This window comes from Kitasatospora sp. NPDC001540 (genome assembly GCF_042894345.1).
Lineage (GTDB): Bacteria > Actinomycetota > Actinomycetes > Streptomycetales > Streptomycetaceae > Kitasatospora > Kitasatospora phosalacinea_C.
On sequence record NZ_JBIAVO010000006.1, the window covers coordinates 223260 to 280691 of the forward strand.

The window sequence follows — 57432 nt, forward strand, 5'->3', positions numbered from 1 at the left end:
CGGGCCAGCGCCCGCGCGCTGACCCGCGAGGTCGCCCTCGGCGAAACCGTCCTCCCGGCCGGCAGCGTCGCCATGCTGCTGTACGCCGCCGCCAACCGGGACCCGCGCCGCTTCGCCGACCCCGACCGCTTCGACCCCGACCGCCCCGAGCGCCAGCACCTCGCCTTCGGCCACGGACCGCACCACTGCCTGGGCGCCCCGCTCTCCCTGATCGCGGGCGCCGCCGTCCTACGCGGCCTCGCCGAGGCCGACGCCGCACGGGAGTTGAGCACCACCCTGACCGACGCCACCGCCCGCCCGAACGAGCAGTTCGCCTTCGGCGGGATCCGCGAACTGCCGGTGGCCTGCCCGCTGCGCACCGCGCCGCAGCCCGCGCCGATGGAGGTGGCGGCATGAGCACCGTGACCGAACCCGAGGAGCGGGAACGGGAGCGTCCGCAGACCGCGGCCGTCGCCGCCGCCCGGGCCGCCGCCGTGCTGGAACCCGGGCTCGACCAGCCCGTCCGGCTGATCGCCCCCCGGCTGTGGCTGGCCGGCGCCGCCCTGGTGCTGGCCGTCGGCGCGGGCGCGGGCTGGGCGGTGTGGGGCAGGCTCCCGCACACCATGACCGTGCCCGCGGTCGCCGCCCACGGGGACGCCCCCGTCCGGGTCGCCGCCGAACGCGCGGGCAGCCTGGTCGAGTTCGAGGTCCGCCCCGGTGACCGGGTGACGGCCGGGCAGGTGCTGGCGCTGGTCGGCGACGGCACCGCGCGCACCGAGCTGACCGCCCCCGCCACCGGCACCGTCAGCGCCCTGCTGGCCGCCCCCGGCGCTCAACTCGCCCCCGGCACCCCCGTGCTGGCACTGGACCGGGCCGACGCCCCGGCCACCGTCCGGCTGCTGGTGGACGACCCGGCGCAGGCCGCGAAGCTCGCCCCCGGCCTGCCCGTCCTGGTGCCGGTGCCCGGCGGCGGCGCGATCCGCGCCCTCGTCGACCGGGTCGAGGCGCTGCCCGTCCGCGCCGACACCCTCGACGGCACCCTCCCGGTCGCCGTCCCCGGCCTGCCCACCGGCGGCGCACCCGTCTGGGTCGCCTACGCCCGGCTCCCGCAGGGCGTCGCGCTGGAGGGCCCGCTGGCCCTGGACGTCCGGGTCGACCTCGGCAGCCGTCACCCGTACCAGGCGGTGCTGGGCCAGGAGGCGAAGCGATGAAGCCCGTCCGGACCGCGGCCGTCGAACCGCCCGCCACCGAACCGCGCACCGCCAACAGCGGCGCCCCGAAGGCCGCGCCCCCGCCGCGGCCCGCGCCCGGCCGCAAGCGCACCTACCTGCGCACGCCCGTCGTGCCGCAGATGGAGGAACAGGACTGCGGGGCGGCCTGCCTCGCCGTGGTGCTCGGCGCGTTCGGGCGGCGGGTCACCCTGAACGAGGCCTCCCGGGCCTGCGGGGTCAGCCGGGACGGGGTCAGCGCCGCCGCCGTCGCCCGCGCCGCCGGGCGGTACGGGCTGCAGGCCCGCGGCCGCCGGGTGGTGCGCCGCGAGGACGAGAGGCTGCAGGGCCTCGACGCGGTGCCGGTGCCGTCCGTGGTGCTGGTCACCGGCCCGCACTTCGCCGTCTTCGAAGGCGTCAAGCGCGGCCGGATCCACGTCAACGACCCCGCGCTGGGCTCCTACTCCACCACCCCCGCCGAGTTCTGGGACTCCTTCGCGGGCATCGCCGTCGGCTTCGAGCCCGGCCCCGACTTCGAACCCGGCGGCCGCCGCTTCCCGCTGCTGCGCGCCCTCGGCACCCGGATGCGGCCGTACGCCTGGCCGATGCTGGCCGCCGTCCTGGTCGGCATGCTGATGACGGTGCCCGGCGTGGCCTCCGCGTTCCTGCTGCGCACCTACCTGGCCACCGTCGTCAACGGGGGCGCCACCGACTGGGCCCTGCCGCTGACCCTGGCCGGGGCCGCCGTCACCGCACTCGTCCTGGCCGGGAACTGGCTGCGCTCCGCGACGGTCAACCGGGTGCTGGAGGCGATGGCCGCCCGCTCCTCGGCCGCCTTCCTGTGGAAGATGCTGCGGCTGCCCGGCGCGTTCTTCCACCGCCGCCAGCTCGGCGGCCTGGTCACCCGCGTCCAGCTCAACGACGGCCTCGCCAACCTGCTCTCCTACCGGGTCGCGGGCGCGGCCTCCTCGCTCGCCGCCGCCGCCGTGCACCTCGCCGCGCTGCTCTGGCTGGCCCCGGAGCTCGCCGCGATCCCGCTCGCCGTCGCCGCGCTCGACGTGCTCGCGCTGCGCTCCGCCGACCGGCGGCGCGGCGGCACCGTCCACCGGCTGCACGCCGAGGGCCACAAGCGCGACGGCGTCGCGTTCGCCGGGGTGTCCGCGATCGAGACGGTCAAGGCCGAGGGCGCCGAGGACGCGCTGTTCCGCTCCTGGGCCGGCTGGCAGGCCCGCGCCGCCCACACCGGGCAGCAGGTCGCCCGCAGCGTCCTGGTGCCGCTCTCGCTGCCCGGCGCGCTCAACTCCGCCGCCGCGGCCGCCGCGGTGATCGCCGGAACCGCCCTGCTGCTCTCCGGATCGCTCTCCTTCGGCACCCTGCTGGCCTTCCTGCTGCTGCTCAACGGCTTCCTCCTGCCGGTCTCCCAACTGGTCGGCACCGGCTCCGAGTTCACCGTCGCCCGGGCCCAGAACGCCCTGCTGGAGGACATCGAGACCAGCGAGGTCGACCCGTACCTCACGCCCGTCCTCGACGCCCCCGCCGAACCCGTCCGGCTGCGCGGCGAACTGGAGCTGCGCGACCTGGAGTTCGGCTACGACCCGAACCGTCCGCCCGCCCTGAGCGGCATCTCGCTGCGGATCGCCCCCGGCGAATGGGTCGCCGTGGTCGGCGGCAGCGGCAGCGGCAAGTCCACCCTGGCCCGGCTCGCGGCCGGCGTGCTGCGCCCCTGGAAGGGCGAGGTGCTGCTCGACGGCCGCCCCCGGGACGACTGGCACCGCGCCGTCGTCACCAGCCAGGTCGCGTACGTCGAACAGCAGTTGCGGCTCTTCGAGGGCACCGTCCGGGAGAACCTCACCCTCTGGGACGCCTCCGCCGACGAGGACGCCCTGCACCGCGCCCTCGCCGACGCCGAAGCCGCCGAACTCGTCCACCGCCGCGGCGGACTGGACGCCCGGATCGACGAGGACGCCCGCAACTGGTCCGGCGGCGAACGCCAACGCCTGGAGATCGCCCGGGCGTTGGCCCTGGACCCGGTGCTCGTGGTGCTCGACGAGGCGACCAGCGCCCTGGACGCCCACACCGAGGCCGTCGTCAACGCCCACCTGCGCCGCCGCGGCGTCAGCTGCCTCGTCCTGGCCCACCGCCTCAGCACCATCCAGGCCGCCGACCGGGTCGTGGTGATCCGGGACGGCCGGATCGTCCAGCAGGGCCCGCCCGCCGAACTCGCCGAGCAGGACGGCCCCTACCGCGACCTGCTGCGCGAGGCCGAGCACGCCGGGACCACCCGCACCACCCCCACCACCCAGCCCGCCCGGACGGAGGAGCAGGCATGACCGTCACCACCGCCGCCCCCGCGGGCGGCCCGCAGACCACCGCGGCGGACCCCGAGCGCGGCCCGGCGACCCGGGCCGACGCCACCGCGGCCGCCAACCGGACCGCGCTCGCGGACGCGTTGGCGCAGTTCGGCACCACCACCCGTCCGCACACCTCCCCGCGCCGCGGCGGAGCCGCGCCGACAGCGCCGCGCCACCGCGCGGACCAGGCGCGGGAGGTGCTGCGGGCCCTGGGGGTGCCGGTGCCCGAGCAGCTCCCCGCCGCGGTGCGGGACGCCGCCGACCCGGTGACGGCGCTGCTGCGCCGGGCCGGCGTGCGCTGGCGCCCCGTGACGCTGGACGGCGGGGACGAGCGCGGGACGGCCGGGCCGATGGTGGCGTTCGCCGCCGAGGACGGCCGGCCGATCGCCCTGATCCCCCGGGCGGGGCGGCACCGCCGCCACGACCCGGGCTCCGAACGGGCTGCCACCCGTACGGAGTTGAGCCGCCAGGCGCTGCTGCTGCACCCGCCGCTGCCGCCGGGGTGCCCGACCCCGGCCGACCTGCTGCGCTTCGCCCTCGCCGTGCCCGGTGCCCGCCGGGACCTGGCGGTGCTGAGCGTGGCGGGTCTGGTGTCGGCGCTGCTCGGCCTGCTCGTCCCGCTGTCCACCGGAGTGCTGCTGCCCGGCCTGCTGCTGGCCGAACGGCACCCGGTGCGCTGGCTGGCCGTGCTGCTGGGCTCCGCGGTGGTGGCGTCCTGGCTGCTCACGCTGGTCCGCAACACCGCGGCCGTCCGGCTCACCGGCCGGGTGCAGCACGCGCTCGAACCCGCCGTCTGGGACCGGCTGCTGGCCCAGGACGCGCGGTTCTTCCGCGACTACACCACGGGTGACCTGGTGCACCGGGCGAACGCGGTGGCGCAGGCCCGCCAGGCCCTCTCGGAGGTGCTGGTGGGTGCCGTGCTGGGCGCGGTGTTCGCCGTCACCGGGCTGACGGTCCTGCTGCTGGTGGACTGGCGGCTCGGCGGGCTGCTGCTGCTCGCCGTGCTGGCGGTGACGGCCGGGCTGCTGCTGCTCGGCCGTCGCCGTCAGGAGCACGAGTCGCAGGTGTACGAGGCGCACGGGCAACTGCAGGGCGTGCTGTACGGGCTGCTGCTGGGCATCGACAAGATCCAGACCGCGGGCCGGGAGATCCAGGCGTTCGCCCGCTGGGCCGTCCCGTTCGCCGGGCAGAAGCGCGCGGACGCCGCCGCGATGCGCAGCGAGGCGCTGTCCGGCGCCCTCACCGCCGCGCTCCAACCCCTGCTGCTGGCCGTGCTGCTGGCGGGGGCGACGTTCGGCTCGGCGGCCGAGGCCGGGCACCTGGTCGCGGCGGGCGTGGCGGCCGGCCAGGTCGCCTTGGCGCTGGGCCAGGTCACCCACGCCGCGGCGGGCGCGTACGGGGTCGCCCCGGTGCTGGAGCGGCTGCGGCCGATCCTCGTCGAACCGGCCGTGAACGCCGCCGAGCGGGCCGGCCGACTCGCCGACCCGGGCCGCCTGAAAGGTCGACTGGCCCTGGAGAACGTGGTGTTCCGCTACCCGGGCAGTGCGCTGCCGACCCTGGACGGGGTGTCGCTGCGGGCCGAGCCCGGCGAGTTCGTCGCGGTGGTCGGCCCGTCCGGCGCCGGGAAGTCCACCCTGGTCCGGCTGCTGCTCGGCTTCGAGCGGCCCGAGTCCGGTGCGGTCCGCTACGACGGTCTCGAACTCGCGTCGCTGGACGCCAGGTTGGTGCGCCGCCAGCTCGGCTCGGTGCTCCAGCACGGCCGGATGCTGCGCGGCTCGCTGCTGGAGAACCTGGCCGGGGCCGACCCCGACGTCACCGAGGACCGGATCTGGCGCGCCGCCGAACTCGCCGGCATCGCCGACGAGTTGCGGGCCCTGCCGATGGGCCTCGGCACCCGGGTCGGCGAGGATGCCCAGGGCTTCTCCGGCGGCCAGGTGCAGCGCCTGCTGCTGGCCCGCGCCCTGGTCCGCGACCCGGCCGTGCTGCTGCTGGACGAGGCCACCTCCGCGCTCGACAACGCCACCCAGCAGCGGGTCGCCGAGGCCGTCGCCGGACTCGACCGCACCCGCCTGGTGATCGCCCACCGACTGAGCACCGTCCGCACCGCCGACCGGATCTACGTGCTGGACGGGGGACGGGTGTCCGCCGAGGGCACCTACCGCGAACTTCTCGGCACCGACCCGCTGTTCACCCGCCTCGCCCGCCTCCAGGAGATGTGAGATGTCGCTCGACGTTCAGACCTGGCTCCGCACCGCCGGAACCCCGGGCCAGCAGGCCCCGACGACCGCCCTGCTGCCCGGCCTGCCCGGCGCCGACGAGCGGCTGCACGCCGTGATCGCCGCCGCGGCGAGCTTCGAGGAACGCGCCGCGGCCCGCGACGACGGGCAGGCCCTGTTCGCCCCCGACCCGGCCGAGGACCGGCGCAGCCGCGCCGCCGCCGTGGAGACCTGGCTGCGCCGCGCCGCGGGCGACCAGCGTTCCGCCGGGGTGCTGCTGGACCACCTCGCCGGGACCGGCCGCCCGCTCGGCGACGGCCTGCGCCGCGTCCGCCTCACCGACCCGGCGAAGCTGCCGGGTTGGGCGTACCCGCTGGCGGTGTTCCTGCGCGCCCAGAGCGCGGCGCCCGCGACCGGGCCGGGCGCGGTCGCGGCGGGCTTCCGGGCCGCCGCCGACGCCCTGCTGCCCGCGGGGGAGGGCTCGGTACTGGGCGTTCCGGTCACCGCGAAGGGCCGCGCCGACGTGGTCGCCACCCTGGCCGGGCGGCTGGTGGAGGTCGCCAACCTCACCCTGTGCCAGGAGTTCCAGCTCGCCACCGGCCGCCCCCGCGCGACGAGTTGGGACGCCGAGGGCGGGCCGGACGCCTCCACCGCGGGCTGGCTGGCCCGGCTGGAGCGGCTGCCCGCACTGGCCTACCTGATCGGCACGGTCTGCCGCCAGTGGCAGGAGATGTACACCGAGATGTTCGCCCGCCTCGCCGCCGACCGGGCCGGCCTGGTCGAGCAGATGTGGGGCGGCACCGACCCGGGCGCGCTGGACGCGGTGCACGGCGACGCGGGCGACCGGCACGCCCAGGGCCGCTCGGTGGCGCTGCTGCGCTTCGAGAACGGCGCGGGCGTGGTCTACAAGCCCAAGGACATGCGGCACGCCGCCGCCTTCCTCGGTCTGGTCGAGCGCCTCAACCGGGAGCTGAGCCTCGACCTGCCGCTGCGCACCGTGCTGATCCGCTCCGACCGCGGCGACGACGGCCACGGTGCCTCGCTCAGCACCGACTGCTCCGGCGACTACGGCTGGGAGGAGCTCGTCCCGTCCCGCCCCTGCGCCGACCGGGCCGGCTTCGCCCGGTTCTACCGCCGCCTGGGCATGACGATCCGGCTGGTGCAGCTGCTGGAGGGCCGCGACCTGTGGGCCGACAACCTGCTGGCCGACGGCGAGCACCCCGTCCTGATCGACCTGGAGTGCCTGCTCTACCCGCGCGTCCAGGCCCCGCCCGTCCTGACCGAGGGCCAGCGCGGCCTGCTGGACGAGCTGGAGACCACCGTGGTGCGCACCGCGATGGCCTTCCAGGCGTGGACCCCGACCGGACGCACCGACGCCCTCGACATCGGCTGCCTGTCCCGGGTCGGCAGCCTGGAGACCTCCCCCGGCGTGCCCGCCCTGCCGCTGCCCGCCTACCGCCCGGTGCACGACGGGCAGCCGGCCGACCCGTGGCAGTACACCGAGGAGGTGGCCGACGGCTACCGCGAGATGCACGCGGCCCTGCACCGGCTGCGCGGCGAACTCGCCGACCCCGAAGGCCCGCTGAGCGGGTTCCGGGGCATCTGGGTGCGCTACATCTGGCGCCACACCTGGGACGGCTACAAGATCCTGCGAGCCTCCACCAGCCCGCTCGCCCTGGACGACGGGGCGACCCGGGAGACCGTCATCGCCGGTGCGCTGCGCGGCGCCGTCACCGCCCGCGCGGGCGACGCCGCCCGCGGCGACCTGTTGGAGGTGGTGCTCGCCGAGCTCGACTCGTTCCGCTCCTTCGACATCCCGTTCTTCCGCTCGCTGACCACCTCCTCCTCGGTGTTCACCGCCGACGGCCGGGAGATCCCCGGGCACTTCCGGTCCACCGGCTGGGAGCGCCTGCAACAGCGGGTCGCCGAACTCGACGGCTTCGACCTGGAGGGGCACGTCGCGGTGCTGTCCGGCTGCACGGACGCCGCCCGGGCCGGCACCGAGCAGCCCCCGGCGAAGCCGCTCCGACCGCTGCGCGCGGCCGAACCGCCCACCTCCGGCGAGCTGCTCTCCGCCGCCACGGCGCTCGGCGACCGCATCCTCGCCGACCGGCGCCCCACGGGCTGGCTCGGCCAGAGCTGGTACCCGGGCACCGGCCTGCGGCAGGTCGAGGCGCTCGGCCCCGACCTGACCTCCGGCACCCTCGGCATCGCCCTGCTGTTCGCCGAACTCTGGTCCGCCACCGGCGAACCCCGCTTCCACCGGGCCGCGCACGGTCTGCTCGCCGAGGCCGCCGCACTGATCGACCCGGAGGAGCCGATGGCCTTCGCCTTCGCCGGGGACTCCCGGCTGGCCTCCGGCGCGCCCGTCCCCGGCGGCTTCTTCGGCCCCGGCGCGATCATCCACGGCCTGGCCCGCGGCGGCCTGCTGCTGGGCGAGAGCGACTTCCTCACCGCCGCCCGGGCCCTCGTCCCCGGCGCGCTGACGGTCGCCGAGTCCGCCTCCAACCGGCCCGGCCGCCCGGTGCGGGTCCCGCACGCCGACGTCCCGCTCGGCACCGCGGGCCTGCTGCTGAACCTGCTGCGGCTGCGCCGCGCCGCGGGCGGCAGCCACGACGACACCGACCGGGCGATCCGCACCCTCGCGGCCACCGCCCTCGACCGACTCGCCGACGAGCACACCCCGTTCGACTTCCTGGAACTCGTCCCCGGCGGCGCCGACTCGATCGCCGCCGCGCTCGCCCGCACCCTCGCCGAGGCCCCCGCCCTGCTTGCCGACCCCGCGGACGTCCGGGCCCGGCTGCGCGCCCACCGCTTCGCCACCGGCACCCGCTCCGGCCGCCTCGCCTGCCTCGACACCGCCGTCTCGCTCGGCGCCGACGCCGTCGACCGGGCCGACCTCGGCGCCCTCGCCCCGCCCGTCACCGGCCCCGAACTGGCCGCCCTCACCGGCCGCGCCCTGCTCTCCGCCGCCACCGAGGCGCTCACCGCCGCCGAGGCCGGACTCGTCCACACCCTGCCGGAAGGCACCGAGGCCCTGCTGGACGGCCCGTTCTACGACGGCCGCGAGGCCGCCGCCCTGATGGTCCGCGAACTGCTCACCCGCCACCGCCTGCACGGCACCTGGTTCCCGGACCGGGCCGCGCACGACGCCGTCAACCTCGGCGCGCTGGACGGCACCGTCGCCGTCGGCCTGCTGCTGCTGCGCCTGCACGACGCCTCCGCCGCCCCGCTCGCCACCCTGCGCTGACCGCGCGCCGCTTCGAGGAGTACCCGCCATGTCCGAACTCATCGGCTTCAAACGCCACTTCACCCCGTACGTGGTCGACGGCGAGGCCGTCTACCTGGTCTCCGAGCGCGGCGTCTCGGTGGTCGACGGCAAACTCGCCCAGGCCCTCGCCCCGCTGCTGGACGGCACCCGCACCGCCGAGCAGATCGGCGCCGCCCTGGACGGCGTCGTCCCCGCCGACAAGCTCCGCGCGGGCGTCGACAAGCTCCGCGCGGGCGGCTGGGTCACCGCCGCCGACCCGGCCACCGACCGCCCCGGCGCCGCCTTCTTCGAGATGGCCGGGCAGGACGGCGACACCGCGATGACCGCGCTGCGCGGCGCCACCGTCCGGGTCGAGGTGTACGGGGAGCTCGACCCCGCCCCGTTCCTGGCCGCGCTGGCCGCCGCGGGCGTCACCGTCGACCAGGACGCCGCCTTCACCGTCGCCCTCACCGAGGACTACCTCCACCCCGGCCTGGCCGAGCGCAACCGGCAGGCCCTCGCCGACGGCCGCCCCTGGCTGCTGGCCCGCCCGGTCGGCTCGATCGTCTGGGTCGGCCCGGTGTTCAGCCCCGACGCCCCGGGCGCCGAGAACACCGACGGTTCAGGCTGCTGGGAGTGCCTGGCGCACCGGCTGTCCGCCAACCGGCAGTCGCTCAGCTACCTGCAGCACCGCCTCGGCCAGGACGAGCCGATCTCCACCGCCGGGGCCCACCTGCCCGCCACCCTGGCGCTCGGCACCCAGCTCGCCGCCCTGGAGACCGCCAAGTGGCTGGCCGGGGTCCGCCCGCCGCAGCCCGCCGTCACCACCCTGGACACCGTGCTGCTGGAGAGCGAGAAGCACGTCCTGGTGCGCCGCCCGCAGTGCCCGTCCTGCGGCGACGACGCGATGGTCTCCCGGCGCCAACTGGCGCCCGTCGCCTTCGAGTCCCGCCCCAAGGCGTTCACCGCCGACGGTGGCCACCGCTCCGCCTCGCCCGAGGACATGCTGGAGAAGTACCGCCCCCAGCTCAGCCCGATCACCGGTGTGGTCACCACCCTCGTCCCCGCCGCCCGCACCCCCACCGGCCTGCGGGTCTACGTCTCCGGGCAGAACCTCTCCCGGCAGAGCGGCGACCTGAGGCAGCTGCGCACCGGCCTGCGCTCGGTCTCCTGCGGCAAGGGCCGCACCGACGTGCAGGCCCGGGCCTCCGCGCTCGGCGAGGCCATGGAGCGCTTCTCCGGCGTCTTCCAGGGCGACGAGGCCCGCCGCACCGCGACCTTCGCCGAACTCGGCGACGCCGCGATCCACCCCTCCCGCACCCTGCTCTACTCCGCCAGGCAGTACGCCGAGCGCGACCGCTGGAACGTCAAGCAGTCGATGTTCAACGTCGTCCCGGTGCCGTTCCGCGAGGACGACCCGATCGAGTGGTCCCCGGCCTGGTCGCTGACCGAGCGGCGCCACCGCTGGCTGCCCACCCAGGCGATGTACTACGGCTACCGGCACGGCGGCCGGTTCTACGCCGCGGGCGACTCCAACGGCTGCGCGGCCGGCACCTCCTTCGAGGACGCGGTGCTCCAGGGCTTCCTGGAACTCGTCGAACGGGACGCCGTCGCGCTGTGGTGGTACAACCGCGTCCAGCGCCCCGCCGTCGACCTGGACGCCTTCGGCGACCCGTACGTCGACCAGCTCCGCGAGGTCTACCGCGGCCTGCGCCGGGAGATCTGGGCACTCGACCTGACCGCCGACTTCGGCATCCCCGTGGTCGGCGCGTTCTCCCGGCGGCTCGACGCCGGGAGCGACGGCGCCAACGAGGACGTGCTGATCGCCTTCGGCGCCCACCTCGACCCGCACATCGCGCTCACCCGCGCCCTGACCGAGATGAACCAGTTCCTCGGCCCCGTCGCCGGGGACGAGCACGGCCGGGTCACCTACGCGGGCGCCGACCCCGAGCAGAAGGCCTGGTGGACCACCGCCACCGTCGCCAACCAGCCCTACCTGCTGCCCGACCCGAACGCCCCGCGCTCCACCCCCGCCAGCTGGCTCCCGCTCGCGGGCGCCGACCTCGCCGACGACCTGGCGCTCGTCCAGAAGATCGTCGAGGACCACGGCATGGAGTTCCTGGTCGCCGACCAGACCCGCCCCGACGTCGGCCTGCCCGTCGCCCGGGTGATCGTCCCCGGCATGCGGCACTTCTGGGCCAGGTTCGCGCCCGGCCGGCTCTACGACGTCCCGGTCCGGCTCGGCTGGCTGGACACCCCGACCCCGGAGAGCGAGCTCAACCCGATCCCCGTCTTCATCTGACCGTCCGCGGGGCAGCCGGGCCCGGCTGCCCCGCCCCTCCGGGGAGGTACCCGTGACCGTCATCGAAACCCTGCCGCCCGCCCCCGCCACCGGGGGCCACCACCCGCTGCGCCGCCTGCTGCGGCTGCGACCCGAGGTCGAGGTCACCGCCCAGGGCGCCGACGTCGAACTCGCCCACCCGTGGGGCCGCCAGCGCGTCCACGCCCTCGGCGAGCGGACCGTCGCCGCGCTGCTCGACCTCACCCGCGCCGACGCCGACCTCGACCTGCTGGCGCTCGACCACGTCCGGCTGCTGAAGCTGCTCGAACGCTTCCCGTACCTGGTGACCACCACCGTCGCCGACCCGTTCGGCACCCCGCTGGCCACCGCCGTGCCGATCGCCCGCTCCGCCGCCCTGCCCGGATTCGCCCGCCCCACCGGCGAGTTGGTGCTCTCCCGGTTCGCCTACCTGCGCCGCCTGCCGGACGGCCAGGGGCAGGACGGCGAGAGCTGCGTCCTCGAATCGCCGATGGCGCCGTTCCGCCTCACCCTGCACCGGGCCGCCGCCGGGGCCTTCGTCGCCGCGCTCAGCACCTCCCGCACCGCCGAGGCCGCCGCCCTGCTCGCCGGGATGAGCCCCGCCGAGGGCGAGGCGCTGGCCGGACTGCTCGCGGGCGGCGGCTTCCTGGACACGGGCAAGGGCGCCGAGGCCCCGCTCTGGGACTTCCACGACCTGCTGTTCCACGCCCGCAGCCGCCCCGGCCGCCACGACTACCCCACCGGCGGCGTCTTCGCCCACCAGGACGTCCCGCAGCTGCCCGCGGTCTCCGCCCCCGGCGCCCGCGAGGAGGGCGAGGGCATCGACCTGCCCGTCCCCGACTGGGAGACCGTGGTCGCCCGCGACCCCGCGCTCAGCGAGGTCCTGGAGGGCCGCCGCTCGGTGCGCACCTACGCCGACGCCCCGGTCAGCCTCGACCAACTCGCCGAACTGCTCTACCGGGTGGCCCGGGTCCGCCGCGTCATCCCCGGCGACCCCGCCGACCCGCACGGCTACGACGGCGTCGAACGCCCCTACCCGGCCGGCGGCGCCACCGGCGAACTGGAGGTCTACCTCTCGGTGGTCAAGTGCACCGGCCTGGAGCCCGGCGTCTACCGCTACGACGCCGCCGCCCACCGGCTGCGCCCCCGCCCGTTCCAGCACCCCGGCGAGGAGGCCGCGTTCAGCGAACTCGTCACCGCCGCCTGGCGCGCCACCGCCTGCACCGTCGACCCGCAGGTGCTGCTCACCGTCACCAGCCGCTTCGGCCGGCTCTCCTGGAAGTACAGCCAGATCGCGTACGCGCTGACCCTCAAGCACGTCGGCGTGCTCTACCAGACGCTCTACCTGGTGGCCACCGCGATGGGCCTGGCCCCGTGCGGCCTCGGCTCCGGCGACACCGACGCCGCCGCCCGGGCGCTCGGCCTGGACTGGACGGCGGAGTCCTCGGTCGGCGAGTTCCTGATCGGCAGCCGCCCGGCCGGGGTGCCGCGCACCGCGCACGGCTTCGCGGACGTGGTGGCCGCCGCCCGCGCCGGGGAGGGCTTCGGCGAGAACTTCTGACGCCCCTCCCGGACGCACGCCGACGACCCGTCAGCGGGAACCTGACGGGTCGTCGGCGAGCCGTTCCTCCTCCGACCGCCCTACAGCCAGCCGCACTCGCGGGCGATCCGGATCGCGTCGCAGCGGTTGCGGGCCCTGGTCTTGGCGATCGCCGCCGAGACGTAGTTGCGCACCGTGCCCGGCGAGAGCGACAGCGCCGCCGCCGCCTCCCGCACCGTGCTGCCCTCGGCGATCTCGCCCAGCACCGCCAGCTCCCGGCGGCTCAGCGGCCCGGCCTGGCCGGCGCGCACCACGTCCAGCACCAGCCGCGGGTCGTACACCCGGCCGCCGCGGGCCAGTTCGCGCACCGCCGCGATCAGCGCCGCCGCCTGCACGTCCTTCAGCAGGACCCCGGCCGCGCCCTCCACCAGCGCCCGCCGCAGCTCCGCCGTCCGCGGCAGCGCCGGGACCAGCAGCAGCACCGCCGTGCCGGGCGCCGCCTGCTGCACCTGCCGGGCCAGCGCCGGGCCGTCCGGCTGCTCCGGCTCCAGGCCCAGTACCGCCACCGCGGGCCGCACCCGGGCGGCCGCCGCCGCGGCCTCCTCGCCCCCGGCCGCCTCGGCGACCACGGCGAGGTCCTCCTCCCGGTCCAGCAGGGCCCCCAGGCCCGAGCGGAACAGGTGGTGGCCGTCGGCCAGCAGGAGCGTGGCCTGCTCCGCCGCCACCGCCCCGCCGGGCGGGAACCGGCCGGTCGTGACCCGCTGCTCCAGCGGGCGTTCCAGTGCGGTCGTCATCCGCGCGCCTCCCCCCGGTCCGTTCCGGCCCGATCAGCCCCAGCCCCAGGTGCCGGACAGCTGCGGGCCGCCGGTCGGGGTGCCGGACGGGCTCGGGCTGCCGGACGGCGCGGGCGTCGGGTCGGACACGCCGGGGCCGATCACGACCGCCTGCGCCCCCGCCTCGACGGGCTGCTGCGGACCGCCCGCGACCGCCCCGTCGGCGGTGACCACGGCGCCCCGGTGGGCCGGCCCGGTCAGTTCGGCGGCGGTGGCGACACCGCCCACGGTCAGAGCGCCAAGTACGGCAATCGCGACAATTCGGATGTTCAGCGACATGGGAGTGCCCGGTCCTCTCGCGTTCGGCTGATCCCCGGGCTGCCACCGGGGAGTGTGGTGTGAGCCGCCGTCAGGCGTCCGGTGCGCTCCGCGTCCCCCGCCGGGGGCTGCTGCCGCGGTTCCCGCTCCGTCGTCCTGCCGACAGCAACGAGAGTGCTCCCGGTGGCCCCTCCGTGTCAGCAGTCGGAGCTGGCACCAGAGTGCCGTGACACCCTGAGGACAGCTCCGACCCCGCGTTGGTGATGTACGGTCAACTACGGGCGCGGTCCTGCCACCGGCCCAGCGCGAACCACGGATCCGCCTCGCACCGCGCCACCGACCAGCCCGCCAGCGGCCCCTCCGGCCCCACCAGCGCCCGCACCCCCGCCCGCAGCGCCCGCTCCGCCACCAGCAGCGAGGAGGCCGTCAGGAAGCACACCGCCGCCAGCCCGCCCCCGTCCCCCCGCACCCGCGCGTGGCACACCCGGGCCCCGTCCAGCGGCAGCCGCAGCAGCAGTGCCCGTACCGGACCGGCCCCGGCCGCCTCCGGACAGCCGCCCGCGGCGGGCGGCGGAACCAGCTCCAGACGGATCGCGTACATCCGTCCAGCGTGGCAAATCCCGCGCCGATCCGGACCCTCGGCCGGGTGTCAGATCCCCGCCTGGCACGAATATGACAGTTGCCGGGCGCCCTTCACGCATCGCCCACCAGTGCGACAGAATCTCCGCAAGTCAGTTCTCCCGCTGTCCGGTGAGCGCTAGTCTGACGCCCCGTCAACGGGAATCCGGGGGGTGCGCGGCACCTGCGCGCTGGAGGTCGACATGGGCAGAACCACGAGAACGGGCACCTGGTCGGGCGCGCGGAAGACCGACTGTTGACCGCCGGCGGCCCGGTGGGGCTCGACGCGTTCGGCGAGGCGGTCTACCGCGCCATGCTGCTCCACCCCGACCTGGACACCGGCGGCCTGGCCGCCCACCTCGACGCCACCGAGGCCGAGGTCTGCGACGCCCTCGACCGGCTCGCCGACCTCGCCCTCACCCGCCCCACCAGCTGCGGCACCCGCTGGCGCGCCGTCAACCCCGAACGCGGCCTCGCCGCCCTGCTCGCCCACCAGGAGGCCGAGGAGGCCCGCCGCCAGCGCGAAGCCGAACGCAGCCGCGCCGCGATGGCCGGGCTGATCGCCGAGTACGCCAGCATCCACGCCCCCGGCGCGGGCGAGCAGCGCGGCATCGAGATGCTCTCCAGCCTCGACCAGGTCCGCGACCGGCTCGTCCAGCTCGCCTCCGACGCCACCGCCGAAGTGCTCTCCTTCGCCCCCGGCGGCCCCCAGCCCGCCCCCGTCATGGAAGCCAGCCGCGCCCTCGACCAGGAGACCCTGGAACGCGGCGTCCGGATGCGCACCGTCTACCAGGACAGCGTCCGCAACGACCCCGCCACCGTCCAGTACGCCCGCTGGCTGCACGGCCTCGGCGGCGCCGTCCGCACCACCCCCACCCTCCCGCTGCGCATGATCGTCGTCGACAACGCCACCGCCATCGTCCCGATCGACCCCGACGACCCCCGCAAGGGCGCCGTCCTGCTCCAGAGCCCCGGCGTGGTCGCCGCCCTCCGCGCCCTCTTCGACCAGGTCTGGGAACACGCCCGCCCCCTCGGCGAGAGCCCCCAGCGCGACCCCCACGGCCTCACCGGCCAGGAACGCGAACTCCTCCGCCTCCTCGCCGAAGGCCTCACCGACGAACGCGCCGGCCAACGCCTCGGCGTCTCCCTCCGCACCGTCCGCCGCATGATGGCCGACCTCATGGTCCGCATGGACGCCCGCAGCCGCTTCCAGGCCGGCCTCCACGTAGCCGCCCTCGGCTGGCTCGAAACCCCCGAGGACGCCCCCGCCTGACCAACGGAGCCACCCGGAGCCCGCCACAGGCGGTGCCGGTGCCTGGCCCGTCAGGGTGCGCGCGTGCCGCCCTGGCGCTGTCCGCCACCGTCGCCCGCAGGCGTGTCCGCTGCCACCCTGACCGTCCCGCAGCGCACGCCCGCCGCAGGCGCTCCCACTGCCCTCTGGCGCGGCTGCCCGCCGCAGGCGGTTTCAGCGGCGGTGCTTGCCGCTGGTCGGTGCGGGCGCCGGGTACGGGATGCGGAGCTTGCGGGCGAAGGGGGCGACCGAGGCGCCCACGCCGAGCGGGCGGGCGAGGACGAAGAGCGACAGGAGGACCGCGAGCGAGCCCGCCGCCAGGCCGGTCAGGCTGCCGAGGAGGCTCGCGCCGAAGCGTCCCGCCAGCCAGTGCGCGGCCAGCGCGCCGGGGAGGCAGGCGAGGACCAAGCCCAGGTGCAGGGTGACCAGGCGGCCGCCCTCCAGCCCGCTGCCGCGCCGTCCGTCGCGGCGGACGCCCAGGTCGACGGTGGCGTTGGCGCCGGGCGCGAAGGCGTCGGTGCGCAGCACCATCGTGGCGTCCGGCCTCCCCTCCGGCTGTCGCGGCGCGGGCACCGCGGCCGCCGGGGGCGCGCCCTTCGCGAGGCGGCGGCCCAGCGCCACGCCGGTCACCACCGCCGACAGGGTGGCCGCCACGGTGTGCGCGACCGCCATGCCGATCACCTTGTAGCGCAGCGGCAGCGTCTCGTACGCGACCCAGCACAGCGCCGCGTTGGTGCCGGTGGAGATCAGGGTCAGCCAGAACGGCGTCCGGGCGTCGCCCATCGCGTAGAAGCCGCGGGCCAGGCCGTACTGGGCGCAGAAGGCGGGCAGGCCGACCGCGAAGGCCATCAGCAGCAGGCCGACCACCATCGCGTCGTCGTGCACGGACGCCCCGGAGCCGTAGCCGTACGCGGCCATCGCGATCTGCGAGCCCAGCGCGAAGAACAGCACCGCCGCGGTGACCACCATCGCCGCCGAGGAGCGCAGCACGCCCGACAGGTCCTCGCCGATCTTCCGGTAGTCGCCCGCCGTCGCGGCCCGCGACATGCTCGGCAGCAGCGCCGTCACCAGCGACACCGTGATCACGCCCTGCGGGACGACGAACAGCGCGTAGGCGTTGTTGTAGGCGGAGAAGCCGCGTCCGCCCGGGATGCCCGCGTCGTACGCGGCGTCGCCCGCGCCGGTGCTCAGGCTGGTGATCACCGCGAAGGACAGCTGGGTGGCCGCCACCAGGGCCAGCGCCCAGCCCGCCGCGCGCAGCGGCCGGGTCAGGCCCGCGCCGCGCCAGTCGAAGCGCGGGCGGTAGGTGAAGCGGGCGGAGCGCAGCGAGGGCAGCAGCGCGGCCGCCTGCACCACGATGCCCAGGGTCGAGCCGAGGCCCAGCAGCAGGGCGTCCCCGCTGCTCACCTCGCTCGCCGCGTGGGCGTGCCGGCCCATCGCCAGGTAGCCGCCGAACACGCCGATCGCGACCACGTTGTTCAGCACCGGCGTCCACATCATGGCGCCGAACCGGTCGCGGGCGTTCAGCACCTGCCCGAGCAGGGTGAACACGCCGTAGAAGAGGATCTGCGGCAGGCAGTACCGGGCGAAGGTGATCGCCAGTTCGCGCTGCACGGGGTCCTTGAACTCGGAGTACAGGTCGACGATCTGCGGGGCGAACAGCCAGGCGCCGACCGTCAGCACCACCAGGATCACCCCGCACAGGGTGAGCAGCCGGTCGGTGTACGCCTGGCCGCCGTCCTTGTGGGTCTGCATCGCGTGCACCAGCTCCGGCACGAACACCGAGGCCAGCACGCCGCCGAGCAGCATCATGTAGACGATGTTCGGCAGCGAGTTCGCCACGTTGAACGCCTCGCCGGCCGGGCCGGTGGTCAGCGCCGCCACGATCACCGCGCTGCGCACGAAGCCCAGCGCCCGCGAGGCCAGCGAGCCCATCGCCATGATCAGGCCGTTGCGACCGGTGGAGGCGGCGGGCTTGGCCGCGGCGGGCTCCGGGGCCCCGGCGGCCGGTTCCTCGCCCGCCCGCGGCGGCGGCACCGGACGCTCCGGGGCCCGCGGCGGGTACGACGGCCAGCCGGGCTGCTCGAACGCCTGGGCCGGGATCCGCCCCAACTGCACGGTGGGCTGGTCCTGCCCGGCGTAGCCGCCCTGCGGCTGCTGCGGCTGCTGGTACGGGGCGCCCTGCGGGGGGCCCTGCTGCTGGTACGGGTTGCCCGGCGGCTGCTCGTACCCGCCGCCCTGCGGGGAGTACGGGTCGCCGGAGTTGTCCGCGGTGTGCATGGTCATCGGACCCCCCGTCGATCGGTGCCCGTCCGGCGTTGCGTGGGTGAGTGCGGGAAGTCGGTCCGTTCCGGACTCCGCCTGCCGGTTGCAGGGTGCACCAGCCGCAGAAGTCTGCCCCACTTCGGCACCCGATGGGGAGTCGAGTGCCGACCGGTGGGGTGTTCGACCGGGTCGCACCGGTGTCCGGAGGCCTTGCGGCGGGCGCCGGGCAGCGCCGTTTGCGCCCGGAAACACGCGGAATGCTGGCCACGCCCTTCCCCCGGGCGGAGGATGCGGGCAACGCAGTGTGACGTTGCTCACGGTCCGTCAGGAGCGCCTCGGATCGCGCTCCGTGGCGGACTCCGCCCACCTCGTCGGCCCGACCATCGAATCGCCCGCCGAACCGCCCGGCCCGCCCCGCCCGCCCGCCGATCCGCCCGCCGATCCGCCCGCCGATCCGCCCACCGGCCCGTCCGCCTCCGCGACCCCCACCGGCGGCAGCGGCGGCGCCAGCACCCGCTGCACCCGCGGCCGGGCGCGCCGCCGCAGCCGTCGCACGTCCCGGCCGATCCGCCCGGGCCGCCACAGCTCCAGCGCGAGCGCGGGCGCGGCCAGCACCACCGGGGCGGCCGCCCAGCCCGCCAGCACGTCGCTGGGCCAGTGCACGCCCAGCGCGATCACGGTCCAGCCCACGGCGAGCACGGCCAGCGCGGCGGCGCCGCCCGCCGCGCACCGCACCGGCCGTTCCGCCCGCGGCCACAGCAGCGCCAGCAGCGCCCCGCAGGTGACCGCGGAGGCCAGCGCGGGGCCGGACGGGAAGGCCGGGCCGGGGGCGGCCGCCACCGGGTCGACGAAGTGCGGCGGGGGCCGGTCGGTCAGGGCCCGTCCGGCCCGCTCCGCGGCCCAGCCCAGCAGGGCGGCGGCCGCCGCCCAGCCCGCCAGGGCCCGGGTGCCGGTGGCCCACAGCCAGGCGGCGGCCGTCCCGAGCAGCGTCCGCATCACCCAGGGCGCGCCCAGGTCGGCGAGCGTCTGCAGGGAGGCCGTCCACACCGGGTGCCGCAGCGCGTACCGGTGCAGCAGCGCGCTCCAGCCCCGGTCGAACCGGGCCAGCGGCGACCAGCCGGTCCGCACCAGCAGCAGCAGCAGCGCGAACACCAGCGCACCCGCCAGGGCCGCCCCGGCACAACGGAGCGCCGCCGTGCGTTGTACCGGGGGACGGACCGCTCCGGGCGCGGGCCCGGAGCCGGGCCCCGGGTCGGGGTCGTTGGACTGGTGCATGACAGACACCTTCCCAGCGGCGGGGAGCGATCCGGCGCTGGGGCGATAGCGATTGCGCATCGGTTGTGCGGACGTGCCGCGAAGACCCCGCACCGATTCGGTGCCGGTCCGCGGGAGCGCGCCGTACGGACCGCGTCACGCTGCGTGTAACGGTCGGATGAAAATCGGCAGGATACTGCATCCCCGGCGGAAAACTGAGCCACTTGGGAATGTTGTCCGTTTTCTGTGCGTTGGATCGTTACGTGTGAGCCACGAACGGCCCACACGCTGGTGCCGAGCGGCGGAACGGAGCGCCCCCGGCAGCGTCAGTGAGGGAGCAAGCATGGCCACCCGTGCCGTCGTACGCGACAGGGCCGATCGGAGTCGTACGGCCCGCCCGACCAACCTCGAAGCCGACCGCGACCTGGTCGGCATGTACCTCGACGAGATCGCCAGGACGCCCCTGCTCGACGCCGCCGAGGAGGTCGAGCTGTCCCTGCGCATCGAGGCCGGGGTCTTCGCCCAGCACCTGCTGGACGAGGAGGAGCAGCTCGACGGCGTCACCACCGAGGAGCTGCAGGCGATAGCGGACGACGCCGAGCGCGCCAAGGACGTCTTCATCCGGTCCAACCTGCGCCTGGTCGTCGCCGTCGCCCGCCGCTACCCGCGCAGCGGCCTGCCGCTGCTCGACCTGATCCAGGAGGGCAACGCGGGCCTGGTCCGGGCGGTGGAGAAGTTCGACTACTCCAAGGGCTTCAAGTTCTCCACCTACGCGACGTGGTGGATCCGCCAGGCGATCACCCGCTCCATCGCCGACCAGTCCCGCACCATCCGGCTGCCCGTCCACCTGGTCGAGGAGCTCGGCCGGATCCGCCGGGTGCAGCGCGAGAAGGCCAAGGAGCTGGGCCGCGAGCCGGAGCCCGCGGAGATCGCCGCCGAGCTGGACACCACGGAGCAGCGGGTCAAGGACGTCCTGGACTGGTCGAGGGACCCGGTCAGCCTCAACATGTCGGTCGACGACGAGGGCGAGACCCAGTTCGGAGACCTGGTGGAGGACACCGGCGCGGTCTCCCCGGAGGACGCGGTCATGGTGATGCTGCGCCGCGAGGAGCTGGACGACCTGATCGGCCGCCTGGACGACCGCACCGCCTCCATCATCCGCAGCCGCTACGGCATGGAGGACGGCCGGGAGCGGACGCTGACCGAGGTCGGCAAGCAGCACGGCCTGACCCGCGAGCGGATCCGCCAGATCGAGAAGCACGCCCTCGCCGAGCTGAAGAAGATCGCGGACCACGCGGGCTTCGAGGCGGCGTAGTGGGCGGCCCGTCGGGGCCCGCGGCCGGTCCTACAGTGGAGCGCATGACCTCCCCGGACGCGCAGCAGCAGCCCGAGCCCCGACCCGAGTCCGAGCCCCGACCCGAGTCCCGGTCCGGCGCCGCCCCCCGGCCGGAGCCCGCCCTGCGGCCCCGGCTGGTCTTCAAGGACCCGTTCGAGCAGCAGACCTCCGACGACACCGACCGGGGCTGGGGCGACGCGTCGGGGGAGCGGGGGCTGGACTGGTACCGCAGCCAGCGGCCCCCGCACCATGGGGAGAAGTAGCGGGGCGGTGGGTCAGCCGCGGCGCACCAGCGCGTCGCGGATCTCGGTGAGCAGTTCGACCTCCTTGGCCTCGGCCTCCAGCGCCTCCTCCTCCACCGACTTCCGCTTCCGCATGAAGTGGTTCATCGGCAGGATCAGCAGGAAGTAGACGACGGCGGCGGTGATCAGGAAGGTCAGCGCGGCGCTGAGCACCGAGCCCCAGAGGATGAAGATGCCCGAGGTGACGTTGCCCGCGGCGTCCACCTCGCAGGGGCCCTTGAGGCACGAGGTGTAGGCGGCCAGGTCCTTGGTGCCGAACAGGCCGACCAGCGGGTTGATCACGCCCTTGACGAACGCGTTGACGACGGCGGTGAAGGCCGCGCCGATGACGACGGCGACGGCCAGGTCCACCACGTTGCCGCGGAGCAGGAATTCCTTGAAGCCTCTCATGCCGCGTCGAACGGCGGACGCCCGTGGAGGTCACGGGTGAACCCGGGGCCGTCAGGTTGACGCCCGGGGGCAGCCGGGCACCTCGGCCGAGGCCCCGGCGGGCGGCGGCGGAGCCCCCCGCAGCGGGCCGGACAGCAGCACGGCCGCCAGCAGCAGGCACCCCGCGGCGAACCGCCCCGGCCGCCGACGCAGCGCGCAGCGCAAGCGGTGACGGCCCCGCGCGGTGCCGCGGATCGGCGGGAAATCGGGCACCTCGCGGCGCGGCGGGACGAGCGCGGCGGGCAGTGGGGGCAGCGAGGGCAGCACGGAGGAGGTCACGGCAGCGGGCCTTCCGACGGGGTTCACGCGGCCCCGGTCGAGGCCGCGACGCCATCCTGCGACCGCCCGCCGGACGGCGTCCGCGGATTTCCCCAGCCTGTGGAAAACCCCGCCCTGTGGACAACCGCCCTCACCCCTGCGGGTGAACCGCTGCTCCGTCCGGCCCCCGACCCGTGGCCGCCCCCGCCCCGCCGTCCGGAGGAAGCCGCGTAACCCCCCTCGTGCCGCCGCGCGCGGGCGAGCCCGGACAGCACGGAGCCCCCGCCCGGCGACGGCCGGACGGGGGCTCCGCGGGAGGCGGGGTCAGCTCGCGGCGGCCGCGGAGCTGGAGGAGCTGCTGCTGGAGCTGCCGGTCGAGGACGACGAGGTCGAGGACGTCGTCGAGGTCGAGGAGGCCGCCGAGGAGGACGAGCCGCCCACCGAGCTGCTGGAGCTGGAGCGGCTGTCGGTGCGGTAGAAGCCGGAGCCCTTGAAGACCACACCCACGGCCGAGAAGACCTTGCGGAGCTTCCCCTGGCAGTCGGGGCACGTGGTCAGCGCGTCGTCGCTGAACTTCTGCACCGCCTCGAGGCCGTTGCCGCACTCGGTGCACTGGTACTGGTACGTGGGCACTTTCCGCTTCCTCCTGTCACTCCCCCTGGCACTCTCACGCCATGAGTGCTAACGATGGTCCATGATGCGGCATTCCGCGGGTGGAGTCCAGCCGCTCAGCCGCGCCGTGCGGCCGGTACCGCCTCCTCGCGGACCGCGCCGCCCCGTGCCACGGTACGGTGCGCGGGCGCCGGAGCGAGCAGCAGGCGGCGCATCGTGACGAGCGCCACCAGGCCGAGGCCGGACCCGGCCAGGGCGACGGTGAAGCCGAGCGAGGGCCCGGAGCGGTCGATCAGCTGCCCGGCGGCGGTGGAGCCGAGCGCCAGGCCCAGGCCGATCGAGCCGGTCAGCCAGGTGAACGCCTCGGTCTTGGCGCCGTCCGCGACCAGGGTCTCGACCAGGGTGTACCCGGTGATCAGGGTGGGCGCGATGGCCAGGCCGCAGAACACCCCGGCCACGGTCAGCGCGACCAGGTTCGGCATCGCCCACAGGGTGGAGCAGCCGAGCACCAGCAGCGCGTAGCAGACGACCATCCGCCGCCGGGCGCTGCTGCGCCACGGGACGAGGCCGTAGAGCACGCCCGCCACCATCGAGCCGGTCGCGAACAGGCCGTAGACCAGACCGCTGAGCCCGCCGGAGCCGGCGTCCTCGGCGAAGGCGGTGATGGAGACCTGCAGGGTGCCGAAGACGGTGCCGAGGCCGAGGAAGGCCCCGGCCAGCAGCCGCACGCCGGGGGAGGCCAGCGCGGAGGCGCGCCGGACGCCGGGGGCGGCGGGGCCGGTGGGGGCGGGGGCGGTGTCCCGGCGGGCGGCGAAGGCCAGGCCGCCGAGCAGGGTGAGGGCGGCCTCGGCGGCGAGCCCGGCGGAGGGGTTGACCAGGGTGGCGGTGCCGGCGGCCAGCATCGGGCCGACGACGAAGGTGAACTCGTCGGTGACGGACTCGAAGGCGAAGGCGGTGTTCAGCAGCGCGGGCCGCTCGCCCAGCCGGTGCACCCAGCGGGCCCGCACCATGGCGCCGACCTGCGGCACGGCCGCCCCGGCGGGCGCGGCGGCCATGAACAGCGTCCAGTCGGGGGCGCCGGCGTGGGCCAGCGCGATCAGCGCGGCGACCGCGCAGGCGTGCACGACCACGGCGGGCACCAGCACGGCGGCCTGCCCGTGGCGGTCGGCCAGCCGTCCGGTCTGCGGACCGACCAGGGCCTGGGAGACGGCGGCGGTCGCGGCGACCGCGCCGGCCAGGCCGTAGGAGCCGGTGGCGTCGTGGACCAGCAGCACGATGCCCAGGCTGAGCATCGCGTACGGGAGCCGGGCGACCAGCGCGGGGAGCAGGAAGGTCCAGGCGCGCGGGGTGCGCAGCAGCGCACCGTAGCCGGTGCCGTGCAAGGTGGTGTCGTCGACCGGTCGGCGGGCCGCCACGGTCGGTCCTCTCTGCTGCCTGGTAGCGCGCCCGGGGGTGGGGCCGGGCGGGCGCCGAGTGTCGTCCTCTCGCGCGCCGGACGGGGCCGGCGCGCCGACCCTGCATCAGGCAGATGTGGAAAATTCAGGTCGGATCAGAATGTACAAGGGTATACCAGGGTGTTCCGCCGCGTCGGCCTTCGGTTCGGCGGCTCAGCCGCCCTTCTTCCTGGCGTTGGCAGGCGCCTTCCGGGCGGTGGCGGGCGGCTCCTCCGCGTTGTGCAGCCACCCGGCGAGCTTGCCGCCGCGGTCGACGGCGCGCAGTCGGCGCTCGGCGTCCCCGGAGACCTCGTCGGTGGTGACCACCAGCAGCTCGTCGCCCTCGCGCAGCACCGTCATCCTGTCCGGGACGAAGCTGCTGCCCTCGCGGACCACCAGGGTGACGGCGGCGCCCTTGGGCAGGCGCAGCTCGGAGACCTCGACGCCGGACATCCGGGAGCCGGGGGCGAGCTGGACGGACAGCAGGTGGCCGTGCAGCTTCTCCAGCGGGGCGGACTCGATGCCCAGGTCCTGGCCGATGTCGCCCTCGCCGATCTTCAGCCACTTGGCCACCAGCGGCAGGGTCGGGCCCTGGAGCAGGGTGAAGACCACCACCAGGATGAAGACCACGTTGAACAGGTGCTGCGCGTCGGTCGCGCCGGACACCAGCGGGATGGTGGCGAGCACGATCGGCACCGCGCCGCGCAGCCCGGCCCAGGACAGCAGCGCCTGCTCCTGCCAGGGCACCCGGAACGGCGTCATGGTCAGCAGCACCGACAGCGGCCGGGCGACGAACACCAGCACCGCGCCCGCGACCAGGCCCGGCACTATCGCCGACCCCATGCTGGCGGGCGTGACCAGCAGACCGAGCAGCACGAACATGCCGATCTGCCCGATCCAGGCCAGCCCGTCCGCGAAACCGCGCACCGCGGGCCCGTGCGGCAGCTTGGAGTTCCCGAGGATCACCGAGGCGATGTACGCGGCCAGGAAGCCGGAGGCGTGCAGCAGCGCGCCGCCCGCGTAGGCGAGCACGATCAGCGCCAGCACCGCGATCGGGTACAGGCCGGAGGAGGGCAGCGCGACCCGCCGCACCGCGTACGCGCCGAGCCGGCCGACCAGGAAGCCGACCGCCGCGCCGATCACCAGCTCGACCACGATGGTGCCGACCAGCACGTACCAGGGGTCGAGCTCGCCGGTGGTGGCGAAGGCGACCACCAGGATCACCACGGGCGCGTCGTTGAAGCCGGACTCGGCCTCCAGCAGGCCGGTCAGCCGCTGCGGCAGCGGCACCATCCGCAGCACCGAGAAGACCGCCGCGGCGTCGGTGGAGGAGACGATCGCGCCCAGCAGCAGCGCGGTGCGCCACTCCAGGCCGACCAGCCAGTGCGCACCGGCGGCGGTGACGAACACCGAGACCGCGACGCCGAGGGTGGCGAGCACGGCGGCGGCGGGGACCACCGGCCTGATGGCCCGCCAGCTGGTCTTGAGCCCGCCCTCGGCGAGGATGACCACCAGGGCCGCGTAGCCCAGGACCTGGGTGAGTTCGGCGTTGTTGAAGCTTATGCCGATGCCGTTCTGGCCGAGGGCGACCCCGATGCCGAGGTAGATCAGCAGCGAGGGCAGCCCCGAGCGGGTGGAGATCCGCACCGCCGCGACGGCGAACAGCAGGATCACGGCGGACTCGAGCAGCAGGGTGTTCAGGTGGTCAACGGTCACGCAGGGGCACCTCGGGCAGGGAGGGGACGACTGACGAATCGTTACCCATCCTAACATTTTACTTGATCTTTACGCTAGTCCCTCCGTTCGCTCCCGCCCGGTAAGGTCCCAGCGGTGCCGTCGAACCGCCGCCGGTGTCCCCCGTGCACGGCCGTCGGTGCCCTCGCCCTAATGTGGTGACCTGTCACGGCCGCACGCTCCCTCATACAAGGACTCGGATGCCCCGCTCGAAGAAGTTCCGGCGCGCACGTCTGACCATGATCCTGCTCGCCGTGCTGCTGATCGCGGGTCTGGTCGGCGGCGGCTGGTGGGCGGTGGACACCGTCCGTTCCTCCTTCCCGCAGGTCAGCGGCACCGTCAAGGTGGCCGGCATGTCCGCCCCGGTGGACGTGGTCCGCGACGACAAGGGCATCCCGCAGCTGTACGCCGACACCGACGCCGACCTGTTCCGCGCCCAGGGCTACGTGCAGGCCCAGGACCGGTTCTGGGAGATGGACGTCCGCCGGCACATCACCGCCGGCCGACTCTCCGAGATGTTCGGCTCCGCCTCGGTCGAGAAGGACACCCTCCTGCGCACCATGGGCTGGCGCCAGGTCGCCCAGAAGGAGTGGGACACCGTCCTGTCCGAGGACACCAAGCGCAACCTGACCGCCTACACCGAGGGCGTCAACGCCTGGCTCGCCGAGCACCCCGGCGGCGCCGGCGCCTCGCTGGAGTACGCGCTGCTCGGCACGGTCAACTCCGGCTACCGGCCCGAGAAGTGGGACCCGGTCGACTCGGTCGCCTGGCTCAAGGCGATGGCCTGGAGCCTGTCCGGCAACATGCAGGAGGAGATCGACCGCTCCCTGCTCACCCAGGACTTCACCCCCGAGCAGATCGAGCAGCTCTACCCCGCGTACCCGTACGAGCGCAACGGCACCATCGTGAAGACCGGCAAGCTCTCCGGCGACGGCACCTACACCCCCGGCGAGGGCGCCACCGTGCCCCCCGTGCCCGGCGCCGCCACCGCCGCGGGCGGCGCCCAGGCCCGGGCCGCGGCCCAGAGCCTGCTCGGCGACCTGTCCGAGCGGGTGTCCGCGCTGCCGGAGCTGCTCGGCCCGCAGGGCCAGGGCATCGGCTCCAACTCCTGGGTGGTGGCCGGCCCCAACACCACCACCGGCAGGCCGCTGCTGGCCAACGACCCGCACCTCGGCCCCGGCATGCCCTCCATCTGGTACCAGATGGGCCTGCACTGCCGCGCCGTCTCGCCGACCTGCGCCTACGACACGGCCGGCTACACCTTCGCGGGCATGCCCGGCGTCGTCATCGGCCACAACAAGGACATCGCCTGGGGCTTCACCAACCTCGGCGCCGACGTCACCGACCTGTACCTGGAGAAGGTCACCGGTCCCGACACCTACCTCCTCGACAACAAGGACGTGAAGTTCACCGTCCGCAAGGAGACCATCAAGGTCGCGGGCGGCGAGGACCGCACCATCACCGTCCGCACCACCCAGGACGGCATGCCGCTGATCTCCGACCAGTCCTCCGAGCACCAGAAGGTCGGCCAGAACGCCCCCGCCGGCAACGCCGCCCCCGACCGCGCCGCCGGCTACGGCGTCGCCCTGCGCTGGACCGCGCTCGTCCCCGGCAGGACCATGGACGCCGTCTTCGAGCTCGACCGGGCCGGCGACTTCGCCGGCTTCCGCGCCGCCGCGCAGGACTTCGCCGTCCCCGCGCAGAACCTGATCTACGCCGACACCAAGGGCAACATCGGCTACCAGGCCCCCGGCCTGATCCCGGTCCGCGGCAAGGGCGACGGCCGCTACCCCGCCCCCGGCTGGGACTCCGCCTACGCCTGGAAGAGCGGCTACCTGCCGTTCAAGTCGCTGCCCTACGCGTACAACCCGCCCGAGGGCTACATCGTCACCGCCAACCAGGCCGTCGTCGACCCGAGTTACAAGGCGCTGCTGACCACCGACTGGGAGTACGGCACCCGCGCCAAGGAGATCACCGACCAGATCCGGGAGAAGCTGAAGAACGGCGGCAAGATCTCGCCGGACGACATGCAGTCCATGCAGCTCGACAACACCAGCGTGATGGCCAAGGAGCTCGTCCCGCTGCTGCTCAAGGTCCAGATCAGCGACCCCTACGTGCGCGAGGCCCAGGACCTGCTGCGCGACTGGAACTACCACCAGGACGCCGACTCCGCCGCCGCCGCCTACTACAACGGCGTCTGGCGGGCCCTGCTCACCCTCGCCTTCGGCCAGAAGTTCCCCGCCGACCTCCGGGTCGAGGGCGACTGCCTGCTGGTGCGCCAGAAGCGCGACAACACCCTGCCCGACGACGCGCTCGGCGGCGCCGCGCAGGCCGTCACCGAGTGCGGCACCCGCAAGGCCTCGCAGGCCCAGCCGGACGGCGGCGACCGCTGGACGGAGGTCGTCCGCCAGCAGCTCGCCGACCCGAAGTCGCCCTGGTGGGACTACATCGACTCCGACCACCAGCAGCAGCACGGGCTCGACAACCTGCTCGCCGAGGCGCTCAAGGACGCCCGCCAGGACCTCACCTCGCGCCTCAGCAAGGACATCTCCACCTGGAGCTGGGGCCGCCTGCACCAGCTCACCCTGCAGGAGCCCACCCTCGGCAGCGACGACTCCTCCCTCGCCTCCGGCCTGGTCCACAAGCTGCTCAACCGCGGCCCCTACAAGCTCTCCGGCGGCAGCGCCGCCGTCGACGCCACCGGCTGGAACGCCGCCGCGGGCTACGACGTCGACTGGATCCCCTCCATGCGGATGGTCGTCGACCTCAGCGACTTCGACTCCTCCCGCTGGATCAACGTCGGCGGCGCCTCCGGCCACGCCTTCCACCCCAACTACAACGACCAGACCGAACTCTGGGCCTCCGGCCAGCTCCTGCCCTGGGCCTACACCAAGGACGCGGTCACCAAGGCGGGCAGGAACACCCTCACCCTGACGAACTGAGAGCCTTCGGCACGCGGAGGGGGAACACACCAGGGGCCCGGGGAACGGCTCGGTCCGTGCTGCTGACGAGCCCCCCGGTTCTCAGAAGCGCGTCACGCCCTCCGGAGTGACCACCGCGTGCACCGGCAGGTCGTGCGGCTCGGCGGGCACGGCCGGGAGCAGCTCGTGCGCGTACAGCAGCGTCGCCAGCAGCGGCCGGGCACCGGCGCGGGCGAGGCGGGCCAGCACGCGGTCGTAGGAGCCGCCGCCGCGGCCGAGACGGACGCCGCGGGCGTCGACGGCGAGGCCGGGCAGCAGGACGACGTCCGCGGTGAGGACGGCGTCCGGGCCCAGCCGCGGGCCGGTGGGCTCCAGCAGGCCGCGGGCGGCGGGCGAGAGGCGGTCGTCGCCCTCGTACGGGGCCCAGTCCAGGTCGTTGTCGGGCAGCAGGACGGGCAGCAGCACCCGCGCGCCCCGCGCGGCGAGCGCAGCCAGCAGCGGCCGGGTGCCCGGCTCCGCGCCGACCGAGACGTACGCGGCGACGGTGCCGCCCGGCGGCACCAGCGCGGTGGCGTGCCCGGCCAGCGCCCCGGCCGCGGCGGAGCGCTCCGCCGCGGCGAGCGCCCGCCGTTCGGCGAGCAGCCGTGACCTCAGCGCCGCCTTGTCGTTGGACAACCGATCCGCAGTCACCGTTCGATTCCCTTCAGCTCTGCCCCGTGCACTGACACGAGCCTGACACGCCGAGGCCGCCGCATGCCCACCCCGCTCCTGCTCCAGGCCCTGGCCGCGATCGGCGCGGCCGCTCCGGCCGTCGCCGGCGTCCGCGCGCTGCGCCGCCGCCGGTCCCGGGCCGAGCACGGCTCCCGGGAGGCGGAACTTCTGGCGAAGATCGCGGAACTCACGGAGGAACGGGACGAACTGGCCCGCACCGCGTCCTGCGACCCGCTGACCGGGGTGTGGAACTACCGGCACCTGCAGCTCACCCTGGACCGCGAGATCGAACGGGCCCGCCGGGCCGAGGCCACCGCGATCGACCCGCGCCCGCTGTCGGTGCTGCTGCTGGAGGTGGCCGGTTTCGACGGCGTGGTCGCCGAGCACGGCCGGCCCCGCGCCAACGCGATGCTGCGCGACCTCGCCCAGCGGCTGGCGATGGAGATCCGCGGCTGCGACACCCTGGGCCGGTACGGCGGGGAGGAGTTCCTGGTCCTGCTGCCGGACACCGGCCCGGAGGGCGCCGCGCAGGTCGCCGAGCGGCTGTGCTGGTCGGTGCGCCGCCACCGGCTGACCGACCGTCACCCCGGCGAGAGCGCCGACCCGGACGAGCGCAGCGGCCTGACCGCCTCCGTCGGCCTGGCCGTGCTGCCCCGGGACGGCGCCCACGCGGCCCTGCTGCTGCGGGCCGCCGACCGCGCCCTGGCGGCGGCCCGCGCGGCGGGCGGCGACTGCTGGCGCTCCACCGAGAACCTCCCCGCCGAGCTGCCCGGTCCGAACGCCTCACCGACGCCCGGTAAGGTGTCTTCCGGCCCCGGCGGGGCACCCCTCACCCCGCATGCGACCACCGTCGGCCCGGGCCCGACCGGTGACAGGCCCTAACCATCGATCCACTCCACTCCCCGCCGGGTGGAATGCACGCCTTAGTAAGGTCGGACGCATGACGAACAAGCACGCCCGCCAGCCGGTCACCAAAGCAGTCGTCCCGGCCGCCGGGCTCGGTACGAGGTTCCTCCCCGCCACCAAGGCCACGCCCAAGGAGATGCTGCCGGTCGTCGACAAGCCGGCCATCCAGTACGTCGTGGAGGAGGCCGCCGCGGCCGGCCTGTCCGACATACTGATGGTCACCGGCCGCAACAAGCGCGCTCTGGAGGACCACTTCGACCGCGCCTACGAGCTGGAGGAGCTGCTCAGCCGCAAGGGCGACCAGGAACGCCTGCGCCGGGTGCAGGAGTCGGTGCAGCTCGCGAGCATGCACTACGTCCGCCAGGGCGACCCCAAGGGCCTCGGCCACGCCGTCTCGGTCGCCGAACAGCACGTCGCCGGGCAGCCGTTCGCCGTCCTGCTGGGCGACGACCTGATCGACCCGCGCGACCCGGTGCTGGCCCGGATGATCGAGGTGCAGCAGGAGCTCGGCGGCTCCGTCGTCGCGCTGATGGAGGTCGACCCCGCGCAGATCCACCTCTACGGCTGCGCCGCGGTCAAGAGCACCGAACTCGGCGAGGACGTCTTCCAGGTCACCGACCTGGTGGAGAAGCCCGACACCGCGGACGCCCCGTCCAACTACGCCGTCATCGGCCGCTACGTCCTCGACCCGGCGGTCTTCGACGTGCTGCGCGAGACCCCGCCCGGCCGCGGCGGCGAGATCCAGCTGACCGACGCGCTGCGCGAGCTGGCCACCCGCGACGAGTCCACCGGCGGCCCGGTGCACGGCGTGCTGTTCAAGGGCCGCCGCTACGACACCGGCGACCGCGCCGACTACCTGCGCGCGATCGTCCGGCTGGCCGCCGAGCGCGACGACCTCGGGCCCGAGTTCCGCACCTGGCTGCGGGAGTTCGTCACCACCGAGATGCAGGGCTGACCCACCACGAAGGCGAGCGTGAGGCGATGACCGGGAAGCACGACCCCTGCTGCGAGGGCGCCGGCTCCCCGGCCCCGTCGCGCCTGTGGACCGTCGACGAGCACCTCGCCGACGTCCTCGCCGCGGTGGCCCCGCTGCCGCCCATCGAGCTGCAACTGCTGGACGCCCAGGGCTGCCGGCTCGCCGAGGACGTGCGGGCCGCCGACGACCTGCCGCCCTTCGACAACAGCTCGATGGACGGCTACGCGCTGCGCACCGCCGACACGGTGCGCGCCACCGAGCGGTACCCGTCGGTGCTGGCCGTGGTCGGCGACATCGCGGCGGGCGCCGCCGACCTGCCCAAGGTCGGCCCCGGCCAGGCCGCCCGGATCATGACCGGCGCCCCCGTCCCGCCCGGCGCCGAGGCCGTCGCCCCGGTCGAGTGGACCGACGGCGGCACCGGCACCGGGCGGGCCGCCGACGCGATGGGCGCGCCCGTCGCGGGCGAGGAGGTCCGGGTGCTGCGCCCGGTCGCCGAGGGCGCGCACATCCGCCGCCGGGGCAGCGACGTCACCGCGGGCGACACCGTGCTGGAGGCGGGCACCGTGCTCGGCCCCACCCAGCTCGGCCTGCTGGCCGCGATCGGCCGCGGCACCGTCCGGGTCGCCCCCCGCCCCCGGGTGGTCGTGCTCTCCACCGGCAGCGAACTCGTCCAGCCCGGCGAGGCCGCCGGACCGGGCCGCATCCACGACTCCAACTCCTTCACCCTGACCGCGGCCGCGATCGCCGCCGGAGCCGTCGCCTACCGGGTCGGCGGCGTCCCCGACGAGGCGGACACGCTGCGCGCCGTGCTGGAGGACCAGCTCGGCCGGGCCGACCTGATCGTCACCAGCGGCGGCGTCTCGGTCGGCGCGTACGACGTGGTCAAGGAGGTGTTCGCCGACTACGGCGGCGTGGACTTCCGCAGGCTGCGGATGCAGCCGGGCAAGCCGCAGGGCTTCGGGCGGATCGGCGGCGGTCCCGGCGTGCCGCTGCTGGCGCTGCCCGGCAACCCGGTCAGCGCGTACATCTCCTTCGAGCTGTTCGTCCGCCCGGTCATCCGGACCATGCTCGGCGCCCCCGACGTGCACCGCCCCGTGGTGCGCGCCGTGACCACCGCGGCGCTGCGCTCCCCGGCCGGGCGGTGGCAGTTCCTGCGCGGCCGGTACGACCCGGCGGCGGGCAGCGTCTCCCCGGTCGGCGGCGAGGGGTCGCACCTGGTCGGGGCGCTGGCGAGGGCCGACTGCCTGATCACCGTCCCCGAGGACACCACCGCGCTGCCCGCCGGGAGCGCCGTCGATGTGGTCCTTCTCACGGACTGACCGGGGCGGGGTTGTACGGTAGCGCGAGATTCGCACCGTGCCACTGGAGCCACTCGTGACCGACACACCCCCCGGCGACCGCCTCACCCACGTCGACCAGACCGGCGCCGCCCGGATGGTCGACGTCTCCGAGAAGGCCGCCACCACCCGCGTCGCGGTGGCGGCCGGCCGCGTCCGGGTCGCCCCCCGGGTGGTGGAACTGCTGCGCGGCGAGGGCGTCCCCAAGGGCGACGCCCTCGCCGTGGCCCGGATCGCCGGGATCATGGGCGCCAAGCGGACGCCCGAGCTGATCCCGCTCTGCCACCCCATCGCGCTCACCGGCACCACCGTCGACCTCGTCGTCACCGACACCGCCGTCGAGATCACCGCCACCGTCCGCACCGCCGACCGCACCGGCGTCGAGATGGAGGCGCTCACCGCCGTCGCCACCGCCGCGCTCACCGTCATCGACATGGTCAAGGCCGTCGACAAGGCCGCCGCCATCGAGGACGTCCGGGTGCTCAGCAAGACCGGCGGCAAGAGCGGCGACTGGTCGAGGGAGGGGGAGCAGTGAGGGCGCTCGCCGTCACCGTCTCCAACCGGGCCTCGGCCGGGGTGTACGAGGACAGGGGCGGCCCGCTGCTGGTCGCCGGGCTGCGCGAGATGGGCTTCGCCGCCGACGGCCCGCTGGTCGTCCCGGACGGGGAGCCGGTCGAGGCGGCGCTGCGCGAGGCCGTCGCCGCCGGGTACGACGTGGTGCTGACCACCGGCGGCACCGGGATCTCCCCGCAGGACCTCACCCCCGAGATGACCGCCCGGGTGATCGACCGGCAGATCCCCGGCATCCCCGAGGCGATCCGCGCGCACGGCCGGGCGAAGGTGCCCACCTCGGCGCTCTCCCGCGGTCTGGCCGGCCTCGCCGGACGCACCCTGATCGTCAACCTGCCCGGCTCCACCGGCGGCGTCCGCGACGGCCTCGCCGTGCTCGCCCCGCTGCTGCCGCACGCCGTCGACCAGTTGGCCGGCGGCGACCACCCGCGACCCGCCGATCCCTCCGGGAGCGCCCGCTGAACGCCGGCTGGCCCGTCGAACTGGCCGAGGGCGACATCGTGCTGCGGCCCATCCGCCGCCGCGACCAGGCCGAGTGGCAGGAGGTCAGCCGCCGCAACCGGGACTGGCTGCGCCGCTGGGAGGCCACCGTCCCGCCCGCCCCGCCCGGCCGCGCCCCGCTGCCCCGCCCCACCTACCGGCAGATGGTCCGCTACCTGCGCGCCGAGGCCGCGGCCGGCCGGATGCTGCCCTTCGTGGTGCTCCACCAGGGCCGCCTGGTCGGCCAGTTGACGGTCGGCGGGATCACCTGGGGCTCGATGTGCTCCGCCAACGTCGGCTACTGGGTGGACGAGGCCGTCGCCGGACGCGGCATCATGCCCACCGCCGTCGCGCTCGCCGTCGACCACTGCTTCCGCGACCTGGGCCTGCACCGGGTCGAGGTGTGCATCCGCCCGGAGAACCGGCCCAGCCGCCGGGTGGTGGAGAAGCTCGGCTTCCGCGAGGAGGGAATGCGCCCGCGCTACCTGCACATCGACGGCGACTGGCGCGACCACCTGGTGTACGCGCTCACCGCCGAGGAGGCCGCCGACGGACTGCTGCGGCGCTGGCACGCCCTCAGGAACCGGCCTCCGCAGGGTAATTGAATACTTGTTCGAAATAGATATCGATATGGCATCGGGGGCCGGGGCGAGCCGCCACAAATACCGGCAAAATAGTCTGAGAATCAGCTTGATCACACGACACGCCGCGCCAAATTGCTGCAGTGCCTTCGCCCGCGCCCGTACCGTGTGAAACGTGAGCAGTAGCGGCCTTATCTACGCGGTCATCGTAGGGGCCTGGGCTGCCTATCTGGTGCCGATGTGGCTCCGCAGGCAGGACGAGCTCAACGAGTCGCGTCCGACGGAACGCTTCAGTACCGCGATCCGCCTGCTGGCCGGTCGATCGGCCATGGAGCGGCGCGCGGCCCGAGCCCTCGGCGACCAGACCGCCGACCAGCAGCACCCCGCCGGGGAGGACCCGGACGGGGCCCTCGCCGATCCCGCGACCGGCCCGGCGGCCGACCCCGCGGAGGTCGCCACCCGGCCCACCGCCCGGCCCGGCACCTGGGACGGCGCCGAGCCGACCGTCGAGCCGACTGCGGAGCGCGCCGTCGAACCGGCCGCAGCGGCTTCGGCGGCTGCGGCGGCGAAGGCCGAGCGGGACCGCGAGCACGGCGACCGGCGCTCCGCCGAGCGGCGGGCCCGGCTGCTCGCCCGGCGGCGGCGGATGGTCACCATGCTGTTCCTCGCCTTCGCGCTGGGCGCCGTGGTCGCCGCCGTGGCCGGTTTCGCCTTCCTCTGGGTGCCCGCCGTCCCCGGCGTGCTGCTCACCCTCTACATCGGCCACCTGCGCCGGTTGGAGCGGCAGCGCTACGAGGTCAAGTTCGACCGGGGCAAGGCCGCGCAGGCCGCCGAGCGGCTGCGCGAGCGCGAGCGCGAACGCTCCTCCGCCCGCTCCGCGCCCGAGCCGGCGGCGGCCCGCCCCGCGCCCGCCGCCGAACCGGCCGCCCCCGCGGACCCGGCCACCACCCGGGCGACCGTCCTGGCCGAGGCCACCGAGCACGAGGAGTGGGCCGACGGCGTCCGCGCCCGCGCCGCCGCCGGGCCGGACTCCTGGGAGCCCGTCCCCGTCCCGCTCCCCACCTACGTCACCGCCCCCGTGGCCCCCCGCACCACCCGGGGCCTCGACCTCTCGGCCCCCCACACCTGGGACTCCGGCCGCCCGGCGACCCCGCTCTTCGACCAGTACGGCGAGCCCGCCCCGCCCCCCGCCGCCGACTGGACCACCCGCCCCCGCGCCGCCAACGAGTGACGCCGCACCCCCCGTCCCACCGCCCGCCCCGGCCGCAACGCCCCACCCGCGCCGGGGCGTTCGCACGCCCGGGCACCCCCGCGGCCCGGGCGGGACGACCATGGTCACGAGTACCCCCGCAGAGGTGATAGAGTTCTTTCTTGTTGGGGCTGTGGCGCAGTCCGGTAGCGCACCTCGTTCGCATCGAGGGGGTCAGGGGTTCGAATCCCCTCAGCTCCACCAACAGAAATCCCGCCCGGGAAACCGGGCGGGATTTCTTGCATTCCGGGCCGTCATTCGGAGGGCGGGGGAGGCCGGGAAGTGGGCCTGGGAGTCGATCGGGAACCTCGCCCACCGGGTGACCGGCCGCCAGATCGCCGCTCCGGCCGGGGCGCTGTCGCACCCCGGGGCGGGGATCAGGGGTGCAGGACGGTCAGGTGGACGGTGGTGGCGTCGCCGTCCGGGGTCGTGACGGCGGTGCCCGTGGGGGTGGGGCCGAAGGTGAGGACGCGGTGGGGGCCGTCCGGGGGGAAGGACCAGTCGACGTGGTCGCGGCGGCGCAGTTCGGCGGTGTCCTGCAGGGCGGTGGCCGGGTCGGCGGTGCTCTCGGCGGCGTGCAGGGCGGTGAGGTAGGCGGTGGCGGTGGCGGGCGGGACGGTGAAGCGGAGGAAGAGGACGTCCGGGCCGGTCGCCGAGTTGTCGTCGCTGTAGTACCGCACCCCGGTCGCGCCCGCGGGCAGCGTCACGCCGTAGTAGCGCAGCAGGGTGGCCAGGTTGCGCGGCCCGCCGAGGTTGGCGCAGTCGTACTGCCGGTACGCGCGGGCGTCGTGCGGGTGCATCGGCCAGCAGTTGCCCCACGCCTCGCGGGCGCCGACCAGGCCGCCGCCGAGGGCGAGCAGCACGACCAGCGCCCAGGTCAGCGGCCTGCGGTGCCAGGCCCGTACAGCGGACATGCCTACCCCCCGGTGCGCCGCCCCGGTCCGGACGGCAGTTCCCGGATCATAGTCGGCGGACCGGTCGGCGAGGACGGCTGCTCCCGCAGCAGCAGGCGCAGCCGGGGCGCGAGCAGCGGGCGCAGCGACCGGGCCACCGGTCGGGAGCACAGCAGCAGGGTCAGCCCCGCCGCGGCGGCGGTCAGTGCCGCCTGCCCGGGCGCGGAGGGCAGGAACCCGCGCCCGTACCAGCCGCCGCGCACCAGGGCCAGTTGCAGGAACGGGTGCACCAGGAAGGCCGCCGTACCGGCCGCGCCGAGCGCCGCCCACCGCCGCGACCGGGTCCGCACCGGCACCAGCGCCAGGAACACCGCGCCCAGCGCCGCCCCGGCCAGGTTGATCCCCAGCGACACCAGCAGCCAGCGCGGGTAGCCCGCGCGCAGCCCGGCCGCGCTCGCGCTGCGGTAGAACCAGGCCGCGTCCAGCCGCGGCACCAGCCAGTACGCGGCCGCCCCGAACACCGGCGCCGCGGCCGCCCGCAGCCACCGGTTGCCGCGCAGCGCGAGCACCCGGCGGCGGTCCAGCACCAGCCCGGCGACGAAGAACGGCAGCAGTTGCAGCGTCCGCCCGATCGACAGCTGCGGCGTCAGCGGCAGCGCCCCCGCCAGCAGCGAGACCGCGACGGCGGTGGCCAGCGGCGCGCGCAGCCGGTGCCAGAGCGGGGCGCTCAGCCGCCACAGGAACAGCGACAGCAGGAACCAGGTCACCCAGACCGGGGTGAGCAGGTCGGGCGTGAACCGTCCGCCGCCCAGCCACGCCGCGTACGCCCCCAGCAGGCTCGTCCACAGCAGGTACGGCGCCAGGACGCCGCTCAGCAGCCGGCCGAGCTGGTCCGGGCGGGCGGCGAAGGAGCGGGAGAACCAGCCGGAGACGAACACGAACACCGGCACGTGGAACGCGTACACCAGCAGGTACCCGGCGTGCAGCACCCGGTGGCCCGGGGCCCGCACCAGCGGCTCCCAGAAGTGCCCGCACACCACCAGGACCGTCGCCAGCAGCTTCACGTGGTCGAAGAACGGCTCGCGCGCACCACGGCCCGCCGCGCCGTCGGCCGGCTCGGTGCGGGGCCGGTCGACGGGGGGTTCGGTGAGCACGGGAACCTCCGGGTGAGCGGGTGAGGGGTTCCGGATTCGGTAAAGGCCGGGCCGGCGGTTGCTCCGCCGGCCCGGCCCGCCCGGACGGGCCGTTCTGTCCCGAGACGTCATCGTGCCTGATGGGAGCGGGAGTTGGGAGGCGGAAGGTGGTGCACCCGTGTGTCGGAAGTGAAGGAAGTGTGACGGTCTGCACCCGTGTGCTCACCCGTCACGGGGCGCTCCTAGTCTGATGGTCTGCAAAGTGCCGACCAAGTAATGACCAAAGTGATGACCTAGGGGGACGAACACGCCATGGGGGCCTACTTCCGCGTCGAAGTCGACGATCTCTCCAAGCTGATGCAGCGCATGAAGGACAGTCAGCAGGACATGCGCGAGGCGCTCCACGCCATGAAGGAGACCGGCCCGAAGACGACCGGCAGCAAGGACCTCGACCACGCCTGCGACGACTTCAACGACAGCTGGCAGGACGCCATCACCCGCATCTCGCAGGGCGTCGAAGCGCTGGAGGAGAAGCTCGACCAGACCTGCAAGAACTACTCGGAGACCGAGCAGGCCCTCCGCGACATGTTCAGCGGGGCCTCGTCATGAGCGGTGACTTCTTCTCCTACGCCATCGGGCTCGACCCGGACTTCCCGGCCCTGGGCTTCAACCCGGCCCCCGGCAACCCCGGCAACGTCGACGGCCTGGTCGGCAAGCTCAACAAGGCCGCCAACGCGATGGACAACGCCCACCGCACCCTGGTCGAGGTCGGCCGCGGCGGCAGCGTCTGGGAGGGCGACGCGGCCCAGGCGTTCTCCGGCAAGATCGGCGAGCTGCCCGGCTACCTGGAGGACAGCGTCGACGCGATGCGCCAGGCCTCCTCCGCGCTCAACAACTGGCGCAGCCAGCTCTCCTCCTACCAGGACACCGCCAAGCGGTACGAGGAAGAGGCCCAGCAGGCCAAGGACCGCCTGGAAGCCGCGAAGAAGTCCCGCGAGCAGGCCTCCGACCGCTACGACAAGGCGGCCGACAGCCCCGCCTTCAAGCTGATCGGCGTGCACTTCGACGACCAGGCCACCTTCTCCCAGGCGCAGAACCAGATCGACTCCGCCAGCGCCGAGTACCAGGCCGCGGGCGACGCGCTGGAGGCCGCCAACCGCGACCTGCAGGCCATCAAGGACGAGCTGGAAGCCGTCGTCAAGCAGGCCAGGGAGCTCTACTTCCACCACCAGGACGACGCGGGCCGCACCGCGAAGGCGCTGCGCCGGGCCAACCAGAACGCGCCCGACATCAGCGCCTGGGAGAAGATCGGCAACAAGTTCAAGGACATCGGCAAGTCCATCAAGAAGTGGGCCACCGACCACGCCGACGTGCTCAAGAAGATCGGCGACATCGCGGGCGGCGTCTCCTCGGTGCTCGCCATCGCCGCGCTCGCCACCATGTGGTGCCCCCCGCTGTCGGCCGGCCTCGGCGTGGCGTCGGCCGGTGCCTCCGCGGTCGCGCTCGGCGCCCACGGCATGGCCAAGCTCGGTGGTGCGGACGTCAGTTGGGGCACCATCGCGCTGGACGGGGTCGGCGCCATCCCGTTCGGCGGCACCGCCTTCAAGGGCGCCAAGGGCGCGGTCAAGGGCGTGGTGGGCCTGGCCAAGGGCGAGCGCCTCGCCGTCGCGGGCGCGGACCTCGCCAGGGTCGGCTCGAAGCTCTCGGACGACGTGGCGCGCGGCGCGGGCAGCCTGATGAACAACAAGATCCTCACGCCGATCTTCACCAAGACGCCGCTGCGGAGCCTGCCCGGCCTGACGACGAAGCTCGACGACGCCGGAAAGGTCATCCTCGACCCCCGGGGCTGGTACTCGCGCGGCACCCAGATCGGGACGAAGGTCATCGGCCTGGGCATCAACGCGCCCAACCTCTACCACCAGGTGACAGGATCGTGACGACAGACCCGAACGCCCAGTCGGTCCCGTCCCCCCGCGGGGAGGAGACCGTCCTGACGCCCCTCTCCGAGGTCATCGTCGACGACCCCCTGGACATCCGCTGGGAGGTGCCCGCGCAGTTCCACTCGCTCGGCCTCGAACTGCCCGAGGAGGAGCGCGACGCGCACCTCGCCGAGGTGTCCGAGGAGATCTGGTCCGGCGGCACCGAGTTCCAGCGCACCACCGTGGCCGCCTGGTACCGCGACGTCGCGGACACCGCCGCCGAGGAGGGCGCCGTCTACTCGGGCCTCCTGATCGCCCGCACCCCGGACGACCGGCCCACCGTCGCCACCCTGCTCGTCCAGGCCGACCACGCCGACACCCAGGACGCCGACGCGGTGGCCGCCTCCCTGCTGGAGATGCTCTCCGCCGACCCCGCCAACGAGGTCTTCGACGTGGCCGCACCGGTCGGCCCCGTGGTGGTCAGCACCTTCGGCACCGTCGCCGAGTTCGACGACGGGGCGGGCGGCAGGACCGAGCTGACCCTCGCGCAGGCGTCCGCGTACATCCCGGTGCCGCGCGCCGACACGCTGCTCACCATGACCATCAGCACGCCCACGCTGGAAGACTTCCCCGAGTACGTGGGGATGCTCGCGATGCTGGTCGACAGCGTGGTGCACGACGAGCCGGGGGCGCAGCCGCAGCAACCGGTGCTCAGCCAGGAGTCGACCAGCCGGATCACGGAGATGTTCGGATGAGCACGTGGCACCCGCCGGCCCCGCCCGGCATCGACACCGGCCCGCTCCCCAGGCGCGGGGCCGTCGGACTGTGGCTGCAGTTCTGGCTGCAGTGGTTCTGGCTGCCCTTCCGGGTGGTCTGGTACCTGTTCGACCATCCCGCCGGCGACTGCGTGGCCGAGGGGCACACGTACCGCAAGTTCGTCCTCACCCCCAGCCGCTACCGCCTCGAACGCCACGGCACCCGGGCGGAGTGGGAGGCGTGGGCCGACCGGGCCCTGGCGCAGGGCACCGACGCCGCGACGCGCGGCGTGGTGGGCAGCGTGGAGCACTACAACACCGGTAGGACGCGGTACCAGGTCAAGGGGGACGCCCTCGTGCCCCGCACCACCATCCGCAGGCGCTACTACCGCGGCATCGGCGCCGAGGGGCTCGCCGTGCTGGCGGCCCGCCGCGGCTGGCAGATCGACTGGAACGACGCGCGGAAGTCGGAGATCCACCTCTTCCGGTCCCAGCCGGTGCAGCCGTACCCCCAGCAGTCCGGCGGACCCCACCAGCAGCCCCCGGCCGGGGGCGGCGGGTGGCGGTGAGTCAGCGCTTGAGGTAGGCGAGGACGGCGAGGACCCGGCGGTTGGTGTCGGGGGTGTGGTCGATCCGGAGCTTGGTGAAGATCGCGGCCGTGTGCTTGGCGACCGCGCTCTCACCGATGTGGAGGGCGGCCGTGATCGCGGCGTTGGAGCGGCCCCCGGCCATCAGCCGCAGCACGTCGAGTTCGCGCGGGGTGAGGTCGGCGGTGGTGCCGCGGGCGGTGGAGCGGGCCATCAGGCGGGCGATGACCTGGGGGTCCATGACGGTGCCGCCCGCGGCGACGGTGCGGACCGCGTCGACGAACTGGGCGGTGCGGGTGACGCGGTCCTTGAGCAGGTAGCCGACCGCGCCGCGGCCGTCGGCCAGCAGCTCCTGGGCGTAGAGCTGTTCGACGTACTGGGAGAGGACCAGGACCGGCAGGGCGGGGCGCTCCCGGCGGACGGTCAGGGCGGCCTGGAGGCCCTCGTCGGTGTGGGTGGGGGGCAGCCGGATGTCGACCACGGCGACGTCGGGGGCCGACTCCCGCAGGGCGCGCAGCAGTTCGGGGCCGTTGTCGACGGCGGCGACGACCTCGAAGCCGTGCTCGGTCAGGGTGCGGGCGAGACCGTCCCGGAGGAGGAAGAGGTCTTCGGCGAGGACGACGCGCACGGGAGCTCCAGGATCGCGGTGGTCGGTCCGCCCGGGGGGCTGTCCAGGGCGAGGGTGCCGTCCAGGGCGGCGAGCCGGCGGCGGACGCCGGTGAGCCCGCTGCCCCGGCCGGGGTCGGCGCCGCCGCGGCCGTCGTCGCGCACGACCGCCCGCAACAGGCCGTCCGCGCAGTGGAGTTCGACGTCCACCCGGTCGCCGCCGGAGTGCTTGCCCGCGTTGGCGAGCAGCTCGGCGACGGCGAAGTAGGCGGCGGCCTCGACGGGGGCGGGCAGCCGTCCGGGCAGGTCGGCGGTGACCTCGACGTCGAGGAAGGAGTCCAGGGCGAGCGAGCGGACGGCGTCGGGCAGGCCGCGGTCGGCGAGCACCGGCGGCAGGACGCCGTGCACCAGGTCGCGCAGCTCCTGCAGGGCCCGTTCGGAGGTGGCCCGGACCTCGCCGAGCAGGCGGCGGGCGGTGGCCGGGTCCTCGTCGAGCAGTTGCTCGGCCCGGTCCAGGTTCAGCCCGAGCGCGACCAGGCGGGCCTGGGCGCCGTCGTGCAGGTCCCGTTCGATCCGGCGCAGTTCGGCGGCCTGGGCGTCCAGGACGACGGCCCGGCTGTCGGTCAGCTGGTCGATCCGGCGCTCCAGCCGGGCCTGCGCGGGGCCGTCCAGCAGCCGGGCCGTCCAGGCCGCGTACCGGGCCAGCACGGGCGGGGAGAGCCACAGCCCGGCCGCGGCGAAGCCCAGGCCGAGCAGGACCGCGGCGAGCGCGTTGGCGGTCGAGTCGACCGGGACGAAGGCGTACCAGTTGCCCGGGCCCAGCAGCCGCCACAGGAACGGCTGCACGAACGCCCCGGCCAGGCCGTAGCCGACCAGGGTGGGCGGGACGGCCACCAGCAGGCAGCCGGTGAACGGGGCCAGCCAGGACCAGGCCAGTTCGCGGCGGAAGCCGGGCGCGCCGAGCAGTGCCACCACGCCCGCGGGCAGCGGTTCGGGGGCGGCGGGCGCGCGGCCCGTCCAGCGGGCGAGCAGCGCGCGCTCGCGGTCGGCGCCGCGGCGCAGCAGCCGGGCGGCGGGCGGCAGCAGCGGCAGGCCGAGGCCGACCGGCAGCAGGGTCAGCGCGCCGCCCGCGGCCAGGCCGCGCAGGGACGTCTCCAGGGCGCGCCAGGAGGCCAGGTGGCAGCGGCCGAGGGCGAGCAGGGCGGCCCGGAGCCGGACGGACTGCGGTCGCATCGTCATATCAGCACGATGCTATCCGGGCGCCCCGCGCGGTCCGCACGGTTCGCGCGCCCCGGCCGCCCCGTCCGACGCACCGTCAGAGCCCAGGGCAGCGCCACCAGCACGCAGGCCGCGCCGAACAGCAGCACCGGGCCGGTCGCCCCCGACTCCTGGTCCAGGAACAGCAGCAGGCCCAGGTTCACCAGCGCGTGGAAACCGCCCGCGACCGGCAGCCGCCACCGGCCCACCCGCTCCCAGGCGAAGCCCAGCAGCACCGACATCGCCACCGTCGCGGTCAGGAAACCCGCCGCGTACAGCGGGGACCGGGCGAACACCCCGACGTGCCAGCACCCCCAGGCCAGCCCGACCGCCACCGACGAGGCCCACGGCCCGAACCGCTCCCGCAGCAGCGGCTGCAGCAGGCACCGCCAGCCGACCTCCTCCCCGCAGGCGCCCAGCAGTTGGGCCGCCGCGACCACCCCGAACGGCGCGGCCAGCGACCCCGGGTCGCGCACCGGGACCGGCACGCCGCACAGCACCGCCCCGGCCACCGCGACCGCCGTGACCGCCGCCGCGGACAGCAGCACCGACCCGGACGGCCCGCGCCCGCCCCGCCCGGCCAGCAGCCGCCGCACCTGCCCCGGCCGCCACGCGGCGACCGCCGCCACCCCCAACGCGGGCCCGAACTGCGTCAGTTGCAGCACCTCCTCGGGCAGCCCCGTCGCGGGCTGCGCCGCCCCCAGCGCCCCCGCCGCGACGAACGCCACCGCCAGGAACAACCCGGTCGGCCCGATCCACTTCCCGCGCACCGCACTCCACCCCTCGCTCGGAATCCCCTCCACCCCCGACGATTCCGTGCGCGGCGCCCCGATCCACTGCACCCAGCTGCCCGACCGGGGTGCAGCTACCTGCACCCCGGCCCCGGCTACTCCTCGAACGGCTCCTCGCTGAACCGGAACCAGGCCCGCGGCGGCTCCACGTGCAGCAGGAACTCGGCCACCGGGCCGTCGGGGGAGTGCAGTGCGCAGGCCGCCTCCAGCGGGTCGTACGCCCGCTCCCAGGCCTCCCACTCCTCGGCCTCGGCCAGCCGCCGGCACTCGGCGAACCCCGGCGCGAGCTCCGGCCAGGCCGGGCCCGGGACGAACGCGCCCGACAGCCACGGGAAGTCCGCCTCGTCGATCCGGATCTCGCCGACCAGCTCGGCGCCGCGCAGCAGGCGCCAGGTCTCCTCGGTGAACAGGCCCATCGGGCGGCTCCCTCGGTGCGCAGGGGCGGGAGGGCCAGTCTGCCGCAGGGGTCCGACACCGTCCGCCGTCAGGGCAGCGCGCGGTGACATCACCCGTACGAGTGGATTGCGGAATCCGGACGGCCGAGCCGGGTACCGGTGACCGCGGGCCCACGGGCTCGTTGGGCCTCATGCCGATCTCCGTCGGCGACCACACCGGACGACCACACCGGACGAACACCTACAGGGGCGGGATCTCGTGGCTCAGCCGTTCGAACTGCCGGACTTCTACGTGCCGTACCCGGCCCGGATCAACCCGCACTACGAGGAGGCACGGGTCCACACCAAGGACTGGGCGCGGGCCTTCGGCATGCTGGAGGGCTCCGGCGTCTGGGAGGAGCACGACCTCGACGCGCACGACTACGCGCTGCTCTGCTCCTACACCCACCCCGACTGCGACGCCGAGGCGCTGAACCTCGTCACCGACTGGTACACCTGGGTCTTCTTCTTCGACGACCACTTCCTGGAGACCTTCAAGCGCACCCTCGACCGCGAGGGCGGCAAGGCGTACCTGGACCGGCTGCCCGCCTTCATGCCGATGGACCTCGCGGACGGCTACCCGGAGGCCACCAACCCGGTCGAGGCCGGTCTGGCGGACCTGTGGCAGCGCACCGTCCCGCACATGTCGGCCCACTGGCGGGCCCGGTTCGCCGAGTCGACCAGGAACCTGCTGAACGAGTCGCTCTGGGAGCTGTCCAACATCAACGAGGGCCGGGTCGCCAACCCGGTCGAGTACGTCGAGATGCGCCGCAAGGTCGGCGGCGCCCCCTGGTCCGCCGGGCTGATCGAGTACGCGGCGAACGCCGAGGTGCCCGAGTCGGTGGCGCACTCCCGGCCGCTGCGCGTCCTGCGCGACGCCTTCTCCGACGGCGTGCACCTGCGCAACGACCTGTTCTCGTACGAGCGCGAGATCGGCGAGGAGGGCGAGCTCTCCAACGGCGTCCTGGTGCTGGAGACCTTCCTCGGCTGCTCCACCCAGCAGGCCGCCGACGCCGTCAACGACCTGCTCACCTCCCGGCTCCAGCAGTTCGAGAACACCGCGCTCACCGAACTCGCCCCGCTGGTCGTCGAGCACGCGCTGGCCCCGGAGGAGGTCGCCCGGGTCCTCGCCTACGTCAAGGGCATGCAGGACTGGCAGTCCGGCGGCCACGAGTGGCACATGCGCTCCAGCCGCTACATGAACGGCGGCGGCGCGGCCGCCCCCGCGCTCGGCCCGAGCGGCCTGGGCACCTCCGCCGCCAGCATCCGCCTCGCCGCGGGCGTCCGCGGCCTGCGCAGCTTCACCCACACCCCGCACCGCAGGGCCGTCCCCGCCCCGCTGCCCGACCTCCCGATGCCCTACCCCCTCACGCTCAACCCGCACCTGGACGGCGCCCGCGAGTCGGTGGTCGCCTGGGCCCGGAAGTTCGGGCTGCTCGACCCCGAGCCCGGCGTCCCCGGCTCCGACGTCTGGAACGAGACCAAGATCCGCGACTACGACCTCGCGCTCTGCGCCGCGGGCATCGACCCCGACGCCACCCCCGCCGAACTCGACCTCTCCGCCGCCTGGTTGGCCTGGGGCACCTACGCCGACGACTACTACCCCGCCGTCTTCGGCCGCCCCCGCGACCTGCTCGGCGCGAAGGCCGCCAACGAGCGCCTGCACGCCCTGATGACGCTCGACGGCAGCCTCCCCTTCGCCCCGCGCAACGCCCTGGAGTCCGGCCTCGCCGACGTCTGGCAGCGCACCGTCGCGCCGTTCTCGCAGGGCGCCCGGGCCACGTTCCGCAAGGCCGTCGGCGACATGCTCGACAGCTGGCTCTGGGAGCTCGCCAACGGCGCGCAGAACCGCATCCCCGACCCGGTCGACTACATCGAGATGCGCCGCGCCACCTTCGGCTCCGACCTGACGATGAGCCTGTCCCGGCTCGGCCGCGGCGAGGCGGTCCCCGAGGAGGTGCACGCCAGCGGCACCCTGCGGGCGATCGAGAACTCCGCGGCGGACTACGCCTGCCTGGTCAACGACCTGCACTCGTACCGCAAGGAGACCGAGTACGAGGGCGAGTTCCACAACCTGGTCCGGGTGGTGGAGAACTTCTTCTCCTGCGAGCGCCCCGTCGCCGTCGACATCGTGGCCGACCTGGCGGCCTCCCGGCTGAACCAGTTCGCCCACCTGCTCGACGGCGAACTCCCGCTGCTCAAGCAGGACTTCGCCATCGAGGGCGAGGCCGAGCAGGCCCTCGACGGGTACGTCCGCGAGCTGCAGGACTGGATGGCCGCCGTCCTGCACTGGCACCGGGAGTGCCGCCGCTACACGGACGACGTGCTGCGGCGGCACTTCGCCCCGAGCACGGCCGTCCGGCCGGAGCTGGGGACGGCGGCGATGCGGATCCTGGAGACCATCGGCCGGTAGCGCGCAGCGGGGCCGGACGGCCGCGAGGCCGCGAGCGGGACGGTCGGTCGACGTCCCCTCGCGGCCTCGCGGTGCGCTGTCCTACTGCCAGCTGTCCTGCCGCGGCTGCCCCGGGGGCGCCTGGTGCGGGACGGGCGCCGGGGCCGGGTGGTGCGGGTGGTGGCGGTGGCCGCGGGGGTGGCGGGTGAGGGTGTAGCCGAGGACACCGGCCAGCGCGGCGAGCACGCCGCCCGCGACCGTCCACCACCAGCGGGTGTTCCAGCCGGAGAAGAGGTCCGAGTACCAGTGGGTCTCTTCCTCGGCGGGCGCGGCCGCGTACGTCGCGCTCGCGCTCGGCGACGGGGCGGCCGCCTCGGCGGCGGCCGTCGCCCCGGCGTTGACCGGCGGCACCAGCGGGGCCTTCAGCGAGCCGCCCTCGGGCTGGGCGTCGTCCGCGCCGCCCTTGGTGGCGACGTGCACGTGGACGGTGGAGGCCAGGCCGAGGTCGGTCTGCGGGATGTCCGTGGTCGACAGGCGGACGTAGTACGTGCCGGGCAGCGGGTCGCCGGACCAGGGCTCGGCCCAGGAGCGGATCTGCCGCAGCGTGCAGCTCAGCTCCAGGGTGGCCGCGCTCTGCTCGGCGGTGCCGTTCTGCGGACCCGCGGTGCAGGACTGCCGGCGGCGCAGGCCGTCGAACAGCTCGACCGTCCAGGTCTGCGCGCCGTGCCGGTCCGCGGCGTCCGGCAGGGTGACCTTGACCTGGACGGTCGCGGTCTGGCCCTCGGCGGCCGGGAACGCCCAGTACAGGTAGTCGCCGGTGGAGACCGGCACGTCCGCGTCCTGGCCGGAGGCCAGCGTGGTGGCGGTGAGGAAGCTGGTGCCCACCGAGTTGACCACCGGCTTGGCGGTGCCGGACGCCGAGGCGGACGGCGAGGCGGACGGGGACGCGGCCGAGGCCGACGTCGGGGCCAGCAGGAGCAGGCCGGTGAAGGCGGCGGCCGCGGCCGCCGCGGTGCGGAGCTTGCGCATGGTCAGTTCTCCCGCCAGACGGCGATCCGCCAGCGTGCCAGCCAGCCGAAGAGCAGACCGGCGAGCAGGCCGGCCAGGGTCAGGACGCCGAGCAGGATCCAGCCGCGGCCCAGGCCCATCGCGGGGCCGTCGGGGGCGGGGGAGGCGGCGGCGACGTCCACGGTCAGCTCCAGCGGCAGACCGGGGTCGGCCTGCACGCCCGCCTGCGCGGCGAAGGAGTTGCTGACCACCAGGCAGACCGTCCGGGCGGCCGACTTCGCCCCCGAGCCGGAGCTCGAACCCGAGCCCTTCGACGGGGAGGCCGACGCCGGGCCGGTGCCGTCCCCGTCGCCGTCCTCGGCCGCGGACCAGCGCACGCCGGTCGAGGCCACGTCGGTGCGGCCGGAGCCGGCGTCGCTGCCGCGCACCAGTTCCTGGCCGCTGGTGTCGGTCGCCTGCAGCAGCACCCCGTAGTCCCGGGCGACGGCCCGGTCCGGGGTGACGCTGACCGCGGCGCGCAGCTCCTCGCCCGCCTTCACCGGCACCCGGTAGACCCGGTGCTCGGAGAACTTCTCCCGGTCGGTGTAGACGCCGGGGGAGAGGACCGGGGCGTTCGCACACGTGTCGGCGCCGGTGACCTTCGCCGGGGCGACGGTGTGGGTGTCCTGCGCGCGCTCGACCAACTGCTTGACGCGCTTGGTCAGTTGGTCCTGGCTGCGGACGTCGGTGAAGGTGCCGCCGGTCGCGTTGGCGATGCAGATCAGCTGCTGCCGGGTCTTGTCGTCGTGGGCCAGGCCCAGGGTGTCGACGACCAGGTGGATGCCCTGGCTGGCCAGTTCGCGGGCCACGTCGCACGGGTCCGGCGGGGCGCAGGTGTCCTCGCCGTCGGTGATCAGCACGATCCGGCGGGTGGTCGGGCCGGTGCCCAGGTCCTGGGCGGCGGCGCGCAGCGCGATCCCGATCGGGGTCCAGCCGGTCGGGCGGACGGTGGCGACGGCCGTCTTGGCCTGCACCTTGTTCGTCTTCCCGACGGGGTAGAGCTGCTGGGTGTCCTTGCAGCCCTCCTTCTGGTCGCTGCCCGGGTACGTCGCGCCGAGGGTGCGGATGCCGAACTCGGTCTCCTCCGGCAGCGCGTCGATGACCTCCTTGATCGACTGCTGGGCGACCTCCATCCGGCTCTTGCCCTGGATGTCCATGGTGCGCATCGACCCCGAGCCGTCCAGGATCAGGTCGACCTTCGGTGCCTCGGTCGCGGCGGGCGGTGCCCCGGGTTCGTCGGCGTGCGCGGGGAGGGTGCCCAGCGCGGTGCCCACGACCATCGTCAGGGCCCCGAGCAGGGCGGCCGCGCGGGCCGTCCGTCGTGGTGTGGTGGTGGTGATCACCGCCGCATCCTAGGGACCGTCAGTTCGAATCGCCCAACGCGGGTGGTGGGCGGCCCCTACCCTGAACGCACGGACGGAGCGGGCGAGGAGAGCGCATGACGGTGCGTCTGGCCGGGGTCGGCAAACGCTACGGGCGCGGGGGTCCGTGGGTCCTCCGAGGTGTCGACCTGACGCTGCCGCCGGGCGGGATCGTCCGGGTCGAGGGCGCCAACGGCAGTGGGAAGTCCACCCTGTTGAAGCTCCTGGCGGGCATCGAGCGCGCCGAGCGCGGCACGGTGGAGGTCACCGGCAGCCGGGCCTACGTGCCCGAACGCTTCCCGCCCGCGCTGCCGTTCGACGCCCGCGACTACCTGTGCCACCTCGGCCGGGTCCGCGGCCTGGGCGCCGCGGAGGGGCGGCGGCGCGCCGACCACTGGCTGGAGCGCTTCGGCATCACCGGCTACGCGGGCACCCCGATCGGCCGCCTCTCCAAGGGCACCTGCCAGAAGGTCGCCGTCGCCCAGGCCCTGCTGGCCGAGGCGGACCTGCTACTGCTGGACGAGGCGTGGACCGGGCTCGACCGGGCCGCCCGCGGCGAACTCGACGCGGCCGTCACCGAACGGGCGTCCGGCGGCGGGCTGGTGGTGTTCGTCGACCACGACCCGAACCGGCTGGCCGGGCTCACCACGGCCGGACACCTGGTCAGGAACGGCACCCTGCACGAGGCCCCGCCCGTCCGGGCCGACGAGGACGGCCCGCGCGCGGTGGTCGTGGTCCGCGCCGAGCGCCTGCCCGAGCACCTCCCCGGGAACCCGGAGCGCGAGCCGCTCGCCGACGGCACCGTCCGCCTCGACGTGGCCGCCGCCCACTCCGACACCCTGCTGCGCAGGCTCCTCAACTCGACGCCCCCGGTGCACGTCCACAGCGTGGCCGGACCGGAGCACCCGGAAGGAGCGCGGCCGTGACGCTGCGCGTGCTGACCCGCTACCACCTGGAACTGCTGGCGCGCTCGCAGCGCTGGCTGCCCCCGGGCCTGACGTACCTGGTGGTGCTGGGCCTGGGCCTCTCGGGCGGGGACGACGTCTCCTCGGCGGCCGCCTTCTCGGCCGGGCTGCTGGTGCCGGTGACGGGCTGGCTGGTGCGCGGCGCGGTGGGCGCCGAACCGGCCCAGTCGCGGGCCTGCCTGGTGGCGGCGGCGGGCTGGGCCCGGGTGCACCTGTCGGCGCTGCTCGCGGCGGTCCTGGCGGGCCTGGTGCTGGGCGCGCTCGGGCTGGCCGCGGTGCTGCTGCTGGGCAGCGGCGCCACGGCCGCGGGCGTCGCCGGGGGCGCGGCGGCGACGGTGGTGTGCGTGCTGTCGGGCGCGGCGGTCGGCGCGGTGTGCAACCGCCCGCTGGTGGTGGGGCCGTACGCGGTGCCGCTGGGGCTGGGCGGGGTGGTGGCGGTGCTGCTGGTGCCGGGCTCGCCGGCGAACGAGGCGGTGCGGGCGCTGGTGCTGGGCGCGCGGCAGCACGCGCCGGACGTGCCGTGGTGGACGTTCCCGGCCGCGGCGGCCCTGGCGGCGGGGTGCTGCTGGGCGGCGGTGGCGGCCGCGGTCCGGCGCGGCGACTGACCGCGCGCGGGGCGGTGCGACGGGGCGGCGCGACAGGCCGGTGCGACGGGTCGCACGACGGCCCGGTGCGAAACGGACACACCGGTTCGGATCGGGTTGAACCCGGCCAATTCTGGCTAGGGTGCTGGGAGACGTGCCCCGTGCCTGCTGGAAGGAAGCCCGCCGTGAGCAACCTGTTCGCGATCGCCTACCCGGATGTCGCCACCGCGCAGAAGGTCCGTGACGAGCTGGTCGGCCTGCAGAAGCAGAAGCTGGTCGACCTGGAGGACGTCGTGGTGGTCGAGCGCCGCGAGGACGGCAAGATCAAGCTGCACCAGGCCGTGTCCAACACCGGCATGGGCGCGGCCTCGGGCGCCCTGTGGGGCGGCGTGATCGGCCTGCTGTTCTTCATGCCGTTCCTGGGTGCGGCGGTCGGCGGCGCGACCGGCGCGGCGGTCGGCGCGTCCACCGACACCGGCGTGGACGACAACTTCATGCGCCAGGTCGGCGAGAAGCTGGAGCCCGGCAAGGCCGCGGTGTTCGCCCTGGTCCGCTCGGCGACGCAGGACAAGGTCATCCCGGCCGTCGCGCAGTTCGGCGGCGAGCTGATCCAGACCTCGCTGAGCCACGACGAGGAGGAGCACCTGCGGGAGATCGCCAAGGCGGCGTACCCGGCCTCCACGCTCTGACGCCGCAGCACCGACCTTCCGGCGGGGTGCCGGGCGCGCGTCGCCCGGTGCCCCGCCGTCCGTGCCCCTTCGAGCTGGCGAGGACGGCTGGCGGTGGCGACTGACTCCGCGACCCGGGCGGCCCGGGTGCCCCGCGCCCGGCGGGCCCGGACCGGGCGCTGGACCGAACTGGTGCTGGTGCTGGCCGCGGTGGGCATCGCGGTGTTCGGCTACGTCGAGGTCGGCGTCGACCTCGACGGCCACGCCCCGCCGGACGCCGCCCAGTACGGCGCCGCGCTCGGCGTGCTCGCCCTGCTGGCGCACGCCGCGGTGCGCTGGCGCGCCAAGTGGGCCGACCCGCTGCTGCTGCCGATCGCGGTGCTGCTCAACGGCATCGGCCTGGTCGTCATCTACCGGCTGGACCGCAACCCCGGCAGCGCCGCCGCCCCCACCCAACTGCTCTGGTCCACCCTCGGGGTGGGCCTGTTCATCGCGGCGCTGCTCCTGCTGCGCGACCACCGCCGCCTGCAGCGCTACGCGTACGTCGGGGCGTTCGTCGCGCTCGTCCTGCTGGTGCTGCCGGTGTTCTTCCCGCCGGTGTACGGCTCGCGGATCTGGATCACCCTGGGCCCGCTCTCCTTCCAGCCCGGCGAGTTCGCCAAGGTCCTGCTGGCGATCTTCTTCGCCGCCTACCTGGCCGCGCACCGGGACGCGCTGGCGCTGACCGGCCGCCGGGTGCTGTGGTTCCGACTGCCGCTGGGCCGGGTGCTCGGGCCGGTGCTGCTGATCTGGGCGGCGTTCGTCGGCGTGCTGGTGCTGGAGACCGACCTCGGTACCTCGCTGCTGTTCTTCGGCCTGTTCGTGGTGATGCTGTACGTCGCCACCGCCCGCACCGGCTGGATCGTGATCGGCCTGCTGCTGTCCGCGCTGGCCGCGGTCGGCGTCGGCTGGCTCTCCCCGCACGTGCACAGCCGGGTCACCGAGTGGCTGCACCCGCTGGCCTCGATCGAGGCCGGGCAGGGCGCCAACCAGATCGCCCAGTCGCTGTTCGCGTTCGCCTGGGGCGGCCAGCTCGGCACCGGCCTGGGCCTGGGCCACTCCGCGCTGATCGGCTTCGCCACCAAGTCCGACTTCATCCTGGCCACCGTCGGCGAGGAGCTCGGTCTGACCGGCCTGTTTGCGGTCCTCCTGCTGTACGCCCTGCTGGTGGCCCGGGGCTTCAAGGTCGGCATCGCGCTGCGCGACCCCTTCGGGCGGCTGCTCGCCATCGGCCTGGCCGCCCTGGTCGCGATCCAGGTGTTCGTGGTCGCGGGCGGCGTCCTCGACCTGATCCCGTTGACCGGCATGACGCTGCCGTTCATCGCCCAGGGCGGCTCGTCCGTGGTCACCAACTGGATCATCGTGGCGCTGCTGGTGCGGATGAGCGACCTCGCCCGGCGCCCCGCACCCGAGGAGGACGCGTGAGGCCGACCCGGCCCGAGGGCACCAACGGCGGGCCGGACGGGCTCCCCGGCATCTCCACCACCGGGCGCCGGGCCGGGACGTTCTGCATGCTGCTGATCGTCGCCCTCGCCCTCCAGGCCACCCGCGTCCAGGTGTTCCGGAAGGACGAGCTGGACCACAACGCCGCCAACCAGCGCGCCACCATCCAGCGCTACTCCCAGCCCCGCGGCAACCTGCTGGTCGCCGGGCAGCCGGTCACCGGCTCCGCGCGGACCGGCGGCCGCTACGCCTACAAGCGCACCTACACCGACGGCCCGCTGTACGCCGCCGTCACCGGCTACTCGTCCCAGACCTACGGCAACACCCAGTTGGAGGGCGTCCACGACGACCTGCTCTCCGGCACCGACCCGAGGCTCGCGGGCTGGGCGGTCTGGGACGCGGTCACCCGGCAGCAGCAGCCCGGCGGCGACGTGGTCACCACCATCGACCCGGCCGCCCAGCGCGCCGCCGTGCAGGGCCTGGGCAACCAGAAGGGCGCCGTCGCCGCGATCGAACCCGCCACCGGCCGGATCCTCGCCCTCGCCTCCACCCCCAGCTACGACCCCGGCAGCTTCGCGGGCACCTCCGGCGCCGACCAGAACGCCTGGAAGAAGCTCCAGGACGACCCCGACCAGCCGATGCTCAACCGGGCCCTGCGCCAGATCTACCCGCCCGGCTCCACCTTCAAGGTGGTCACCGCCGCCGCCGCGCTCGCCAGCGGCGTCGTCACCGACATCGACGCCCCCACCGACGCCCCGTACCCGTACGTCATGCCCGGCACCACCACCCCGCTCACCAACGACACCGGCGCCTGCGACCGGGCCGGGCTGTCGCTGGACGAGGCGATGACGCTGTCCTGCAACAGCGTCATGGGCTACCTCGGCGTGCAGACCGGGCTCGACCGGATGACCGCGATGGCCCGGAACTTCGGCTTCAACGACGCCAAGCTGGACGTCCCGGTGCGGGCCGCCCGCTCCAACTTCGACACCGAGATGAACAAGTCCCAGCTGGCGCTCTCCTCGATCGGCCAGTACGACACCGCCGCCACCCCGCTGGTGATGGCGATGGTCGCCGCCGGGGCCGCCAACGACGGCCAGGTGATGTCCCCGCAGCTGGTCGACAAGCTCACCGAGGCCGACGGCAGCCAGGTCCAACTGATGCACCCCAGCCTCTACCACCAGGCCTTCGGGGCCGCGGTCGCCCGGCAGTTGCGGCAGTTGATGGTGGACGTGGTCGAGAACGGCACCGGCCGCAACGCCCGCATCCCCGGCGCCGAGGTCGGCGGCAAGACCGGCACCGCCCAGCACGGCGTCGACAACTCCGGCACCCCGTACGCCTGGTTCATCGCCTGGGCCCGCCCCGCCGGGTCCACCGCCACCCCGCCGGTCGCCGTCGCCGTCGTGGTCGCCGACAGCCAGGCCACCGACGTCACCGGCGGCGGACTGGCCGCGCCCATCGCCAAGTCCGTCATGCAGGCCGTGCTCAACCGGTAGGACCTCCCCGAACGGCGGAAAAGCGGCATTTGCTACTGTCCCGGTCCGATTCCCCACCAGAAGGACACCGATGAGCACCACCCCCCTGCTGCGGCGCAAGTCCGTGGACACCCTGATCGCCGAGGCAGGAGACACCGGAGCCGGAGAGCTGCGCCGTTCCATCGGGCTCTGGCAGCTCTCCGCGATCGGCATCGGCGCCACCGTCGGCACCGGCATCTTCTTCGTCCTCACCACCTCCGTGCCCGAGGCCGGACCGGCGGTGATCCTCTCCTTCGTGATCGCCGCCGTCACGGCCGGGCTCACCGCCCTCTGCTACGCCGAACTCGCCTCCGCCATCCCGGTGGCCGGCTCCTCCTACTCGTACACCTACGCCACCATGGGCGAGATCGTCGCCTTCGGCGTCGGCGTCTGCCTGCTCATGGAGTACGGCGTCTCCGCCTCCGCGATCGCGGTGACCTGGGGCCAGTACCTCGACCAGTTCTCCGACCTGGCCTTCGGGCTGCACCTCCCGACCGCGCTGACCGCCCCGCCCGGCGACGGCGGCGTCTTCAACCTGCCCGCGGTGGTGCTGGTCGTGCTGGTCACCGTCCTGCTGATCCGCGGCGTCGGCGAGTCCGCGAAGGTCAACGCCGCCATGGTGGCGATCAAGCTGGGCATCCTGGTGCTGTTCGTCGCCGTCGGCCTGACCGGCTTCACCGCGGGCAACTTCACCCCGTTCGCGCCCAACGGCTGGGACGGCGTGCAGACCGCCGCCTCCACCATCTTCTTCTCCTTCATCGGCCTCGACGCCGTCTCCACCGCGGGCGAGGAGGTCCGCGAACCGCGGCGCACCCTGCCGCTCGCCATCCTGATCTCGCTGGTCGTCGTCACCGCCCTCTACATCGCCGTCGCCGTCACCGCGGTCGGCGCCCAGCCCTGGCAGGAGTTCGACGGCCAGGAGGCGGGCCTGGCGCAGATCCTGCAGAACGTCACCGGGCAGACCTGGCCCGCCCTGGTGTTCGCCGCCGGGGCGATCATCTCGATCTTCTCCATCACCCTGGTGGTGATCTACGGCCAGACCCGGATCCTCTACGCGATGGGCCGCGACGGACTCCTCCCGCGCCCCTTCACCCGGGTCTCCGCCCGCACCGGCACCCCCGTCTGGAACACCGTCGTGGTCGGCACCGCCGTCGCGGTCCTCGCCGCGGTCTTCCCGCTCAGGCTGCTGGCCGACCTCACCTCGATGGGCACGCTCATCGCGTTCACGGCCGTGTCGATCGGCATCGTCGTCCTGCGCCGCACCCGCCCCGACCTGCCGCGCGGCTTCAAGGTGCCGTTCTACCCCGTCACGCCGGTGCTCAGCGCCGCGTTCTGCGTCTACCTGATCACCAAGCTGCACGCCGACACCTTCCTCGCCTTCGCGGTCGTCCTGGCCCTCGCCGCCGTCCTGTACTTCACCTACAGCGCCAAGCACTCCCGCCTCGCCCGGGGCCGCTGACCCCGATCCCCACCCGCCGTCCAAGAGTTCCCCATGCCCCGGCCACGGACGCGCCACCGGGCCGGGGCGTTGCCTAGGGTGAGGGCGGAACACGTTCGAACACGGGAGTGACCTTGGGCGCCACCGGACGCCGCAGATTCCTCGGACTGGCCGCGGGCGCCGCGGCCGGCCTCACCGCCTGCGGCCCCGGCGGCCGCCCCACCGGTGCGGCCGGCGCCAGCGGCCCCGCCACCGGCCCCGACCCCGACCCCGGCCCCAGTCCGTCCGCCACCGCCGCCGAGAACTCCCGCCCCGGCGACCCCGACTGGCGGATCACCCACGCCGGGCCCGACCAGGCGATCGAGGGCTGGGCGGACCGGGTCAGCGTCCTGCCCGGCGAACCGTTCGGACTGCACGTCTCCACCACCGCGCCCGGCTACACCGTCACCGCCTACCGGATGGGCTGGTACGGCGGCGCCCGCGCCCGCCGGATCTGGCGCTCCGACCCGCAACCCGGCACCCGGCAGCCCCCGTTCACCGTCGACCGGACCACCCGCACCGTCAGCACCGCCTGGCCGCGCACCACCACCGTCGACACCACCGGCTGGCCCGAGGGCTGCTACCTGCTCCGCCTGGACGCCGACGGCGGCGCCGGACAGCGCTACGTCCCGCTGACCGTCCGCTCCCGCGGCACCGCCGGGACGACCGTCGTCGTCAACGCCGTCACCACCTGGCAGGCCTACAACGAGTGGGGCGGCTACAACCTCTACAACGGCCCCACCGGCGGCCTCCCCACCCGCTCGCTGCAGGTCAGCTTCGACCGCCCCTACCGCTACGACGACGGCGCCGGACTCTTCCTGGTCTACGAGGCCCCGCTCGTCGCCCTCGCCGAGAGGCTCGGCCTCCCGCTCTCCTACACCACCGGCATCGACCTCGCCGCCGACCCCGGCCTGCTGCGCGGCGCCGCGGCGGTGCTCTCGCTCGGCCACGACGAGTACTGGTCGCCCGAGCAGCGCGCCCACGTCACCGCCGCCCGCGACGCGGGCACCCACCTCGCCTTCCTCGGGGCCAACTGCTGCTACCGGCGCGTCCGTTACGAACCCTCACCGACCGGACCCGACCGCACCGTGGTCTGCTGGAAGGGCGCCTGGAAGGACGACCCCGGCTACCGGGCGGGCCACCCCGCCACCACCGACTTCCGCTCCCCGCCCGGCGCCGACCCCGAATCCTCGCTGCTCGGCGTCGTCTACGACGGCTACCCCGTCGACGCCCCGTACGTCGTCACCAATGCCGACCACTGGTTGCTGGCCGGCACCGGCGTCCGCAACGGCGACAGCTTCCCCCACCTGGTCGGCGTCGAGTACGACCGCGTCGACCCGTCCTTCCCCACCCCGAAGGGCATCGAGACGATCGCCCACTCCCCGGTCGTCTGCGAGGGCCGCCACTCCTACGCCGACACCGCCCTCTACACCGCCGCCGGCGGCGCGACGGTCTTCGCCACCGGCACCATGCGGTGGGTCGAGTCCCTCGAGGCGACCGGGCCCGCGGGCGGCACCGCGATCCACGGCATCGACGGCCGCGCGGGCGACTTCACCCGCCGGGTCACCGAGAACCTGCTCCGCAGGTTCGCCGCCGCGGGCTCCTAGCAAGGCCCTTCAGGGGCCCGGGGAACGGCGGGTCCGAGCTGCTGGCGGCCGGAGCCCACCGGAGGCCCGTGCTGCTCCGGGCCGTGGTGACGGAACCCGAAGCAGCACGCGACGCCCGTTGCCGGAACCCCGCTCAGCCCTTGTTGCCGATCCGCAGGACCTTGGAGACCGCCGGGCCCGCCGCCGCGGAGCCGTGGCCGCCGCCCTGGACCTCGGCGGCGACGGCGAGGTCGCCGTAGTAGGCGGTGAACCAGGAGTTCGCGTCGGGGCTGTTGTCGACCTCGGCGGTGCCGGTCTTCGCGCCGGAGCCGGTCGGGAGGGCGGGCTTGACCTCGGAGGCGGTGCCGGAGCGGACGGTCTGCACCATCAGCGACTGGAGGTTGCTGAGGACCTGGGGGGAGAGGGTGCGGGCGGCCTTCACCTGCTCCATGCCGGGGACCAGGATCGGCTGCCGGAAGACCCCGGACTGGACGGTCGCGGCGACCGAGGCCATGCCGAGCGGGTTGGCGCGCACCTTGCCCTGGCCGATGAACTCGCTCGCCGCCCCGGCCATGTTGCCCTCGACCGGGATGTCGGTGTCGAAGTTGGACAGGCCGGTCTGCCAGACCAGGCCGAGCCCGAAGACGTCCTTGGCGATCGAGGGCAGGCTGTTCGGCTTGAGGACGTCCTTGCCCTTCTCGATGAAGGAGGTGTTGCAGGAGTGGATGAACGCGTCGGTGAGCGTGTACTCGGGGTGCGCGCCGGG

Annotated in this window: 50 protein-coding genes and 1 tRNA gene (2 of these 51 running past the window's edge); 31 read left to right on the forward strand and 20 right to left on the reverse strand. The window is 74.8% G+C overall.

The window, feature by feature from the left end; translation table 11 throughout:
- The 7 genes in view from ACFY00_RS10965 to ACFY00_RS10995 are tightly spaced (at most 52 nt apart) and all read left to right on the forward strand, a layout consistent with a single transcriptional unit that may run on beyond the window.
- On the forward strand, positions 1-396 hold the final stretch of the coding sequence (locus ACFY00_RS10965) for a cytochrome P450 (RefSeq protein ID WP_388029661.1). 855 nt of this gene lie to the left of the window's left edge; the window shows 396 of its 1251 coding nt (coding positions 856-1251); its start codon lies off the left edge, out of view; the stop codon is at positions 394-396.
- A complete protein-coding gene (locus tag ACFY00_RS10970; RefSeq protein ID WP_388029664.1) occupies positions 393-1190 on the forward strand; it encodes a biotin/lipoyl-containing protein in 798 nt (265 codons plus the stop codon). Before ACFY00_RS10965 ends, ACFY00_RS10970 begins: the two co-directional genes overlap by 4 nt.
- Entirely contained in the window at positions 1187-3517 is a 2331-nt protein-coding gene (locus ACFY00_RS10975; RefSeq protein WP_388029666.1) for an ATP-binding cassette domain-containing protein, read from the forward strand. The genes ACFY00_RS10970 and ACFY00_RS10975 overlap by 4 nt, the downstream gene beginning before the upstream one ends.
- A complete protein-coding gene (locus tag ACFY00_RS10980) occupies positions 3514-5757 on the forward strand; it encodes an ATP-binding cassette domain-containing protein (RefSeq protein WP_388029669.1) in 2244 nt (747 codons plus the stop codon). Before ACFY00_RS10975 ends, ACFY00_RS10980 begins: the two co-directional genes overlap by 4 nt.
- A 1-nt stretch (position 5758) precedes the next feature.
- The gene (gene lanM, locus ACFY00_RS10985; protein ID WP_388029671.1) at positions 5759-9004 is read left to right on the forward strand and encodes a type 2 lanthipeptide synthetase LanM; all 3246 of its coding nucleotides are present in this window, start codon (positions 5759-5761) and stop codon (positions 9002-9004) included.
- 28 nt (positions 9005-9032) lie between these two features.
- On the forward strand, positions 9033-11306 hold the full coding sequence (locus ACFY00_RS10990; RefSeq protein WP_388029674.1) for a TOMM precursor leader peptide-binding protein: 2274 nt from the start codon (positions 9033-9035) through the stop codon (positions 11304-11306).
- A gap of 52 nt (positions 11307-11358) precedes the next feature.
- The gene (locus ACFY00_RS10995; protein ID WP_388029676.1) at positions 11359-12885 is read left to right on the forward strand and encodes a SagB family peptide dehydrogenase; all 1527 of its coding nucleotides are present in this window, start codon (positions 11359-11361) and stop codon (positions 12883-12885) included.
- Positions 12886-12965: 80 nt separating this feature from the next.
- Here ACFY00_RS10995 and ACFY00_RS11000 read toward each other — a convergent pair whose 3' ends face one another.
- From ACFY00_RS11000 to ACFY00_RS11010, 3 genes are all read right to left on the reverse strand, one after another.
- Positions 12966-13658: a DNA-binding response regulator gene (locus ACFY00_RS11000; RefSeq protein ID WP_388029679.1), complete on the reverse strand. Its 693-nt coding sequence runs from the start codon at positions 13656-13658 to the stop codon at positions 12966-12968.
- A 33-nt stretch (positions 13659-13691) separates the two neighbouring features.
- A complete protein-coding gene (locus tag ACFY00_RS11005) occupies positions 13692-13976 on the reverse strand; it encodes a hypothetical protein (RefSeq protein WP_388029682.1) in 285 nt (94 codons plus the stop codon).
- Between the two features lie 250 nt (positions 13977-14226).
- Entirely contained in the window at positions 14227-14556 is a 330-nt protein-coding gene (locus ACFY00_RS11010; RefSeq protein ID WP_388029685.1) for a hypothetical protein, read from the reverse strand.
- 273 nt (positions 14557-14829) lie between these two features.
- Between ACFY00_RS11010 and ACFY00_RS11015 the strand changes: the two genes are divergently transcribed.
- Positions 14830-15846: a LuxR C-terminal-related transcriptional regulator gene (locus ACFY00_RS11015; RefSeq protein WP_388029687.1), complete on the forward strand. Its 1017-nt coding sequence runs from the start codon at positions 14830-14832 to the stop codon at positions 15844-15846.
- A gap of 192 nt (positions 15847-16038) precedes the next feature.
- Here ACFY00_RS11015 and murJ read toward each other — a convergent pair whose 3' ends face one another.
- Both murJ and ACFY00_RS11025 read right to left on the reverse strand, forming a co-directional pair.
- Entirely contained in the window at positions 16039-18150 is a 2112-nt protein-coding gene (gene murJ, locus ACFY00_RS11020; protein WP_388029688.1) for a murein biosynthesis integral membrane protein MurJ, read from the reverse strand.
- A gap of 303 nt (positions 18151-18453) precedes the next feature.
- Entirely contained in the window at positions 18454-19281 is an 828-nt protein-coding gene (locus tag ACFY00_RS11025; protein ID WP_388029691.1) for a phosphatase PAP2 family protein, read from the reverse strand.
- A 445-nt stretch (positions 19282-19726) separates the two neighbouring features.
- Between ACFY00_RS11025 and ACFY00_RS11030 the strand changes: the two genes are divergently transcribed.
- Both ACFY00_RS11030 and ACFY00_RS11035 read left to right on the forward strand, forming a co-directional pair.
- Positions 19727-20698, forward strand: a complete 972-nt coding sequence (locus tag ACFY00_RS11030; protein WP_388029694.1) for an RNA polymerase sigma factor RpoD/SigA — start codon at positions 19727-19729, stop codon at positions 20696-20698.
- Between the two features lie 44 nt (positions 20699-20742).
- Positions 20743-20982 (forward strand): hypothetical protein, encoded by a 240-nt coding sequence (locus ACFY00_RS11035; protein WP_388029696.1) that lies wholly within the window; start codon positions 20743-20745, stop codon positions 20980-20982.
- A gap of 12 nt (positions 20983-20994) precedes the next feature.
- Here the strand turns inward: ACFY00_RS11035 and mscL are convergent, their stop codons facing one another.
- The 5 genes from mscL to ACFY00_RS11060 all read right to left on the reverse strand — a co-directional run bounded on the left by mscL (position 20995) and on the right by ACFY00_RS11060 (position 25469).
- The gene (gene mscL, locus ACFY00_RS11040; RefSeq protein WP_388029698.1) at positions 20995-21411 is read right to left on the reverse strand and encodes a large conductance mechanosensitive channel protein MscL; all 417 of its coding nucleotides are present in this window, start codon (positions 21409-21411) and stop codon (positions 20995-20997) included.
- A gap of 51 nt (positions 21412-21462) precedes the next feature.
- On the reverse strand, positions 21463-21729 hold the full coding sequence (locus ACFY00_RS11045; protein WP_388029701.1) for a hypothetical protein: 267 nt from the start codon (positions 21727-21729) through the stop codon (positions 21463-21465).
- Between the two features lie 303 nt (positions 21730-22032).
- Entirely contained in the window at positions 22033-22341 is a 309-nt protein-coding gene (locus ACFY00_RS11050) for an FmdB family zinc ribbon protein (RefSeq protein WP_388029703.1), read from the reverse strand.
- 95 nt (positions 22342-22436) lie between these two features.
- Complete coding sequence (locus tag ACFY00_RS11055; RefSeq protein WP_388029705.1) at positions 22437-23735, reverse strand: MFS transporter; 1299 nt, start codon at positions 23733-23735, stop codon at positions 22437-22439.
- A 192-nt stretch (positions 23736-23927) separates the two neighbouring features.
- The gene (locus ACFY00_RS11060) at positions 23928-25469 is read right to left on the reverse strand and encodes a potassium/proton antiporter (protein WP_388029708.1); all 1542 of its coding nucleotides are present in this window, start codon (positions 25467-25469) and stop codon (positions 23928-23930) included.
- Between the two features lie 218 nt (positions 25470-25687).
- Here ACFY00_RS11060 and ACFY00_RS11065 point away from each other — a divergent pair, with 218 nt between their 5' ends.
- Complete coding sequence (locus ACFY00_RS11065; RefSeq protein ID WP_388029711.1) at positions 25688-28429, forward strand: penicillin acylase family protein; 2742 nt, start codon at positions 25688-25690, stop codon at positions 28427-28429.
- Between the two features lie 81 nt (positions 28430-28510).
- Here the strand turns inward: ACFY00_RS11065 and ACFY00_RS11070 are convergent, their stop codons facing one another.
- Complete coding sequence (locus tag ACFY00_RS11070; RefSeq protein WP_388029712.1) at positions 28511-29098, reverse strand: 5-formyltetrahydrofolate cyclo-ligase; 588 nt, start codon at positions 29096-29098, stop codon at positions 28511-28513.
- A gap of 63 nt (positions 29099-29161) precedes the next feature.
- On the opposite strand from ACFY00_RS11070, the gene ACFY00_RS11075 reads away from it, so the two are divergent.
- From ACFY00_RS11075 to ACFY00_RS11110, 8 genes are all read left to right on the forward strand, one after another.
- Positions 29162-30001 carry a GGDEF domain-containing protein gene (locus ACFY00_RS11075; protein ID WP_388029714.1) on the forward strand — a complete coding sequence of 280 codons (840 nt, stop codon included), beginning with the start codon at positions 29162-29164 and terminating at the stop codon, positions 29999-30001.
- A gap of 58 nt (positions 30002-30059) precedes the next feature.
- The gene (galU, locus tag ACFY00_RS11080; protein WP_388029717.1) at positions 30060-30980 is read left to right on the forward strand and encodes a UTP--glucose-1-phosphate uridylyltransferase GalU; all 921 of its coding nucleotides are present in this window, start codon (positions 30060-30062) and stop codon (positions 30978-30980) included.
- Between the two features lie 26 nt (positions 30981-31006).
- On the forward strand, positions 31007-32320 hold the full coding sequence (glp, locus tag ACFY00_RS11085) for a gephyrin-like molybdotransferase Glp (RefSeq protein WP_388029720.1): 1314 nt from the start codon (positions 31007-31009) through the stop codon (positions 32318-32320).
- 115 nt (positions 32321-32435) lie between these two features.
- Entirely contained in the window at positions 32436-32873 is a 438-nt protein-coding gene (gene moaC, locus ACFY00_RS11090; RefSeq protein WP_388029815.1) for a cyclic pyranopterin monophosphate synthase MoaC, read from the forward strand.
- Complete coding sequence (locus tag ACFY00_RS11095; RefSeq protein WP_388029722.1) at positions 32870-33370, forward strand: molybdenum cofactor biosynthesis protein B; 501 nt, start codon at positions 32870-32872, stop codon at positions 33368-33370. Before moaC ends, ACFY00_RS11095 begins: the two co-directional genes overlap by 4 nt.
- The gene (locus ACFY00_RS11100) at positions 33367-33993 is read left to right on the forward strand and encodes a GNAT family N-acetyltransferase (protein ID WP_388029817.1); all 627 of its coding nucleotides are present in this window, start codon (positions 33367-33369) and stop codon (positions 33991-33993) included. The genes ACFY00_RS11095 and ACFY00_RS11100 overlap by 4 nt, the downstream gene beginning before the upstream one ends.
- 214 nt (positions 33994-34207) lie before the next feature.
- Positions 34208-35200 (forward strand): hypothetical protein, encoded by a 993-nt coding sequence (locus ACFY00_RS11105; RefSeq protein ID WP_388029725.1) that lies wholly within the window; start codon positions 34208-34210, stop codon positions 35198-35200.
- Between the two features lie 145 nt (positions 35201-35345).
- Positions 35346-35422 (forward strand) — tRNA-Ala (locus ACFY00_RS11110).
- A gap of 173 nt (positions 35423-35595) precedes the next feature.
- Here the strand turns inward: ACFY00_RS11110 and ACFY00_RS11115 are convergent.
- The gene (locus ACFY00_RS11115) at positions 35596-36132 is read right to left on the reverse strand and encodes a hypothetical protein (protein WP_388029728.1); all 537 of its coding nucleotides are present in this window, start codon (positions 36130-36132) and stop codon (positions 35596-35598) included.
- 2 nt (positions 36133-36134) lie between these two features.
- Entirely contained in the window at positions 36135-37265 is a 1131-nt protein-coding gene (locus ACFY00_RS11120) for an acyltransferase family protein (protein WP_388029729.1), read from the reverse strand.
- Between the two features lie 345 nt (positions 37266-37610).
- Here ACFY00_RS11120 and ACFY00_RS11125 point away from each other — a divergent pair, with 345 nt between their 5' ends.
- From ACFY00_RS11125 to ACFY00_RS11140, 4 genes are read left to right on the forward strand one after another with little or no spacing between them, the layout of a single operon-like run.
- The gene (locus ACFY00_RS11125) at positions 37611-37853 is read left to right on the forward strand and encodes a hypothetical protein (protein WP_388029731.1); all 243 of its coding nucleotides are present in this window, start codon (positions 37611-37613) and stop codon (positions 37851-37853) included.
- Positions 37850-39181, forward strand: a complete 1332-nt coding sequence (locus ACFY00_RS11130) for a putative T7SS-secreted protein (RefSeq protein WP_388029733.1) — start codon at positions 37850-37852, stop codon at positions 39179-39181. Before ACFY00_RS11125 ends, ACFY00_RS11130 begins: the two co-directional genes overlap by 4 nt.
- A complete protein-coding gene (locus ACFY00_RS11135) occupies positions 39178-39918 on the forward strand; it encodes a hypothetical protein (RefSeq protein ID WP_388029735.1) in 741 nt (246 codons plus the stop codon). The genes ACFY00_RS11130 and ACFY00_RS11135 overlap by 4 nt, the downstream gene beginning before the upstream one ends.
- A complete protein-coding gene (locus ACFY00_RS11140) occupies positions 39915-40487 on the forward strand; it encodes a hypothetical protein (RefSeq protein ID WP_388029737.1) in 573 nt (190 codons plus the stop codon). The genes ACFY00_RS11135 and ACFY00_RS11140 overlap by 4 nt, the downstream gene beginning before the upstream one ends.
- A gap of 1 nt (position 40488) precedes the next feature.
- Here ACFY00_RS11140 and ACFY00_RS11145 read toward each other — a convergent pair whose 3' ends face one another.
- The 4 genes from ACFY00_RS11145 to ACFY00_RS11160 form a co-directional block, all read right to left on the reverse strand.
- Complete coding sequence (locus ACFY00_RS11145) at positions 40489-41133, reverse strand: response regulator (RefSeq protein WP_388029739.1); 645 nt, start codon at positions 41131-41133, stop codon at positions 40489-40491.
- Positions 41073-42350 (reverse strand): histidine kinase, encoded by a 1278-nt coding sequence (locus ACFY00_RS11150; RefSeq protein ID WP_388029742.1) that lies wholly within the window; start codon positions 42348-42350, stop codon positions 41073-41075. The genes ACFY00_RS11145 and ACFY00_RS11150 overlap by 61 nt, the downstream gene beginning before the upstream one ends.
- Positions 42347-43138: a CPBP family intramembrane glutamic endopeptidase gene (locus tag ACFY00_RS11155; RefSeq protein ID WP_388029744.1), complete on the reverse strand. Its 792-nt coding sequence runs from the start codon at positions 43136-43138 to the stop codon at positions 42347-42349. Before ACFY00_RS11155 ends, ACFY00_RS11150 begins: the two co-directional genes overlap by 4 nt.
- A gap of 116 nt (positions 43139-43254) precedes the next feature.
- Complete coding sequence (locus ACFY00_RS11160) at positions 43255-43575, reverse strand: hypothetical protein (RefSeq protein ID WP_388029747.1); 321 nt, start codon at positions 43573-43575, stop codon at positions 43255-43257.
- Positions 43576-43813: 238 nt separating this feature from the next.
- On the opposite strand from ACFY00_RS11160, the gene ACFY00_RS11165 reads away from it, so the two are divergent.
- Positions 43814-46006 (forward strand): germacradienol/geosmin synthase, encoded by a 2193-nt coding sequence (locus ACFY00_RS11165; RefSeq protein ID WP_388029750.1) that lies wholly within the window; start codon positions 43814-43816, stop codon positions 46004-46006.
- Between the two features lie 81 nt (positions 46007-46087).
- Here the strand turns inward: ACFY00_RS11165 and ACFY00_RS11170 are convergent, their stop codons facing one another.
- Both ACFY00_RS11170 and ACFY00_RS11175 read right to left on the reverse strand, forming a co-directional pair.
- Positions 46088-47014, reverse strand: coding sequence for a peptidase (locus ACFY00_RS11170; protein ID WP_388029752.1), 927 nt, complete (start codon positions 47012-47014; stop codon positions 46088-46090).
- Between the two features lie 2 nt (positions 47015-47016).
- Entirely contained in the window at positions 47017-48312 is a 1296-nt protein-coding gene (locus ACFY00_RS11175; RefSeq protein WP_388029819.1) for a VWA domain-containing protein, read from the reverse strand.
- Positions 48313-48470: 158 nt separating this feature from the next.
- Between ACFY00_RS11175 and ACFY00_RS11180 the strand changes: the two genes are divergently transcribed.
- The 7 genes from ACFY00_RS11180 (at position 48471) to ACFY00_RS11210 (ending at position 56687) form a co-directional block, all read left to right on the forward strand.
- Complete coding sequence (locus ACFY00_RS11180) at positions 48471-49319, forward strand: ATP-binding cassette domain-containing protein (protein ID WP_388029754.1); 849 nt, start codon at positions 48471-48473, stop codon at positions 49317-49319.
- Positions 49316-49963, forward strand: a complete 648-nt coding sequence (locus ACFY00_RS11185) for an ABC transporter (protein ID WP_388029756.1) — start codon at positions 49316-49318, stop codon at positions 49961-49963. The genes ACFY00_RS11180 and ACFY00_RS11185 overlap by 4 nt, the downstream gene beginning before the upstream one ends.
- Before the next feature lie 164 nt (positions 49964-50127).
- The gene (locus tag ACFY00_RS11190; protein WP_285736060.1) at positions 50128-50631 is read left to right on the forward strand and encodes a DUF1269 domain-containing protein; all 504 of its coding nucleotides are present in this window, start codon (positions 50128-50130) and stop codon (positions 50629-50631) included.
- A gap of 93 nt (positions 50632-50724) precedes the next feature.
- The gene (locus ACFY00_RS11195) at positions 50725-52074 is read left to right on the forward strand and encodes an FtsW/RodA/SpoVE family cell cycle protein (RefSeq protein ID WP_388029758.1); all 1350 of its coding nucleotides are present in this window, start codon (positions 50725-50727) and stop codon (positions 52072-52074) included.
- A gap of 86 nt (positions 52075-52160) precedes the next feature.
- Positions 52161-53585, forward strand: coding sequence for a penicillin-binding transpeptidase domain-containing protein (locus ACFY00_RS11200; protein WP_388029821.1), 1425 nt, complete (start codon positions 52161-52163; stop codon positions 53583-53585).
- Between the two features lie 70 nt (positions 53586-53655).
- The gene (locus ACFY00_RS11205; protein ID WP_388029759.1) at positions 53656-55062 is read left to right on the forward strand and encodes an APC family permease; all 1407 of its coding nucleotides are present in this window, start codon (positions 53656-53658) and stop codon (positions 55060-55062) included.
- 113 nt (positions 55063-55175) lie between these two features.
- A complete protein-coding gene (locus ACFY00_RS11210; RefSeq protein WP_388029762.1) occupies positions 55176-56687 on the forward strand; it encodes a N,N-dimethylformamidase beta subunit family domain-containing protein in 1512 nt (503 codons plus the stop codon).
- Positions 56688-56820: 133 nt separating this feature from the next.
- On the opposite strand, the gene ACFY00_RS11215 is transcribed toward ACFY00_RS11210, so the two are convergent.
- On the reverse strand, positions 56821-57432 hold the 3' portion of the coding sequence (locus ACFY00_RS11215; RefSeq protein ID WP_388029764.1) for a penicillin-binding transpeptidase domain-containing protein. 1137 nt of this gene lie beyond the right edge of the window; 612 of the gene's 1749 nt are visible here — the last part of the coding sequence; its start codon lies off the right edge, out of view; it ends in the stop codon at positions 56821-56823.

Coding starts and splice junctions, on each gene's coding strand:
- ACFY00_RS10970 (WP_388029664.1), top strand. CDS start 393: ATGAGCACCGTGACCGAACCCGAGGAGCGGGAACGGGAGCGTCCGCAG.
- ACFY00_RS10975 (WP_388029666.1), top strand. CDS start 1,187: ATGAAGCCCGTCCGGACCGCGGCCGTCGAACCGCCCGCCACCGAACCG.
- ACFY00_RS10980 (WP_388029669.1), top strand. CDS start 3,514: ATGACCGTCACCACCGCCGCCCCCGCGGGCGGCCCGCAGACCACCGCG.
- lanM (WP_388029671.1), top strand. CDS start 5,759: ATGTCGCTCGACGTTCAGACCTGGCTCCGCACCGCCGGAACCCCGGGC.
- ACFY00_RS10990 (WP_388029674.1), top strand. CDS start 9,033: ATGTCCGAACTCATCGGCTTCAAACGCCACTTCACCCCGTACGTGGTC.
- ACFY00_RS11000 (WP_388029679.1), bottom strand. CDS start 13,658: ATGACGACCGCACTGGAACGCCCGCTGGAGCAGCGGGTCACGACCGGC.
- ACFY00_RS11005 (WP_388029682.1), bottom strand. CDS start 13,976: ATGTCGCTGAACATCCGAATTGTCGCGATTGCCGTACTTGGCGCTCTG.
- ACFY00_RS11010 (WP_388029685.1), bottom strand. CDS start 14,556: ATGTACGCGATCCGTCTGGAGCTGGTTCCGCCGCCCGCCGCGGGCGGC.
- murJ (WP_388029688.1), bottom strand. CDS start 18,150: ATGACCATGCACACCGCGGACAACTCCGGCGACCCGTACTCCCCGCAG.
- ACFY00_RS11030 (WP_388029694.1), top strand. CDS start 19,727: ATGGCCACCCGTGCCGTCGTACGCGACAGGGCCGATCGGAGTCGTACG.
- ACFY00_RS11035 (WP_388029696.1), top strand. CDS start 20,743: ATGACCTCCCCGGACGCGCAGCAGCAGCCCGAGCCCCGACCCGAGTCC.
- mscL (WP_388029698.1), bottom strand. CDS start 21,411: ATGAGAGGCTTCAAGGAATTCCTGCTCCGCGGCAACGTGGTGGACCTG.
- ACFY00_RS11065 (WP_388029711.1), top strand. CDS start 25,688: ATGCCCCGCTCGAAGAAGTTCCGGCGCGCACGTCTGACCATGATCCTG.
- ACFY00_RS11075 (WP_388029714.1), top strand. CDS start 29,162: ATGCCCACCCCGCTCCTGCTCCAGGCCCTGGCCGCGATCGGCGCGGCC.
- galU (WP_388029717.1), top strand. CDS start 30,060: ATGACGAACAAGCACGCCCGCCAGCCGGTCACCAAAGCAGTCGTCCCG.
- glp (WP_388029720.1), top strand. CDS start 31,007: ATGACCGGGAAGCACGACCCCTGCTGCGAGGGCGCCGGCTCCCCGGCC.
- moaC (WP_388029815.1), top strand. CDS start 32,436: ATGGTCGACGTCTCCGAGAAGGCCGCCACCACCCGCGTCGCGGTGGCG.
- ACFY00_RS11105 (WP_388029725.1), top strand. CDS start 34,208: ATGTGGCTCCGCAGGCAGGACGAGCTCAACGAGTCGCGTCCGACGGAA.
- ACFY00_RS11115 (WP_388029728.1), bottom strand. CDS start 36,132: ATGTCCGCTGTACGGGCCTGGCACCGCAGGCCGCTGACCTGGGCGCTG.
- ACFY00_RS11125 (WP_388029731.1), top strand. CDS start 37,611: ATGAAGGACAGTCAGCAGGACATGCGCGAGGCGCTCCACGCCATGAAG.
- ACFY00_RS11130 (WP_388029733.1), top strand. CDS start 37,850: ATGAGCGGTGACTTCTTCTCCTACGCCATCGGGCTCGACCCGGACTTC.
- ACFY00_RS11140 (WP_388029737.1), top strand. CDS start 39,915: ATGAGCACGTGGCACCCGCCGGCCCCGCCCGGCATCGACACCGGCCCG.
- ACFY00_RS11150 (WP_388029742.1), bottom strand. CDS start 42,350: ATGACGATGCGACCGCAGTCCGTCCGGCTCCGGGCCGCCCTGCTCGCC.
- ACFY00_RS11160 (WP_388029747.1), bottom strand. CDS start 43,575: ATGGGCCTGTTCACCGAGGAGACCTGGCGCCTGCTGCGCGGCGCCGAG.
- ACFY00_RS11170 (WP_388029752.1), bottom strand. CDS start 47,014: ATGCGCAAGCTCCGCACCGCGGCGGCCGCGGCCGCCGCCTTCACCGGC.
- ACFY00_RS11175 (WP_388029819.1), bottom strand. CDS start 48,312: ATGGTCGTGGGCACCGCGCTGGGCACCCTCCCCGCGCACGCCGACGAA.
- ACFY00_RS11180 (WP_388029754.1), top strand. CDS start 48,471: ATGACGGTGCGTCTGGCCGGGGTCGGCAAACGCTACGGGCGCGGGGGT.
- ACFY00_RS11200 (WP_388029821.1), top strand. CDS start 52,161: ATGCTGCTGATCGTCGCCCTCGCCCTCCAGGCCACCCGCGTCCAGGTG.
- ACFY00_RS11205 (WP_388029759.1), top strand. CDS start 53,656: ATGAGCACCACCCCCCTGCTGCGGCGCAAGTCCGTGGACACCCTGATC.